Origin of the sequence: Rivularia sp. UHCC 0363, assembly GCF_034931125.1 — a bacterium.
GTDB lineage: Bacteria > Cyanobacteriota > Cyanobacteriia > Cyanobacteriales > Nostocaceae > Rivularia.
The window spans coordinates 4,908-62,578 of record NZ_JAYGHM010000041.1 but is presented as its reverse complement, the minus strand read 5'-3'; the positions used below and the strand labels follow the sequence as shown (position 1 = coordinate 62,578).

The window sequence follows — 57,671 nt, the reverse complement described above, 5'->3', positions numbered from 1 at the left end:
GTGATACGTCGGAAAGGGAGCGCGATGTAATTTTTCATGAGTTTAGTAAGGGTAAAACGCATTTAATTAGTAGCGTTGGCGTTCTTTGTGAAGGTTTCGACGAGCCGAGTGTAAACGCTATTCTGGTATGCCGTCCCATAAAATCTAGGGCATTGTGGGTACAAATTTGTGGACGTGGATTACGAATATTTAAAGGTAAAGAAGATTGCTGGTTTTTTGACTTTTGCGGGAATATACGGCGTATCGGAATGCCTACGCGGAGTTTTGAGTTAAAACTTTGTCCCGACGGTAAAGAAGATCCACCAGAAAAGACTAAAACTTGCCCTCAATGCGGATCTGAAATAAACAAGTTTCTTGCTGTATGTCCCCACTGCGGATATGAATTCATTGGCTTTAAGCCTAAAGCTAAAAGACGCAAGCGTAAGTTTGAAGAAGTTCTTACCCCAGAACAGAAAAAACAAGTTAACTTTCTTAAAACCAGTGCTGTAAATAGTTTTAATAAGCAAACAGGTTTAGATGGACTAGAAGATAAATTTAAAAATAAATACGATTACTATCCTCCGCTAGACTGGTTTGATGGACTATTATTCGGTCACGTTGATGGTAATTTTACAGGTTGGGAAGAAAGCGTTCAAATATTGTGGAGATATTTACTTCAAACAACTCCAGATACCCCAGAAAATAGGAAATTAAATAAGCATCGCATTGAAAGAGAATTCAAAAGCGCTATAAATTATTCCCGCAAAACATTTGTAAATCGCTACACTGGCGACGATATTAATGATGAGCAAAGAGCTAAATTAGTTAATAAAGAAATTAGCAATTTACTAAAATATAAACCCTGGTGGGTGGTTTTAGGTCAAAAAGAAATATTGGACAAAGAATATTTGAAGGAATCTTACATTAAAATAGTAGCAGCTAACGAGATGCGATATTCTGACCCCAAACAAAGAAAGATTAAAGAAAGTATTCTTGCTTTGTTGGGTATTGCTTATGCCGAGGCATTAAGTTATCACTCCGCCGATAGGCACATAATTAATATTCATATATCTTTCATCCGCGAGTCGTTAGCAAAAAATAGTTTTCAAGCAATTCAAAACTATATTGCATTACTGGAATTTGATATCAAAAGCATCGTTTGGGAATCGCTAAGGTGGTTTGAGCGTAACAAGTATCGAGATTGGAAGCGTTTTGAATCCCAGCCAAAACCAAAACCGCCTTCACCACAATCGCAACGAAATAGCTTCTTAAAAATAAACCCACCGGATATAGAGCGTTCGGGTAACAGTTATTTACCATCTAAGCAAACAAATGACGAAATAAAAATAAACCCGCCCAATGTAGAACCAGAGCCGTCCCCAACTTCACCACCCAAGCAATCTCCTAAAGAGTTGAATATAAATACGCCTCTGGTGGGGCATCCAAGTGGCGCATCTTCACCATCCGAACAAAACCGGAACTGGGAAGCACTCAACGGTCTTTTATTTCAACCATCAACTTACTCCGAAAAGAATGAAGTCGAGCATGATTGGAGCGGCGTTAAATACAAATATGACCCAGCCTGGGATGATGGTTCGGCATTCCCTTCAAAGGATACGGATTAATTTGAGCGCAATGTTGTAAAAACTTGTGGCAGCGGTTACATTCACATGGGGAAAGTAGAAGAAACAATTCGATTATTTTCCGTAAACGCATTCATTTGATATTCACTACTCGTGTCATGCTGCCCAAATCGATTGATAGTTCAAGAAGCAGCTTTCATATTATCATCTAAATGATTTTGTAACCTTATATGAGCCAACCTTTGTCTAAAAAAATCATCTAAATTAGCAATAAATTTACCATCAGCAATCTCAACTCCCAAAGCATTAGCTACTGCTAAAAAATCAACATAGGATGCATTTTGGTAATCTTTATCTTCAAATAATTTGATTTGTTCGGTAGTAAAGTCACATAAATAGGCAAGTTCTTCTTGAGTAATCTTAAAAGCAATCCGCGCCTTAATTAATAAGTCGGATAATTCATTCATACTCTCGATTTGCAGCACGATCTTGTTTTTGGGATTATGGGCAATTAGCACTTCATATTCGGTTACTTGCTCTTGAAGGTCTTGACGCTGAGAAGTAACGCCATCATAATGAATTTGCCAAGTGTCTGGGTCATTATTCTTCTTATCTTCATCTCGTTCTAACATAGCGATTGCTCGCCCCATCTTATTAACACAAGAAAGGGTAACGTCATATTCCAAGTCATTTTTAATCATCAGGCTCCCACCTTAATAAATCTATAGCGATAATCCCTTTCCTATTATCTCTTCTATCGCCTTGAAAAAAGTCTAAAGATGTTTTTCCTGTATCATCTAAAGGCTGGTCGGAACGAAACAATTCTCCTTTATATTTAGCTTTCTGGGCAGCTCGTTTGTTAGCAAAATTTAATAATGTTGGAGAATTCTTTTTCAGGTAGTTGATATCAACAGCATCAGGGTCCCAACAAGCATCAAAATCGTTTGGTTTTGTTTCGCTCGTCACAAAGCTGCCATTAATATAAAATATTCGACACCCCGCAGCTTTTAAAGAAGCCATTGCATCTTCCATACCTAAAATCATTTGAGCGCGTTTTGTTGTATAACCAAACCTTTCTTTAAACTCCTCCCAATCATCGCAAAAATATATTCCCGGTGGTAGATTTCCGTTGTCATCAAATTCTGGAATCATTAATTATTAAAAGCACCCAAAACTTTATCCAAATCATACCATTAAAGTAAGTACAAATATTGTTCTATTAAAGGTTAGTAAAAGTAATAATCACAATAATTATTTGATTTACAACTTTATTTGCCAAAATATATTAGAGAGAAAGTGAATAAATCAATGTTTTTATTTAATTGTAAATATTAATAAGGTGTAATGTTTCCAGTAATCATGGTAAATTGATAATCTTTAAACAAAGCTATTAATAATTGATTCATAATTAATAAAATACGAGCGTTCGCATAGAATACCAATAAATATAATTAATAAACGCTCGCGTGCAGTAGTCAAGAAACTACGGGAGAATCCGATGACACAAGCTTTACCGCAACTAGTAACATTTGATGAATTCCTAGCGTGGTATCCAGAAAACAGCACGGTACGTTACGAACTACATGATGGGGAAATCGTAGAAATGCCAAAACCCACGGGTACGCATTCTAAATTGACTGGTTTTATTATTGATGAACTCAATTTTAAGGTTAGAGAAATTGGTAAACGTGGAATATGGTTTATTCCCAGAGAATGTATCGTTAAACCTCGTAGTGGTAAATCTGGATATGAACCCGATATCATCGTTCTTAATGAAGAAACTATTGGCTTGGAAACCCGGTGGGAAAAAGAATCGGTAATAGAATATGCTAGCTCGGTGAAGTTAATTGTGGAAGTTGTCAGTACCAATTGGCGTGATGACTACCTCAAGAAACTTGCCGATTATGGAGAAATGGGCATTCCGGAATATTGGATTGTGGATTACAAGGGCTTAGGGGGCAAACTTTTCATTGGTAATCCCAAACAACCCACCATATCGGTTTATGTACTAGAAGACGACGAATACAAGCTTACTCAATTTCGTGGCGACGAAATCATTAACTCACCAACATTCCCAGATTTGCAATTGAGCGTAAACCAGATTTTACGGTTTGGTATTGATTAAATGACGCTTCAATCATAAAGCAGGAACACAAACTTTTCAGTCGTGATCGCAATATTAATTCTCTCACTCAATGCTCATCTAATTGCACTAACTCTAATCCACGTTGCATATGCTGCTTATCTTTCCATGTAGCAATAGCTTTACCCGTTACAAAATTAATCCGACTGGCAACAATATGAATCGCATCACCACTTGGAGAAATCGCTACAAAATAATCGTAAGCAGCCAATTCTTCATCAATAAATTTATCAATCAACTGCAATAACATCTCATCCGATAAGCGTTTATCTGGATTTTCAGCTAATCGTAAATCTCCTTTAAGTTGCGATAATACGAACACGCAAGCCAAAAGACGTTCAGCAATTTCTACCGATTTATCATCACTCGGCGAGGCAATACTTTCTCTATGTAATACCAAATGGTAGCAAGGTGATTTTACGTTCTTTCCTAAATTTCCCGATATCGTAAACTCTCGCACCAAGCCCTTAATATCCTCACCATACATATTACCGCCAATTATCTTCCCCCCTAGCTTAGATAATACCAATCGGGTAACAGTCACAAACGAAGAGTGTTTGGTAATTCTACCGTTCATTTACAGCAAAACGAAAGCATCGATCAACTGTTGAGTATCTAAAATTTTCATTATTCATTCATCAATATCCGAATGCTTAGTAACACCCAAAGCGCTTTCATCTAATTCGGAGCGTATTTGTTTCATCAATTTAGCAATTGATTTTAGTTCTCGGATGTAAGTTTTAACATCTTTCAATAGCGGTTGTATTCCCGATGCCACAGCTTTATCTATCGCTTTAGTCTGCTGATTAATATTAACCGATAACCGCTTCAATTCGTAGCGCACCTCCCGATTAATATCAGACATTACTACCTTGCGTCGGGGAAGTGGGTATTCAAATAACCTTGCTCTAATATAATCACTTTGCACAATTCCCTCGCATCTTTCTTCTAACCGCTGCTTTTCCGAAGAATTTACTCGAAAAGTTATCGTGATGGTACGCTCTTCTGTTGGAATTATATTGGCAGACTTTTTGCGAGATTTTATCGCATCTCTTAGTTTTGATATCGCGTTATCTTCGGGCATAGGTTAACAGTAATTCGATTTTATCTGGACATATGACAAACATTACAACTATATTCGGAGAGCGTATCTCCCGCTCCACCGACACAAATGGTAAATAGCTAAAATCATTAACGACGGAGGATGCCAATTATTCAATCAATCAATATCAAATTATTTGTTTTATCTAGATTAATTGTATTACACACTCCTAATAACCACGTTAACTATTGCCCATTTTTACGGTAGGAACAGATAGTCCCCGGTTCCTTATATCAATCACTTGCTGCCCTCTTATAACGGGAGTATATGTCGCGGATACTATCCCACCTAGAGAGCGTTCATCATCAATATAGACTTCTAAGAAGAAAGAATTCTTAGTACGCTTCCTGATATCGTCAAACACTCGGCAGGTGAGGATAACCCGTAGAGTTGATATTCTAATTTAAAAAAAATAAGTGAGAACACGTAAATATTGATAATATTTTTTATGAAAAACTATTTTGAATACTCCTAACTATTTACATTCTTTAGTTGTGCCTCTTAGGATGTAATTGTTTTAGCAAGCAATGCAATTAATACAATGCCCAAAAGAGTACAGCGTATCAAAGATTCAGAAACCAAGGTAAAGAAAATTAGTGAAAAGTTAAAACAAAAAGCGAACAATCCTAAAGATTTAAGTTTACGCGAGTTTGTCGAAAGTCTAAAACAACAAATTTCAGAAGTTATCGATGCTGGCTACGACTATTCGGAGATTGCCAAAATTATGAAAGATGAAGGAATCACTGTAGCTCCTAGTACGATCCGTTCTTATCTTAATACTAAAAAAGATAATAAAAACATAAATAGCAAGAAGGATTCGGAACAATCAAATAAAACTACTAGCAACACTACTACATCTCAAACATCAGTAGAAGAAGTACCTCATGCAAACGACGACTCTACACTAATTAATAATGATGAAGACAATACAGCCAATACATCAGATGAATAATTATCACATATCTTACAATTAATCAATATCACGTTAAACGCAATAACGGATGTAATCGATTATGGGAAATGCGAGCTAGCAAATGATAATGATATGAATATACACCCAATAAAATAAATATTTTATGCCGAAGCTATTTATGATGAAACACCGGCGTTGATATATCAATAACTCCCATTATGGTTGAATATAAACAAGATTTATTTAATAAAAAAACTATAACAATATGACGGATTCTACATTCGTTAGCGCATCTAATAATAAAGAACCACCAAAAGAAAATATCGGTGCAAGAATTCCCGTTACTTGGTTACAAGAAATTCAAGCCTTATCTAATGCAACTGGGTTAACAAAAACTGAGATAATGAATGAAGCAATTGGGCAGTATCTTCAACAAAATATTGATACTATTCCCAATCGAATTACCGCACTTGAAGATAAATTATCGCTTTCTAATGGTAAACCGATAGTTGATAATCATGCAATAAATGAAAGGTTGGATAAATTAGAAGCGATGATACAGTCGCTGATAAATGAAATTAAAAATATTCAACCAGAAACTAAAGTTATTGAAAAGTACAAAGAAACAATTTATGATGCCGAACGATATGGGGGAATCACTTTAACACACTTACTAGAAAAATACCACCTTAAATATAATCAAATCAAAAAAGAAGCCTCGGAGAAAAACATACAATTCCACGAGCTAGTGCAGCAAAAAACCGGGTGGCACAAGAAGCATCCAAACAAAAGACGTGGAAAGTGGTTCCCGCAAGATAATCGAGCCACCACAACTATTCGTAACTTCAACCAAATCGCAAACGCTGACTGCACACAGGCTATTCAAGATGCATCCGACTACAGTAATAGCATTAACGACGACGTTAACGACAATTCCTACAAAACGGGAATATAATTCTCATGCTTACCGTAATGTAGTACTATCTTAATTATCGTTAACGGCGCTAACGTATACAGGCAAAACGATGTACCTCTTTGCGGTTAATGGTATTGCAGCCATAAAAGCAGTTCAAACATGATTGATGATGCAAGCAATGTTTAATTTATACGCGCCCAATCCTCATCAAAACTAGCAGGTTGTTGCATTCGATAAAGATGGACATTGCGCGGACAAATATTTTTTATTCTTGTTAAGAAAAACCCGTATGTTGCATGACTTTCCTTGTTTCTATAGGAGTCTGTAATAGCGTTCTAAATCTGTCACAGTTACGCTTGCCCATGTGGATAAGGGCGTTTCCACAACTTTGGAATCCATTGCACCTTGACGATCACCACAGTATTCCAGCTAGAAGCCTGCATATAGTTAACGATTGGAGTGCGCCGACAGTGGTTTCCACCTTGCATATTGTTTCCCCGTGACGGATGTTGTCCCATGCGTTGTATTCCTCATAATAAATGCAAGCAATGTTTAATTTATACACGCCTTGTCCCTCTTCTCCCTAGCAAACCATTGGTATAAAAGTGGGCGTATTGAGCTTCCTAGAACATTAGAAAAAACCTCTCCTGGCATCTTCGCTATATTTGGTGTAACCAAGACATTGCTTGCCCGCCCGCTGCCACAAGGTTGACGTTCTCCAGAAGCCTTGGTTAAGCTGAAGCTGCGGTATTGGTGTACCAGGTAATTAAATATGCCTCAACAACGCAATCAAAAGAATAAACGGGTAGCCAATGCATCGTCGGGTTCGAGTAGTGCATCCCGTGCTAAAAGTCGCGTTGTTCGTCCCGTGAGTTATTCCCCCTCTGAAGACGAAATCATTAAAAAACGAGCCTCAATTAGCCAGCTATCGATTTCTGAATACATTCGTCGCGCTTCCTTAAGACGTAAAATCACCACACCAGTTACAGCCTCTCAATGGAAATTTCATGCCCAACTTGCACAACTCAAAGCAACTACTAAACAACTAAAAACTGTTGTAGAAGCTTCACAATCGGGTAAGCAATCATCTCTAAATACAGATGCAATGAAGCTTGTTGAAGAATTAGATTCATTGCATAAAGAAATGTGGGCTATCTTGAAAGAAAACCTTGATATCTCAACCGAAGAATCAGATATAGATGTACAATAAAAATAATAATAAATAACTTTATATAATCTTTAATATCAAACATTCTTGATAAGTAAAATCTTTAAACATTCCAACTTTTTAAACACCCTTCAATACGTGTTAGGTAAGGAAAAATCTTCCCTTATTCACACTAATATGAACGGCGATACACCGCGAGAATTTGCAGGAGAATTTGCAGCAATACGACGGGCAAAGCCGCAATTACAAAAAGCTTGCGCTCACATGATTTTATCGGTTGCACATAGGGATATTGACCACCCAAAAGGTGAATTTCACGAGCATTTAACTGACCAGCAATACGCCCAAATTGGCTCGCGTTATCTACAAGAAATGGAATTCGTCGGCGAAGAAGAACTTGCTTCTAGTTTATTTATAATCGCCCGTCATGAGGATAAAAGCCACGAACATATCCATATTATTGCTAGTAGAATCCGGATGGATGGGGAAGTAGTTAGCGATTCATGGGATTGGTATCGTAGCGAAGTCGCTGCTAGGAAATTAGAGAAAGAATTTGGATTACAAATAAGTCCTTGCAGCAATGAAAGAATAGCTTCGGAGCTTGTTGAATTAGGAATAGAAGCAACAGTAACTGATAACATGATGCGTTCTCCTAGCATCAAAGAATTAAAAAATAAATCGGAAAAACCATCAGTTAGACAATTAATAGCAGATAGAATTGATTTAGTAATAGAAAATTCTCCCTCCTATACACAATTCATTACAAGACTTAAGGAATTTGACGTATATGTCCGTCCGCGATTATCTAAAGAGAGTCAACAAATACAAGGAGTTAGTTTTAGATTAAACGGTATAGAAATAGCGGGTGGAAGAATTGGTCGAGGATATTCTATCAATCAGCTTTATAAACGCGGTTTGTCCTACGAACCACAACGCGATAAAGAAGCAGTATTGTTAGCCTTTCAAGAAGTAGAAAAACAAGTTGAAGTAGAAAAATATCCACCTATTTCTGAAGCGGATATCGTAGTAGAAAAACCATTAGAAATAACGCCTACTCATGAAGAACCCAAAAAGCGCTCCTCTTCTAAAGACAATTGGTTAAGAAAGTTACGTCAAGAACCATTATTCCAAAATCTTGTAAAAGAAGCTGGTAGTACGCTGGTAGCAATATACATTATTAGAGAAATTAATAATCAACAACGCAGGGGGGAACCCCTTACTACCACTCAACCCGAACCAACTTTAGAAAAAGTAGTATTAGAAAAGTTTAATATATCGGCTAAAAGTACTGATAAATCTGAGATGCAGGAATTTTCAACCAAAGCCGACGATGCAGCCAAACAACAGCAGTACGCCAATCAAGTTGCGTCTGTTATCCGCAAATACTGGGAACTACTTGGTTACAAACGCAAACACTATAAGAGCGATCGCCATTCACTACTACTTGAAAAAGAAAACTATATCCTCAAACGAACTAGTGGCGAAACAATTGCTATTATACCGATAGATCCTTTGAAGCCACCTCAAGGTAAAGGGCTAACACCAGAAGAGGTGAAAGAATTTTTGGATTTTGAAGAGGAAAAATTGAAAACTCCCCTATTTGCTAAGAAGACAGAGAAAATGAAAGCACCACAACAAGAAAGACAGCAGCTTCTTCTTGAGCGTAAGCATGGATTAAATCGTTCTGAGGAGGGGATTGATTTGTGATGAGTCTAAACATAATAGTTGCATCTAACTAACACACGTACCTAGCTACCGTTACCACAACAAACCACCTAGAATACCTACCACATAGTAAATACCAATTTCATCATCGAGTTACACAAACCCCGAACAACTTCACAACAACTTTAAAAACACCCACATATAAACCTGACTTTCACGGAAATTTCTTTTTCCGGATAAATTTCGGTAAATATTCTCATGTTTATCTATCCAAAGGAAGATTACAACTAAACAGTAGGCAGAAAGCTGATTTCCCATTCTCAAATCAACCTTCTCCCTTCGTAACAGGACAGTAAATACTGTGTCCTACGACTTCCACACAAGTTTCAATACTTACAAGCACATAGATAAATTATTAACAGTTCTTTATTCAAAAGAAGTGCAGATTCTACGTGCTGTTCGCAATTAAATTAAACAACTATTAAAGGAACAATATGAGCAAGAATATAAAAATTCAAGACGTAGTATTTGTAGTAGCTAGTGACAAGCTCTCCCCTTCAGTAGTAAATGCCGAATTCCTTCAATTGAGCGGTATCATTCCACAAGACTTTAAATTAGCACGTCAACCTGTTTACACTCAGCAAAACGCGCAGTTAACCTTCACTGACTCAAGCGACAACGTTATCAGTATTGTTGCAGAAACCAACCGTATTATCTTTATGGAAGCAGTTGGCGATCGAGACATTTCCTCACTACAAATTGCTTCAATTGCATCCAAATTTGTCAAAGCATTACCTAACATAGAAATTGAAGCAGTTGGCATTAACCCTCGCGGTTACAAGGAAGATCCAACAGGTAAGTATATGGAAAGCTTACTATCTCCAAATGCAGCATGGCTTTCAGTTGGAGTTGAGCCAATGCGTGCATCTTTGAATTTAGTGTACAAATACGAACGCGCTTCGATGTATCTCAACATCAGCGAAGCAGCATTGAGAAAAGAAGATGAAACTTCTACACCTATTGTAATGTTCAACGGAAGCTTCTCCTACGAACTAGAAGGAGAAACTAAGGAAGAAAAACAAGAAAATCTCCACAAAGCTATTGAAAATTGGCAGACTGATGTAGCTACATATTCAGAATTGGTTAATAACAAGTTTTTAGCTCAATTACCACAAGAAGCAACTGTAGAAGTACCCTCCGAATTGCAAGAAGAAAGTAAAGATGTATTTGCAATGAGCGTTTAAGTTTACGTAGATTTGAGCATTTATAGGGAAGAACATTAATCTTCCCTTTTACTTTAATCATTAATCTCTTTTCAAAGAAAAACATATTTGATTGGACGCGAAAAAGACTCGTGTCCTTAAATCACATGAAGAAAATATTCTTCATATCTGCTGATTATAAAACTTTTTTAATCATCTAAAACAATTTTTTAATACCGGGGTAATAAAATGGCTGGTTCTGATATCTTTAACAACGGTGGATTGGGAGAATCTTTAATTGATAGCGCTAATTTGGGCGCACCTTTAGATGATTCTAGTTCATTGCTTGGTGTATCTAAAGAGATTAAAGAAACTGCTAGCGGTGCAGAACCAGTAGAAAAAGAATTAGAAAGTTTAACTAAGAAGAATGGTGCTGAAAGTGGTAGCAACGACGAAGAAAATACCACTGTAAATCGATTTGAGCAGCCTACATTATTTAATCAGCAGCCATATATTCCCCCAGTTCCTTATCGTAGTAATGTTGATGGAGCGGATTTTCTGACAGGAGAAACAGGGGATGGGACTAAGGTTAACTTTTCTGCGTTTGATTCTTTGAGTAATAGTGGTGCAGAAACAGTTGCTGCTCCGTTGAAGTTTAGTCAAAGTCAGACTGAAGATAATAATTTAGTCATTGATGGTGGGGAGATATCAGGTGTACTTGATGAAGCAGATAGAAAACAAGCAGATGTTGAAAACTTTATTGACGAATATTCACTGACAACTTCGACAAATAATAATTTAATCAAGCTTGAAATTAGTTCAGATGAGTATGGAATATATGTACAAGTTTTTAATGAAGATACTCAAGAAATTATTAAAGATTCAATTAATAATAATTTTTCTAGCATAACCTTTGCAGCTTCTCCTGATATTAACTATGGGGTAAGGGTTATCAGCTATTCTGAGAATCAACTTGGAAGCTATACAGTTAAAGCTACTTCACCGCGTTTAGTTTCTCCAAAAGATGAAGAAATTATTTCAGTTTCGTCTTCAGAATACAAATATACTAATGATTATTATCGATTACAAAACTTAAAAGTAGGCTCTTTAGTTCGACTTGATATATATTCTTCTGAAGAGAGTACTAATATAGAAATTATTGATGCAAATACCTTAGAAGTTCTTATTAAAGAAGAAATTAGTTATGACGATGAAAATAATGCAAGTTTAGTTTTCATTCCAGCATCAGATACTAATTATTTAGTAAGAATTTACAATGATAATTACGATGGTATAAATTATACTTTAGATGTCAAGGATGAAAATTTACGAGAGATTTCAGTAAATGAGCGTTTAGTCGATAATAAAATTATTGAAGGTGGATTTAACCAAGAAGATATTACAGTAATATACGAATCTAACGAGCATAAAGTTGATTTTTATAAGTTAAATGGCTTAGAAGTTGATAAAACTATCACTATCGGAAGTAAAGATTTTTATGATGATTTATATACTAGCATAGAACTTATTAATATAGATACTGGAGAATTTTTAGGAGGAGAATTAAGTGGTAAAGGTTATGGTTTTGACTTTCAACAAATAACTTTTACTCCTCAAAAAGATATTAATTACGCGATTCGTGTTGGTGGTTTGCTAAAAGGATATGAGTTTGACTCATCAGAAGAATATACATACAGCTTAAATGTCAAAGAAACTCCAAATATATCCTTAACAAAAAGTATAAATGGTGAATTAGATGACAAAGATTTACGCAATCTTGTTGAACCATCTCGATTCCTTGACAATTATTTATTTAATGATTCAAAAGAAGGTCAGATTGTTGCACTTAATGTATCATCCAAAGATTTTAATCCTAATTTAGAAATTATAAATTTAGATACTCAAGAAGTAATTCATTTTTTCGATAAAGAATCAACTAAATTTATTGATGAAAATTATAATTATAATGCACGTATAGTATTTGCACCAGAAGCAAATACTAATTATATGGCATGGGTAAGTACAACTGAAGATGGAAAAATAGGAGATTATAGTCTTACTACAGAAGTCTTAGAAAATATTTCAGTTATAAATACTATTAAAACAGGTGGTTTAGATACAGATGATATTTTCCATCCTAATCAAGAAGGTAAATTTGTTGATGAATATCGATTAGCGAATCTAACAATTGGTAATACGGTCAAACTTGATTTAAAACCAACATCAGATGATTTTAATCCTTATTTAGAAGTATATAGTATTGACAAATCAAAATATAGTATTAAAGAATCAGAAGATGATAATAAGAAAATATACCAGCTTGGTTATGATAAATATATAGATACATTTGAGTCTTTTGATTCTCAAGCATTTTTAATTCCTGAAGACGGTGTAGAATATTTTGTAAGAGTTACCAGCGAGAATAAAGGTGAGACAGGAGATTATACTCTTACTACTTCTACTGGTAAGCCTAATTTAGAAATTTATGACGTTAATATCAATGACGGTGAGGATATTGTTTATTACCAACCATTTAATGTTTCCTGGGATGGTATAAATCGAGAAAGTATGGATGCTGCTTTTGGATGGTATGACAGCATTTATTTATCAAAAGACCAAGAATTTAATGAAAGTGAAGATATTTTACTTCGTTCAGTTTGGATACCATCAGGTGAATTACCTTTAGGAATCGGAGAAACATATAACCTTGGTAAATCAGTTACTATTACCAATGATTTAGGGAAAAACCCATATTTAATATTTGTAGCAGATAGTCAAAACAATCTAATAGAGACTAAAGAAGATAATTACTTTGTAAAACAGATTGAAGTAAAATACCCTGATTTTAAAATAGTACCAGTTGATATACAATCTACGGCTTTAATAGGCGATAATATAGAAATCGATTGGAAAGTAGATAATATTGGTACTGCGGATATCAATGGTTCTTGGACTGATAGAATTTGGATTTCTAAGGATGAAGTCATAAGCGAAGATGACACTTTGTTATTTACAAAAGAATATAATGAATCAACATCTGTAAATTCTGGCTCTTCTTATCCTAACAATAATATTTCAATATCAATTCCCTTAAAAGAAGCATTGAATAATGAAGTTGAAGGAAGCGATGGTAACAATAGAATTGCAACTGCTAATGATATATCACCTAATTTTGAGTTAACTACAGTAGATACTTATGTTGCAGAAATAAACGGTAACACAAATAATGAAAATAATTTTGACCAAGATTATTTCAAGTTTTACGCTTCACCTGGGGATAAAATTGTAGTTGATATATTACCTCGTGAAGAAAGTGATATCAGCAATATATACTTAAATCTACGCACAAAACAAAATTGGTGGTCTGCAAGCAATGAACCTTGGAATGAAATTTATCAACTTTCTTATACTTTTACGGATTCTGATTATAAAGGTGAATATTATATTCAAGTTTTCGATAATTTTAGTAATAACGTTAAATATACTTTAAAAACTACATTAGAAACTCCTAATTTAATCACATCTCAATTGAGAGATGGTAGTTATAATCTAATTTTTGAAACTGATACAGAAGATAAATTCAAAGAATCTGACGAAAGTAATAATTTTATTACCAGACCTATTTTTCTAACTTCGTCTCAATTAATTCCAGACTTAGAAATATCAGTCAAACCATTTAATAAAACAGCAGTTATCGGTGAAGAAATAGAAGTTACTTGGACGGTTACAAATACAAGCGAAAACGCTCAAGCATTAGCTGATTGGTCTGATTCGATTTATATTTCCACTAACGACAACATAAAGGAATCTGATATACCAGTAGTCGTAAAATCAGCAGCAGAAAAAACTCCTTTACAACCCGGTGAAAGCTATACATTTACAGAAAAAGTTACTTTACCAAATTCAATAGGTAATTACAATATTTTAGTTGTCACAGACACTAATAATAATCAAATTGAAACTGATGAAGATAATAATGTTGTTAAAATACCGATTGAAGTAATAGCACCAGACTTAAAAGTAGAATCATTAAATGGAGTAAGTACCGCAGAATTTGGTGAAACTATAGAATTAAGTTGGGAAATAGAAAACACTGGCAAAGCAGACGCAGCAGCAGGAAATGAACGTATTTGGCTTTCTACAGACGAAGATGCTAAATACAATCCTAATAAATATTTTTTGCTACAACCTGTAAATGCAGTTGATAGTAACTATTCTTCCATCACAGGTAATAGCATTCTTCCACGCAGCGCATCTGTAACACTACCTTCTGGTATTGAATGGAAAGAAAGTGAGTATTACATCTTCGTTGAAACCGATATTAACGACACTACTTTTGAATCAAACGAAGGAAATAATATTAGTACCAGTAAAGCTATTTATTTATCTTTACCACCAATACCCGATTTAACAGTTGATGATGTTCAAGTTTCTGAAACAGGTAAACCATCTGAAGAAATTAAAATTAGTTGGAATGTTTACAACAGCGATACAGAAACAACAGTTAACGGTAGCTGGATTGATAAAATCTATTTGATAGCAGAGAAGAATTATTCTTCTGTAGATGGTTATTCTTTGAATGATGCTATACCATTAGACACCGTTTCTTACACCGCAACAATAGCGTCTCTTGATAAGCATGGAATTATCAATCATAAAGTTAATTTACCATCAGACATAGCAGACGGTGATTATAGAGTTATCATCGTCACAGACGAAAGGGATGACATATACGAAGGAACCTTTGAAAACAACAATCAAGGAGTATCAACTGGTAAACTAACCATAGGTCGCGTTGACTTAACTCCAAAAATAATTGAAGTAGATACAAATCCAACCTCCGGTGATAAAATAACCCTAAGATATGAAGTAACCAACAACGGAAGCTCAGCAACATCTGGAACCTGGGTAGACAAAATTTACTTATCAACCGATTCACCAGAAAATTTCTCCTATAGCGATCGCGATTTAATCAAAACAATCCAACACGACACCGGATTAACTGATAAACAAAGCTATTCAAAAGATGCAGAAATAGATTTACCATTAGATATCAGCGGAGAAAGATATCTATACGTAGTCACCGACGCTACAAATAATATTGGTGAACTAAACGCTACAAACGACGCAGAAGAAAACACCGTCCATCAAAAGCTGCAAATAGAACTAGCCGAATACGCAGACTTAGCAGTATCTGACATCACAGTCACAGAAGACACAATTGGTAATCCTGCAACAATAAACGTAGGTTGGAAAGTAACCAATATAGGCACCGGAGCAGGAAAAACCGATCAATGGGTAGACCGCATAATTGCATCAACAGACGATAAAATTGGTAACAGCGACGATATAGTAATTGCAACTTTCAACCACACAGGTTTCTTAGATGCAGACTCTTCCAATCCAGACACCTCATATTACTTTAGATCGGAAGACATTCAATTACCTTCAGGATTTGAAGGTAAATACAACCTTTACGTAGAAACAGGATTCTCCTCAATCTTTGAAAACGGACTTAAGGATAATAACTTTAATGTAGCAGAAAAACCATTCTTCGTAGCACCTAAAGAATATTCAGATTTAATCGTTGAAAAAGTTGAAACTGAAGTCACAACAGCAGAAACCGGAGAAACCGTAAAACTTACCTGGACGGTTAAAAACGATGGAATAACCGTCACCAACACCAACTCCTGGAGCGACAGCGTTGTTTTATACGATTCACAAGGTAATTCAGTATTTAGTCAAAGATATGACCGTATAGGTACATTATCTAATGAAGATGGTAAAAACACATATACTCGAACAGTAGACGTAGAACTTCCCTTGGGATTAAAAGCAGATAGTTATTACTTTGAAGTCACCACAGGAGATAACAGCAGTTTATACGAATCAATTTATGATAACAACAACAGTAAAAATAATAAACACAATCAAATAGCAATTACCCCCAGTCCATCTCCCGATTTAACAGTTGGAGAAATTACAGCAGTTACCACAGCAACAGCTGGTGAGAAAATTGATGTTACCTGGGAAATAGAAAATCAAAGTACAAACGCAGATGCTATTGGTAGTTGGGTAGATAAAATATATCTTGAAGAAGTTGGAGTAACTAATCCTACTACTCGTTATTTAGGAAGCTTTGCTTATCAAGGAACTTTAGAAGCTGGTAAAAACTATAAACGGACTGAAGAATTTAAGCTTAATCGAAGAATTGAAGGTAGTTATAAGATAGTAGTTGAAACCAATACTACTAAATCTCTATTTGAACCTATTGATAACAATAATAAAAATAATTCAGAGTCAGAATTATTAATTAGTTTACCAGACCGTCCCGATTTACAAATAGAATTAGACACCATTAAAGTCCCAGATATTTTAGCAGCAGGAAATACAATTCCAAAAAATTCGATTGAATTTACAGTAGTTAATAGAGGAACAGTAGCAGCAACTGGTACTTGGACAGATAAAGTATTTTTATCACTTGATGGAGAAATTAGTAACGACGATATTTTAATTGGTAGCTTTGTTAATGGTGCAGCGCTAGAAGCATTAAATACGAATACCAGCAGCAATATTCCTGATGCTAAAGACAGTTATCGTACCGTCGTCACGGAAAGCTTTGATATCCCTAAATATCTTCGTAGTGAAGCATATATAATCGTTCAAGCAGATGCTAATAATCAAATAGATGAATATCCCAAAGATGAAAGTAATAAATTATTTCAAAAGGTACAAATTGAATCATTAAAACCATCAGATTTAGTTACCAGTGACGTAAAAGTAATTAACGAAGCATTTGAAGGTTCGGAAATAAAAGTAAGCTACAAAGTAACTAATCAAGGTGTAGAAGAAACAGATAGAGATAGATGGACAGATAGCGTTTGGTTAACTACCGAGCCAAATCGACGACCCCAAGCAGAACTAGGTGATATATTATTAGATAATTTTACTCGTAATGGTGGATTACAAACTTCAAATGATAGCATTGATGTTATCAACTATTATGAAAACGAAGTAACAGTAACTATTCCAAATCAAGTCAGCGGTAATTATTACATAACCGTATGGTCGGATTCTAACGAAGAAGTCACCGAAGACACTTTTAGTAATAATTCTAATTTCGATAATTCCGTTCCTACAAATAATAACTCTTCAACTAATCCAGAAAACGAAATTGATTTTAACAACTTCTCATCAAGACCAATTTTAGTTAAATTACAACCATCACCAGATTTAGAAGTATTTAATATAAATATAGAAGAAATTCCCAATCCTAAAGCAGGAGAACTATTTAAAGTAACTTGGGAAGTTAAGAATAACACCGAAATAGGAACCACGGAAGATTATTGGTACGACGAAGTATACATTTCTGATAAACCAACTTTAGGAGAAAAAGACGCTAAAGAATGGAAAATAGGAAGATATGAACGCAACGGTAAATTAAATGCTAGAGAAGGTTATACCGGAGAATTAGAAACTGTATTATCTCCTGGTGTCCAAGGTAAATATATCATTATTAAAACCAACGCTGGTCAACAAGTTTGGGAAAGTGTTTACACTAATAATAATGAAAAGGATTTACAGCAAGATATTACTACCACTCCTAGCGATTTAGAAGTAATTGGGATTGAAGTTAAACCCATAGAAGCAGATAATAATAATAATTATTCCGGGGATGCGACTAAAATTGAGTGGACAGTAAGAAATAATGGCGCACCTGTTTGGGAAGGTACCCGCTACTGGTATGATGAAATTTGGATTTCCGATAAAGAAGATTTTAGCGATCGCAACGCTACTTTAACAAAAATAGGTTTTGTTCCTTATAGCCCTACAGAGCAATTTGGTAAAGGAGATATTTACACTAATAGTACGGAAGTTGTTTTACCACCCGGTTACGATGGGGAATATTACATCCACGTCAGCACCAATCTCAGTCACGATAAAAATACCTCTCGATTCAGTGGTAGTTTACCAGAATATGGAGATAACGATTCAAAGAGAAAAAGCTTTGAATATCGGGTTCATGAAGACACCAGCAATAATTTAAATAAAACTTCTATCAACGTTACTTATCGAGAAGCTGATTTACAAATTTCCAACGTTAAATATTCAGAAATTGATGATATTAACGGAATTCAATCTGGAGAAACAATTGAAGTAACCTGGGATGTAATCAACAATGGAACCAGAGATACAAGAGAAAACGAATGGTACGATAGAATTTATCTTTCCCAAGATGGTTCTTTAGATAGAAGTGATGTTTATTTAGGAAAATATCGTCGCAAGGGTAGTTTACAAATAAACGGTAGCTATCAAGGTAAGGCTACAATCACCTTACCAGAAGGAATCGACGGTGATTATCAACTATTAGTATTTACCGATTCTAATTTAGTAGAAACTCCAATTGTTCCTAATATTGGTTTTGAAGCTGTTGATCGCAGATTAGCAAGAGTACCGGAATTCGATGACGAAGACAACAATATTGCATCAATCTCCCTACCAGTTACCTTACGACCATCAGCAGATTTACAGGTAACAGAGGTAATAATAAATGCAGATAATTCAACATCTTTAGCAGGACAATCTTTCACTATTGACTACACAGTCACAAACGTTGATGACGAAGGTGATACCCCCGAAACACAACAAGAATGGACCGATCTAATTTATCTATCCCGTGACAAATACCTTGATTTAAATAAAGATATTTTCTTAAAGTACGTAGAACATAAAGGTGGTTTAAAAGCAGGAGAAAGTTATACCGTTGAAAACGAAACCCTGCAAATACCTTTAAATCTAGCTGGATTATACAACAACGTAGAATTTGACAGCGCTTCATATTACGTCTTTGTTGTTACCGATCCAACAAAAACAAATGTACGCGGAAAAGTTTACGAAGGAGAAAATGAAAATAATAACGATAAACATAGCGACCAAGCTTTAATTATCGAACGTCCCAAAGAAGTTGATTTAGTTGTTCAAAATGACAGTATTACTGTTAAAAATCAAGGAAGTATTGTCAGAAGTGGAAATGTAGGGGATGAAGTAGAAATTAGCTGGAAGGTAAATAATAACAGCGAAAATACTACTTCTGTAAATTGGTCGGATGCTGTTTACCTTTCCAAAGATAATAATTGGGATATCAACGACACATTATTAGGATATTACCAATACAATAAAGGACTTGCAGGAAATTCCGATTACGAAGCAAAAATTACAACTTTCCTTCCTGCTTTAACCCCCACCAACGATTATCGTATTATTATTCGCAACGATGTTTATAATCAAGTTTGGGAAGGTTTTGGTATTGGTGAAAAGAATAATGTTGTACTCGCTTCCAATCAACTTGAAATTAATGCTGAATCATTACAGTTAAACGTACTTGAAGAAAATATCAGCTTAGGAAAAGAGCAGGAAAGACTTTACGAAATAGATGTACAAGCAAATCAAACCTTACGTATTACCTTAAACGGTGAAGAAGCTGCTTTTAACGAAATATTTGTCCGATATAACGAAGCACCTTCTGGGGTAGATTACGATGCAGCTTCTACTGGAATCATTGGAGATAAACAAACAGCAACCGTATCTAATACTGAAGATGGAAAATATTACGTTTTAGTTCGTACAGTGAATGGTAATTCTGGTAACGTAAATTTAATTGCAGAGGAATTACCGTTTGGAGTTACAGATGTAGTTACCGATAGAGGTGGTGATAGCCGCTACGTCACTACTAATATCTACGGAGCGCAATTTAACGACAAAGCGGTTGTAAAGCTTGTCAGACCTGGCATTGCAGAATATATTCCTGTAAACTATAAAGTCGTAGATAACACTCATATCCAAGCAATCTTTGACCTCACTAACGCTCCTCACGGTTTATATGACGTTAAAGTAATTAATGCAGATGGGGAAGAAGCAGTATTACCTTACCGTTATTTAGTAGAAAGAGCGATCGAGCAAGATGTCAGAATTGGTTTAGGGGGACCAAGAATTATAGCACCAGGAGAAGTGGGAACCTATGGTGTGTCTTTAGAAAGTTTAACTAATATTGATACTCCTTACGTTCACTTCCAATTTGGTGTTCCGGAATTAGGAGAAAATAAAAAACTAAGTTTACTATCAGATTTTCTAGTTCCTGATTCCCAACGGAAGGATTTAAAAGGATTGCCATACGTGCAATTTACCTCAAATCTGCGTGGTGAACCAGATGCCAAATTATCAGATGATGTACCTTGGGCTTCTTTAATATCTGACGTTAATACCGACGGTAGAATTCTTGCACCTGGTTATGTGGTAGATTTACCAAATGCTGGATATGTCGGTAGTACTTTCAACGTTCATACTTATCCTGGATTAAAAGAATTATTAGAAATAAATCCAGATTTACTCGAAAGTATTAGTGATGAAGAGATAGCGTTTAAATTTAATATCTTAGCAACAGCTACGGTAATGAATCGGGATGAATTTATCGCCGAGCAGACTTCAGAAGCGTTGAAATTACGAACAGCTATCCTTAACGATAACGAAGCATCAACAGCTTTAGTAAATCTTGCATCTAATAAAGAAACTTGGACAAATTCCTATTTAGCAGCTTTAGAATCAGCAGGGTTGCTACGCCCAGAAGATGGTATTCCACCAATTCGAGAAAATACTAAAGTTATCAGCTTGATGGCAACTTTAGCAAGTGGTTTATTATTGGGGTCAGCTGGTGATACAATTTTGACGGATGGGGGTTTAGTTTCTTTCTTTAGTAAAGTAAGAGAATGGTACGGACACAAACCTGATAGAGAAACAGATGCTAGAATTCCAGATTTAAGTAAATTTGATAAAAAATTAACTCAAGTTACTCACACGAGCGCATTTAACGTTTACGTACCTTTCAAGAAAGCAAGAGTAGATTTACCACCAACCGTTGAAGTACCTCGTCCATCTTTTGATAAATTCTTTAATACAGATAGTGTAAATAACGAATTAGCGTCAATTACAGGACCAATTGGTTATGGTGAAGATAATTTTATCCCATTAGATGCACAATTACCATACACGATAAACTTTGAAACTTCCTCCACTTCCACATCAGCAGTAGGGGAAATCCGAATCGTTACAAAACTTGATCAAGATTTAGATCCTCGTACCTTCCAATTAGGTGGTTTACGATTGGGAGACATTGAAGTAAATGTTCCCACAGGACGTGCTTTCTTGCAAGAGGAGTTTGATTTTAGCAAGAGCAAAGGATTCAATTTACGAATCAGTGCTGGTTTAGAGCCAGAAACTAATACCGTTAGCTGGTTAATCCAAGCAATCGATGTCAAAACTGGAGAAATCATTCAAAATCCAGATATTGGTTTGTTATTACCCAACACCGAAGAAAATATTGGTAGTGGTTTTGTTTCCTATACAGTATTGCCTTCTGCTGATATTGCAACGGGTGCTGCAATAAACTCTAGTGCTAGGGTTTTCTATAATAATGCCGCACCTATCGACACCGCAGAAGCAATTAATATCGCTGATGGGGAAGCACCGGGTACGACGATTAACGTAAAACCTTTGGGTGAAGAAGTTAATAGCGATAATTCAAATTATGATTCTCTACAACAAGTAGAAGGTAGTGAAAACTATTTAGTAAGTTGGAAACCGTTGGATGATGAAGCTGGCTCTGGAATTAAACACGTTACGGTATATGTAGCGGAAAACGGTGGCGACTTTAAGATTTGGCAGCGGCAAACCACCGATACCGAAGCTGTATTTAGCGGTAACGAAAACAGTACCTATGAATTCCTCGCACTCGCTACAGATAATGCAGGAAATACAGAGCAACCATTATTAGGAATTAACGCACCGTCAGATGGTTCAACCGTCAACTTGGGTACTATACCAACCGTCACCGAAACCAGTCAACCGGAAATTATTCGTACACCAAAAATAGATATACCTTCGACAAACGAATTATTTATCGAAGCAAGGAAAGCGGAAATACCAACCAACCTCTCAGATAATAATAAACCCGAATTTGATAAGGTATTGCGTCCATTTACAGCACAATCCTTTGCAACCAATATACAGCAAAGTCATGGTGAAATTGGTGCAATGGCGATCGCCGTCATGGATAATGGTGATGTTATAGCTAGTGGTGGTAGCAATCGTGGTTCCCTATACCGCTTTGATAGGGAAGGTGGAGGATCTTCAAACCCGTTTGCAATCCTTAAATACCCTGTCTTCGATTTAGCTTTAGATAAAGATGGCTTCTTATGGGGTGTTACTGGTGGTGCTTCTTTAATAAAACTCGATCCACAAACTGGGGAAATAATCAAGGAGTATGGTGACAGTATTACTACTGGTTTAGCAATTAATTCTTCGGATAATTTAATTTATGTTGCTTCCGGTAATGGAATAGAGGTATTTAATTCGGAGACGGAAGAGTTTGAGCATTACAGCGATATTCGAGTTGATAATTTAGCAATTAATCCTCGTGATGGTAAGTTATGGGCTACTACTTATCCAAAACGTGGAAATGTAATCAGCTTCTCAGAAGATGGGAAAGCAACGTTGATGGTGGAGTATGATTCTCCCATTGACTCAATTGCTTTTGGTGAAATAGGTACTCAATTAGAAGACATAATATTTGTTTCCGACAACAGCGGTAAACTACATATGGTAGACACCGCGAGTTTGGAATCCATAACAATTGCTGAAGGTGGAAGTCGTGGAGAAATTGTAGAAACCACCCCCGATGGAAAAGTATTGGTAGCTCAAAGCAATCAAATTGATATCTTCAATCCGGTATTATCTCCCGATGTTAAAGCTGTTTTTCCAGCACCTGGTTCCACAGTTGCTTTACCGCAAGGTAAAATAAGCATTACCTTCGACACCGATATGTTTGAAGGTGATATCCATGATGAAAATTCTGTATTCAATCCCAATAACTATCAATTAATAGATTTTGCTGGAAATATCGTTAACCCGCTGTCAGTTAGATACGATAAAATCAACCGCACTGCGTTATTGGAATTTAACGGTATTGATGCAGGTGAGCATAAAATTAGTATTTTACCTAGCTTGGAAAGTAGTGCTGGGTTGAAAATGGAAAGCGGTTATAACGCACAATTTACCGCAATTTCCAACTTTAGCGATAAAGTAGAATTCAAATTTGATAATCCACGCTCCAACAGACAAAATCAAACCGTCTCTTATGACGTTACCATTACCAATACATCCGCAATAGATTTACAATTGCCGTTAATGTTGGTTTTAGATCCAGCACAGTATTTTAACGGTGAAGTTATTGGTGCAATTGGTCAAAATCGCGACGGTGCTTTCCTAGTTGATTTACAAGATAGTTTAGATAACGGCACTTTAAAAGCTGGTGAATCGATTACCAATCGTACCATTACTGTATTTAATCCAGATGCTTATAGAGTAGAGCTTGCACCAGGAATTTATACACTACCATATCCCAACGCTGCACCAACTATTACTTCCAATCCTGTTGTTGAGGCGATCGCCAATACGGAATATAATTATCAAATTCAAGCTAGTGATTCCGATGGTGTGGAATTTGGTTATCTACTAGAAAATGCTCCAGATGGAATGTCAGTCTCGGAAAATGGTTTAATTACATGGAATCCAACTGAAGAAAGCGCGGTAAATTCCAAAGTTGAAATTTACGTCTTTGACAAACGCGGTGGTTACAGCAAGCAAGAATTTATCATCAATGTCACTGGTGGAAATAACAAACCTGTATTTAACAACATTTCTGCAATCACCGGAGCAACGGTTACTACCCAAAACTCTCCCTCACTCTCTCCCTCCCTCACTCCCTCACTCCTAATTAACGCCAAAGAAGCACAAACTCTACAAATACAAATAGCGGCAACGGATTTAGATAACGATAAACTGACATATTGGGCAGATAATCTTCCCCCTGGTGCTGTATTTGATGCAAAAACTGCTATATTAACTTGGACTCCTGGTAATAACAGCGCTGGTATCTACGAAAATGTAACTTTCGTTGTTACTGATGGTAATGAGCGCATAACTCAAACAGCTACCTTCTTAGTAGAAGCAACAAATCAACTTCCTACATTTAAGACAATTCCTTCCAAGATAGTTAGAGAAGGGGAAAGTGTCAGAATTCAATTAAAAGCTAACGATGCAGAAGGCGATAATCTTACATATAGCAGTAAATTACTCCCCGGAGGTTCAAAATTAGATCCTTTGACGGGATTATTTGAATGGAAACCCGGATTTTTCCAAGCTGGAGAGTTTGAAATTCCGTTTATTGTCAGCGATGGGGAATCAATAGTAACTCAAAATGCTAAAATAACTGTCTTAAATGCCAATGCTGCTCCTGTATTTGAGGATATAGGAAAATGGTACGTACAAGAAGGAGAGCAATTAAGATTCAGAGCTTTTGCTTACGATGCCGATAATCCCGACTTTGTACCTCAAGAAAAAAATGCCGATGGTGATTTAACTATTTTGGAAGGTAGTTTGCCAACTGTTAATTATACAGTTTCCAATCTTCCACAAGGTGCAACCTTTGATAAAGACACCGCAATCTTTAGTTGGAAACCAGATTTTGAAGATGCTGGTTATAAAGAAGTTACCTTTAGTGCAACTGACGATGGAGATGGTACTGGATTTAACGCTTCTACATCTATAACCATACCTATCACCGTTTACAATACCAACCGCGCACCGGAAATTGCCTCTTTTGAAAATATTTCTTTAAATAAGGGAGAAACTCAACAAGTCACGATTGAAGTTACCGATGCTGAAGATGATAATCTAAGCTTAAATTTAGTTAGGGAAAGAGAAGCTGGTTTTGGAATTCCCGATTTTATAGATTTTGTTGATAACGGTGATGGTAAAGCTACACTAAATATTTCTCCTTCCGATAAGGATATTAGCGGTAGCTACACCTTTACGTTAATTGCAGAAGAAATTAATCGTACAGATTCAGAAACCCCGCTTTATACGGAAAAAACTTTTAATATCAATGTTTTAGGTAATAACGACGCACCGCAAATTGAATATATTGGTGACAAGGTAGCGGTTGTTGGGGAAACTCTCAAGTTTGATGTGCTGGTTAAGGATAATAATCAAGATGATTTAACTTTTGAAATTGTTAATAAGGAAGATTTACCATCGGGTATTACGCTTACTCCTACAGGTAGATACGGTAAAGCTTCGTTTGAGTGGAAATTATTGGCAGCGGATGAAGGTATTTTAGATAAAACCTATCCTGTTACGATTCGAGTAACGGATAGTGGAAATGGTAATGGTGATGAGATATTTAGCTCGGAGCAAACTTTTAATATAAATGTTCGTAATAGCAATACTGCTCCTCAATTAAACCCAATTCCTAACTTGTCTCCAGAGGGAATTCTTACAGTTAAAGAAGCAGAAACTTTTGAATTGCAATTAACTGCCACTGATTCCGACAACGATACGATTACCTATCTAGCTAAAAATCTTCCACAAAATGCTTCTCTCGATGCAAAAACTGGTAAATTAACCTGGAAACCAGATTACTCCCAAGCAGGAATTTACGAAAATATCACCATCATCGCTACTGATGGAAATAAGCAAAGCGAAAAAACCTTCTCGATTGAAGTAGAAAATACTAATCGCGCACCAGTAATTGTTCCCCTTCCCACTCAAATTGCTAGAGAAAACGAATTTTTACGATTTAATTTAAGTGCAGTTGATTACGATGTTGAAGGAGTTGTATTCTCCCCAATTACCAATCTCCCCGAAGGCGCTACATTCGACACGCGCACCGGAGATTTCATCTGGAAACCTACTTACGCCCAAAGCGCACAATATAAGTTAACTTTTGAAGTCAGTGATGCTGGCGGAGCAATTGGTAAACGAGATGTTGATATCTTAATTACCGATAGCAACCGCAATCCACAATTAAAAGTTTCTAACCGTGGTGTTGCTCTTGGTGAAACTCTTAACTTTACGCTAAATGGTTTCGATCCCGATGAGAAGGCACAATTAACCTATTCTGCCGATATTTTACCAGAAGGTGCGACGTTAAATACAGAAACTGGTGAATTTAAATGGACACCAAATCCTGGGCAAGTTGATGATTACAGCATTAATTTCTCGGTTAGCGATGGAATATCTACAGTTACAGAAAACGTTTTAGTTAAAGTTGCTTTAAATCCAGAAAATCCAACTGTAAATCTTGATTTAACTCCTTCCTTTGCTGTCACTCCGAATCAAAGTGTTATCGTCACAACTTTTGCTGATGGTTTTGCTGAAATTGATAATCTTGCCGTTAAAGTTGATGGGGAAACGAAAATACTCGATAGGTTTGGTAGATTCGAGTTTATTCCTACTACTGCTGGAAAAGTTTTTGTGGAAGCAATTGCTACTGATGCGGATGGTAGGGTTGGTAGGAATTCTACGGTAATTAAGGTACGCAATCCCCTTGATAACAACGCTCCGATTGTTGAATTAGATTCTGCTGTTAATGCCAGTCGGATAAGTGAAATTACCGATATCTTTGGTGAGGTATCTGACGTTAATCTCGATAGTTGGAAGTTGGAAATAGCAAGCTTTGGGGAAACATCCTTTAAGGCGATCGCTCAAGGTGAGAATACAGTAAACGAAAATATTCTTGCACAAATTGACCCGAATAAAATAAATAACGGGTTCTACCAATTACGATTAACTGCAACCGATATCAGCGGACGTACTTCTACTACAGAAACCGTTGTTGAAATTAATAGTACCACGAAAACGTCCGCTTATACCCGCGAAGAAACCGATCTTACGTATACCTTCTCCTCACTCCCTCTCAACTTCACTCGCACTTATAATTCCTTAGACAACACTTGGAGATTTAGTACAGATACTAATATTCAAACCAATGTTGCGTTGACTGGTAGGGAAGAGTTGGGAGTTTATGAACCCTACCGTGTGGGAACGAGACTTTATCTAAATACTCCAACTGGGGAGCGTGTCGGATTTACCTTTGCTCCTCAAAAACAAGAAATTTCTGGTTTAACTTATTATTCTCCTCAATGGGTTGCGGATGCTGGAGTTGAGTATAGATTGGATTCAGCGATCGCTAACTTAACCTTAGCTGGAAATCGCTTCTACGAATTAAATACTGGTTTTGCTTATAACCCGGCGAGTGGGGATTTTAACGGAGCAAAATTTACTTTAACTGCTGCTGACGGAACCCAATATTTAATTGATAGTAAGAAAGGAATTACCGAGCAGATTGCAGATGGAATTAGTTTGGTTTACAGCGACAGCGGAATTACCTCTTCAACTGGGGAAACGGTGCAATTTGTCAATAACGAGCAAGGATTCTTAAAGGAAATAATTGCTCCTGATGGGACGAAGGTTGTTTACGATTATCAAGATGGTAATTTAGTTGCTGTTAGGAATCTTTCTACAGGGAAAGTAACCCGCTACGGTTACAACGATTCCTTGCTTACTCTTGTAAGTGGAAATCCTGGAAGTGCTGGGGAATCCATTACATACGGTGAAACTCCTCAAATCACCGACATACAACGCGATTTGGGTGGTGTTGTTCAGTGGAATGGTTATACGGTAAATGGTAATTCAACTGGGGAAATTGAACAATATACCTTTGGTTTGAGAGAAGGTGAAATTGAATCCACCGCCACGGGGATAGTTTTGGTAAGCGCGGAAGTTACTGGTGGTGGATTGCCGAGTATTGCAGGATCAACCCTAGTTGCAACTGATGGTAACTATGCACTATTTGCAATAGATAATCCTGGGTTGAATTTAATTTCCCTCACTCCCTCCCTCTCTCACTCCCTCACTCTTAAAATTGCTGGTGATTTGGATGGAAATGGTGCTGTTGATGGTGATGATAGTGCGGAGTTGGCAATGGCGATCGCTAATAATAGTAATAATATTCGCTACGATTTCAACCGTGATGGTGTGGTAAATGCTGCTGATATGCAAATCTTGGGTAGCAATTATGGCTTTGCTGCTAATAGGGCACCGATAGTTAATCCTACTACTGTTCTTACTCACACTGATTTACAAGCGTTTATTGAGCTAGATAAATTAGCTACCGACCCAGAAGGCGACCCAATTTACTTCCGTCTTGCTGATTCTTCTAATGGAATTGTCAGCTTTACTCCTGATGGGAAGTCGGTAATATTTACGCCAGGGGATGGGTATAGCGGTGATGAAGCAAGCTTTGATTTGATTGCGGATGATGGATTTAGTGCTGCTGCTCCGGTGACTATAAGGGTTGATGTAAGTAATGCTCCTTTGATTAATTTGGATATTGTTAATCGTAGTCCACGGTTGGATAAAGGGGAAAGTACTGAACTGGTGGTGGTTGGTGATTTTAAGGATCAAGATGATGTTATTTTACCTGCTTCTTATTTGACGTTTGGTTCTGGAAATGGGTTGGTTGCAGATATTAATCAGTATGGAGTGCTTAGTGGGCTGAGCGATGGGGTAGAGATTGTAAAAGTTGAGAAGAATGGGATTCAAGCGGTGACTGCGGTTAGGGTTGGGGATTTAGGTGTTCCTACTAATGAAGCTGAGTTTTACGTAGCATTGGCAGAATCACAGGGATTAGATGTATACCCAGGAGCGGTAACGCTGGTAGAAGGGGTAGAACGTCAAATTCTGGTTGGTATTGAAGGTGAAATTGATTCTCCCGACTTAAGAAATGCTTCTACGGGAACTCGCTACTTTGCTAGTAATTCGGATGTATTGCAAGTAACTGAAGATGGGTTAATTACTGCGCTTGATGAAGGGGTTGCTAATGTAACTGTATTTCATGGGGCTGCGGAGTATGTGCTTCCGGTACGAGTGGAGCTTCCGCACTTGAATGAAGCCAACTTGGGAACTGAAGGTGGTGCGGTGCAGGCTGCTGATGGTTCGATGGTGATGATAGCACCTGGGGCGTTGCAGGAAGATACATCTGTTAGTATTAGGCAGATTACAAAGGATGATTTAACACTTGAATTTCCAGATGATAATTTTACCTTTGCAGGAGCGATTGAATTAAATGTTGGTGAAAATCCATTAGATGTAGCCGCACAAATAGCAGTTCCAAATATTTACGGTTTGGAAGTAGGTAAAGAAGTCTTCTTTATGCGGCAAACTGAATTCCCGGATGAAACTGGTGCTTTGCAATCTACCTGGCTGGTAGAAGAATCGGGAATTGTTGGCGAAGATGGGATGATTCGCACTTCTTCTCCACCCTGGCAAGGTGCCAAAGTAGCAGGCACTATTGCGATCGCCGTTCCAACATTTAATTACGTTGTTGCGCCCATAGCAGTAAAAGCCGCTGTCGGATTAACAACATTGGCGTTTGCCCATCCGTTGATTGGTGGCGTTATGTTCGGAGCGGCAGTAATTGGTGGATTATATGTTGGGGCCACAATATTTAACAAGATAAAGGCTTCATTAGAAGTAAGAAGCGTTCCTACAGTAGGATTGCCTTACACCACCTCTACTGGTGTCCAACTCAACCTTGGTCAAATTACATCAAGAACAACTCCTACTACTGTAATTGAAGTACCATCTCCTTCAGTAATAAATGATAATGCGTTAGTAGTAGAAAAAGTTGCATTAGATTTTGACGGAGAAGGAGCGTTTATAAGTGTAGATGGTCGTAATTTTGGAACTGATTCTAATGATTTATTAATTGATGTACGGTATGGAATCGAAAGCTATACGCTCGACGACATTATTATCGAAGTACCCGACACATCTCTTCGATTCCGTCTACCTGACACCGTACCACATGATGAAGACGTACAAATTTATCTAAAACGGAAACCTATCCCCTTACAAGAAGAAAAACAAAAACCCAAACGAGATCCTTTACCGATTCCATATGACGAGCCGTATAGAGTACCATTTCCTATCCCGCAATGTATTGAAACAGCTATTGTCGTAAATCCTTTAAGTGATGTAGTTCGGTTAGTTCAAGCACTACATCCGGAACAAATAGTCCAAGAAGACGGTGTTGAAAATCTTCTGGAAGCTGTTATTCCTATTGGAGACCCCAATAAGCGAGATATACCAAGATATGTGGGTACTACCAGCGATGCAAGTCTTGCTTACATACCGCTAACAAATTCTGCTGAAGTCTCAGTAATAGATGTAGTAGGCAGACGAGCATTAGATATGAATCCCGATAAAGATGGGGTTAACGGCATTAAATTACGCAATGCATCTGGTGCTAGACCAACTGATATCGTTGTTCATCCTAATAATAAATACGCATATATTGCCGACCGCAACAGCGGACAGATTTTTGTTCTAGATATTAACCCCAATTCAGTTAATCACAATAAACATATTGATACCATCAAAATTGACGATGCACCAAATGGTATACGTCAAATAGAAATCAACAGTGATGGTACTAAGCTATACGCTACTGTTTCCGTTGGTAAGAATAGTGGCAAGGGTGGAATTGCGGTAATTAACATTAACCCCTCAGACGCACCTAAAAAGCCAACACTACCGTCTTCTAATAAATGGCATGACAAGATTGGTTTCATTGAAACTAAATCTGGGATAGAAGGTATTTCTGCTACTCCTTATGATGACAAAATGATTTTCACTAATCGGACAAGGGATGCTGAAGGATTTGGTGTTTTAACAATTACAAGTAGTGACCCTAACCAGTTTGCAGCGAAAACAAGTTTTACTAAGTTAAACTTAGGTAGCATTTACGACAGCTTTGATGTCAACGAAGCAGTCGCTGTTACCATGATGCGTGATTCCGAAACTAGTGAAGAATATGCCTTTGTTGCAGGTCGAAACGGTAGAATGTTCGGCGCAGGTATTCCTAGTATTGATGGTTCCGGATTTGCCAGTAATATTGGTATTATTAAAGACCCATTAGGAGAAAATCCGCAGTTAGCTGGGGCTACTCGTCAGGTTCCAATGGGGTTAACCACTGATATATCTATTACCAGTGATAATAAATATCTGTACGCTACATATCCTGGTGTTAACAATACCTTTGTCTTTGATGTTGAGGAGATGATTGCAACTGTTAGAGACAAAAATGTTAACGAGTTAAATTCAAAGCCGCTCGATGAGCTTAATAGTAAAGTTGGTGTTGCTGCAAATTTATTCGACGGTGATGGTCCAAGCTCTTTGTTTACTGGAGTTTCCTATGGGATGGATGTTGCATCTACTAGACCTTTACTAAATTTGGTTAATCCGATTGGAGTAAGTGAGGAAGATACTCTTAGACCTACATTTACATGGAATTTTGAAGGAGAGAAACATAAGGATGGTGATGTTTGCGCTATTCCAGAGAAGAAAGAAGAAATTAAAGAAGTTAACCTTTATGTCAGTGTTTTCCCAGAAGAACAAGGATTATTACCAGATGACACTTGGACAGAAATAACTGATTTGCGATCGCAAAATCCAAACAAAGACTATAATCCCAATCGTATTCTGACTGCTAAGTGGATTAAAGGACCCTCTGTTTGGAATGGTGATGGTATTTGGACTTGGAAAGGAGGTAGTATTCGTGGTAGAAAAGATAGTTTCAAACTTCCTTCCGAACTTACTTTAACTGCTGGTCAAACTTATTATTGGGCTGTTAGAGCAGTTGGTGAAAGTACAACACCATATGAAATAACAAATGGACAATTTGAAACTCCATTGCCAAAAGCAGATGAGAATGATTTATCTAAACCATTCAGTAGTATTACTATCTTGAATCGTGGTTTTGAGAAACAAGCGGAAGCAGAAATTGACTTTTTAATTAAAGATGATGAATTATTTAGTATAGCTAGCAGCGTTACCAGAAACGATAGCGATAGAGGTCTAGTATTACATTATGATTCTCAGAAAGCTGATTGGTATTGGGAAAAACAATCTAAGAATACTGTTACTAAAGAATACAATATCCCTAAAGGTGCTAAGGGTAAAGCTTTGGTTTTAGTAACTGATTTCCCTGTTGAAAGAAATACACAAACAATAAAAAATAAACCCAATTCTTACCAAAATGCTGGTTTTGCAGAAGCAGCAGCAGATACTCTATTTGCTTCATTAGTGCGATTGAACCAAGATAATTCTATATTTAAATCTCCGCTACATTTTATTGGCTTCAGTCAAGGTGCAACTATCAATAGTGAAATTATTCAACGTATAGGAACTTATTTCCCCAATGCTTATGATGGAGGAACAAGTGGGAATAAACCAGACCTTCAAATGACCACTATTGATGCATTTAACCCCAATAGAGAAACAAATTTTCAAACTGAAAATAAAATCATTCATGACCCAAAATTAAAAATATGGAATAACGTTACTTATGCAGACAACTATTATCAAAATATAAATTCTAATTCTTCAGAGATACCATCAGGAAGTAGACTTTCTCAAGCAGATTTCAATAAATCTCTAAGTCCTTCTGACCGAGCTAATTTTACTAATTCTGATGAAAACAATCATCTTCGTTCTTTAGCCTGGTATGCCGGTACAGTAAATGTTAACAGCGATGAGTATTTTTACAAACTTGCTGAACCTAGTAAAAATGAACAACCTCAAATAGAGCCAATTTATCGTAGATTGGGTGATATTGAAGCAAACTTTGAAAATTCAAATCCTACAACATGGTATACCCCCGACCATAACAATGCTAGTTTTAGGCATGGCGAAGAGAATGCACCCTGGGAAGGTATTGGTACGGGTTGGTTCCATTCAGTGCTAGGTAGTGGCAATCAAACTAATCTTCGTCCAAAAAATAATACTGGCAGAAAACAACAAGCACGCACCGAGGTTTGGGAAGATAATACGAGTCTTTCTAGAATGAGAGGAGATTATGCAGTACCTACTTTATTTAATGGAAACTTCGATGCAATTGATTATAAGAATAATTTACAACTTATTCCAGGTTGGTCTTTTTCACCAGATGACAGGGATAATAGAAATGACTCCGGACAAAATCACCTAGTAGAATGGAGTCGTATTGACACATTGGGAAGACATGGAGAATTAGTAGGAGAAACCCAACTCGACTCCAACTATGCATTAGCGATGGGTTCTGGTGGAACGAGTCGTATCATTCATAATCCTTTTGTTGTTCCTGAATGGGGAGAATTACGGTTTAATATTCATGCTCCAACAACAAGCGCTGGTAATAAACTTAAAGTCTTTATCAAAGAATTAGGAAAAGATAAATTTGATTTGATAAAGGATATATCTACAAATATAGCAAAAGGTACGCCAGCAGCATATGAGGCAGACTTAAATCAAATTGGTTACGGAGAAGATGGATTTGAAACATTTACTGCGGATATAGATGAAAAATATCGCAACAAAGTAGTATTGCTAAAATTTGAATATAATGGTGCAACTATTTACTTAGATGATGTATTTTACCAAAGCGAACATCTCAAGTTTGGAAACCCAACTGAAGCAAGATTCGATAGGGCATTTAATAATGATAATAAATCCGAGCTAAGGAGTGATAATTATTTAACAAACTTGTTACTTGAAAAACCACAGTACACAGTTTCTTATAACAAGGAAACTTTAAATCCAAATTGGGTAGGCTGGCAATTGAATCAGTCATGGTTAGGAGATGTTCCACGTTCAACAACGTTTAAACCAGATCCACAGTTACCATCAGGATTTGCTCAAGTAGAACAAGAAAACTATAATAACGCAGCAAAACGAAGTTTAGGATATGACAAAGGACATATGATTCCTTCTAGAGATAGAAAAAGGTCTAGGAAGGATAATATGGCTACTTTTATTACAACAAATGTGCTTCCACAAGCAGTAGATAACAATCGCTTCTTCCCAGGTCAAAACGAACCGACTCCAGAAGAAGACGATGACAACGATGAAAATCCACAAAGCGGTAACTCTGGAGCATCCGCGTGGAACAATATTGAAAACCGGGTGACAAATTTAGTCTCAGAACAAGGAAAAGAACTTTATATTTACGCTGGTGGTTATGGTCAAAAATTTGAGCAGGGTGTAGACAATCAAGAACGTGAAGCTGTCAGCAGTGTTTTCAACTGGGGAAATAGAGATGCTGACTATTCAACGCTTCATAATAGAGGAATTAACACTCCTGAATGGACATGGAAAACTATTTTAATCCTTGACCAGCCAGGTTTAGACGTTGCAGATGTAACAACTAACAACGCAAGTGTAGAAACATATATTACACCGAATGTACCGGAACCATTTAGACCAAATGAAACGTGGACAGAAATTGCTCATCCTTTGAATGACCTTGGCTTTAGCAGACAATCTATAATTAATGCCGAGCAATGGAGAAATCCAGAAACTTGGAGAGTTCAACTTTCACAACTCGAAAGAATTCTAAATGGAGAGCAATCAGGTAATAACTTGACATTTAATTTTCTTACGAATATTAGAGATGAAAATCTTCGTAGCCAACTAAAAGGTGAAAATGTTTCTGCTCCACTTTTAGCAGACAAGGCAATTACGAATGATTCAATCAATATATTTAACTCCAGAAATCAGCTTACCAGTTGGCATAGTGGTATTCCACAATTTGACTCCATCGAGCAAAGCACCTTCCCACTTCATACCAGTCAAATTAGCACCACTCAAATTAACGCTGGTCATATCAGCACCACTCAAATCGGCATTCCGCAAATCAGCATCAGTAAAGTCGGCACCCAACAAATTAGCACAAATCAAATTAGCACCAGTCAAATTAGCACTTTTGAAGTTAACCCTAGCCAAGTTGGCATCTTCCAGATTGATGCGGCTCAAATTGGCATTACTCAAGATAGCCTCTTCCAAGCTGATACCTGGCATATGGGCACTACTCAAATCGATGCGATTCAAGATGACTTTATCGAATATTCTCTCCCCAGCAGCATAACGCCGAAGCAGTTCGGAAGCTTCAATAACCCTAGTGGGGTCGTTGTAAATACTCCCGTCTGGCATAGTGGTATTACAGAAAAGGGTTCCTTCTTGGATGATTCCACTCAAATTAGCTCCCAACAAGTTGGCATCAGTCAGGTTAGCGTTACTGATATTAGCACTGGTCAAGTCGGCATTTCTCAAGTCGGCACTACTCAAGTCGGTTTCAGCCAAACTGGCACTCCTCAAATTAGCTCCACCCAGGTTGGCACCTCTCAAATTAGCGTACTCGATATCAGTTCCTTCCAGGCAGGCATTACTCAGATCGGCTCCACTGAAGTCAATGTGATAGCTGATAATTCCGCTCAAGTTAGCACCTTTGAAAATAGCATCCTTCAAGATTGGGTCACTACCACGCTTACCTCGAATACGAGCTTCTCTCAAATCAACCCCACTAAAGTCACGCTCCCCATCAGCATACCTTTGGTGCAATTCTTTACCATCCATAATTCAGTTCCCACATCAACCAACACACTACAAGATAACCCACTTAACCTAACCCTAGAAATAACCGACCTCCCCACCGGACAACTAGCAGAAGCCCAAGTCACAGAATTCACCGACCAAGGAATCCCCAACGGAGGAAAAATCCTCATCGACCACAACGCAAACGAACTCGGCTGGTTCATCGACACCACCCCCTTAGACCACAGCGAATTTTCGCACACCCTAACCGACACAGCACTCCTAGCAACAGCCGATTCAGAAGCCCACGGAAAATACGACCTCCTAACAACAATTCTCCACGAACTCGGACACCTAGCAGGCTTCATCTCCGGATACAACGAATTCGACCGTCACATCCAAACCATTAACGGCAAGAAAACCTTCGTAGCAGACAACTTCACCGCCACTCTCAGCCCCGACGGTAGCCACCTCGACTCAGAAGCGCATCCCTACGACTTAATGAACACAACATTAAGACCAGGAGTGCGGAAGCTGCCATCATTACTAAACTTACAAATACTCAACCTGCTACGCTCAGGAGAAAGCGACCCAACACTAGCACAATTAACCGCACCACTCACATCCGACCCACTAATTGGAATCAACAACGGCACCTTCGACACCCCAGAAAACTGGTCAACCCGTGGAGCAGCCAACATCATCCAAGGACAAGCAGTCCTAACCGAAGAATCCCGCCTAAACAGCAGCTTCACCCAAAACTTCATCATCCCAGAAGAAGCCAAATACCTCCAATTCACAATCCTAGAATCCGACCTAGACACCAGTAACCTCGCTCCCGGAGATGCATTTGAAGTCGCCCTCCTAAACAACCAAAACTTATCCCTAGCAGGAACCGCAGCCGGATTAACGCATACCGACGCACTACTCAACATCCAACATGACGGCGATGCATACTTTAGCAATAAAGTCAACATATCCGGAACTACTTCCAGCGGTAATCAAATTGACCTTAACGTCACCCGCACCGTCACCATAGATATCAGCCACATTAACGCTAATACAGAAGCCACATTATACTTCGACCTCCTCGGCTTCGGCGATAAAGAAAGTAGAGTAGTAATAGATAACGTCCGCATTCTCACAGACGACATACTAATCCCTACAGCCAACAACGACACCGCCACCACCAATCAAGGAAAACCCGTCACAATCAACGTTTTAGACAACGACACCGACGCAGACGGAACAATCAACCCCAGCACAATACAAATAGAATCCGCACCAGTCAACGGCAATATTACAATCAACGACGACGGAACAATTACGTATACTCCAAGCGGTAATGCAACAGTCGATACCTTTACCTATACTGTCAAAGACAACGACAACAACACATCCAACACCGCAACGGTAAATATTACGATAAACAACAGCGCTCCCAGCATCAGGGAAATTATCGTAGAACCCAACCTATCAGAAGGAATAGCAGCCACATTCAGCGCAAATGCAATTGATGAAGAAGAAATTACTTATAGCTGGAACTTCGGAGACAACACTCCTACCTTAAACGGACAAAGCGTCACCCATACCTTCCTAGATAATGGAACCTACACCGCAACCCTTACCGTCACCGACAGCAACGGAGCATCAACAGTAGAAACGCTGACCTTAAATGTCAACAATATTGCTCCCACCGTCACAGCAGGAGAAGACCAAACAACCATAGATTTTCAAGCAATCACCTTCAACGGCAACTATACCGACCCCGGAATATTAGATACGCATACAATTAGATGGGAATTTGGAGACGGAACTGTTGTAGAAAATGAATTGAATCCAAATTATACCTACACAAATCCTGGAACCTACACTGCAACGCTGAGTGTTACCGATAAAGATGGGGGTAGCAGCAGCGATACTTTACAAATTCAAGTTAATAATGCAGCACCAACGATTACGGAAATTACCGGCGATACTAATTTAGAAGAAGGGGCGATTGCCAACTTCAATGCCACAGCAACCAGCCACGGTGATGATACCTTAACTTACACCTGGGATTTCGGAGATGGTTCCACAACTGTGGAAGGTGAAACCGTTAATCATCAATTTGCCGACAACGGAACCTACACAGTTACCTTAACCGTAACCAACCAAGGAGGAAGTACCCAACAAACCCTTACTGTAAATGTTGATAATGTTTCCCCAGTTGTGGAAGCGCTCGATAATCAAATCACCTTACAAGGAACCACAGTTAACTTCGACGGCAGCTTTACCGACCCCGGAATACTAGATACTCATACCATTGAGTGGGATTTCGGTGACTCATTCGTTGCAACTGGTATTTTAGAACCAACTCATACCTACGCAACTCCTGGAACTTACAACGTTACCTTAACGATTACCGATTCGGATGGTGCGGCGACTCAAGATATACTCACCGTTACGGTAAATAACGCAGCACCGACAATTACCGAACTAACTGGAGATACCAACATTAACGAAGGGGATACCGCAACATTCAGCGCCAACGCAACCGATGCAGGAAATGATAATCTTACGTATACATGGAACTTCGGCGATGGTGCAGAATCACAAGTTGGCAAGATTGTCAATCATAAGTTTGTAGATAACGGAACCTACACCGTAACCGTCACCGTAGAAGATACAAACGGAGCTTCCACACAACAAACATTAACCGTACAAGTTGATAACGTTGCTCCCACAATTACAGAAATCACCGGGGATACCGTAATTAACGAAGGAGACACTGCTAACTACACAGCAACAGTCACCGATCCAGGAGATGATAAATTAACGTATAGTTGGAACTTTGGTGACGGTAGCACTCCGAAGACTGGAGAAAACGTCAGTCATATCTTTACCGACGATGGAATTTACACAGTTACTCTAACGGTAGAAGACGGTGACGGTGGAATTGCGACGGAAACCATTACAGTTACCGTTAACAACGTCGCTCCCACGATTACAGAAATTACTGGGGATACCAATATAAATGAAGGAGATATCGCCACGTTTAAGGCGATCGCCAATGACCCCGGCAATGATAAACTTACGTACACATGGGACTTTGGTGACGGTAGCACTCCAATTCAAGGTGATAACGTCAGCCACAAATATTTAGATAACGGAGATTACACCGTCACCTTGACAGTTACAGATGACGACGGAGCATCCACAACACAAACTCAAACATTAACCGTTAATAACCTTGCTCCCATAGTAAATGCAGGAATTTCACGAACAATCATAGAAGGGGAAAGTATCACCTTTAACGGCAGCTTCAACGACTCCGGCATCTTAGATACCCACTCTATTAAATGGGACTTTGGTGATGGTACGGTTATTGAAGGTGAAGCAGCAGATTACCTCAATCCGACTCATATTTACGCAAATCCTGGAAATTACACGGTGACATTAACCGTTACTGACAATGACGGAGCTTCTACAACCGATACACTCCAGCTAAATGTACTAGAAATCACCAAACTTAAATTCCAACAGGAAAAACTCAGCTTGAGAGTTTACGAAGATTCACAATTAGTAGAAGACGTTAGAGGTAATCAAAACAAAGTAGTTAAACCTTTAGCATTTGAAAGAATGCAAATTGTAGCTCTCAACAGCGATGATTTACCCAACGTTTTAGATGACGTAACCTTCCACGACAATGGAGAAGGAATTGGTATTACTGATGGAGAAGATTGGAATAGTAAGCGGAAGAAACGTATTGACGGTGATGAAGTTTTACAGATAAGAATTAATTCTACCGATAAATACGATAGCGCCAAAACTGCTTACGTCACCGTAGATAGGGTTCAAGGTTTTGATAAAACCATCGGTGGTAAGGTTAAAATTATCGCTTTACAAGGTGCGACGGTTGTTGGAGAACAAGTTTACGAATTAACCGATAAAAAACAAACTATTACGTTTACCAACGATACAATATTCGATCGCTTGCATTTAATGGCTGGTGATGACAATACCGAATTTACCTTAAGAGCAGCGGAATTTGATGCAGTTAAAACCAATAATACCGCTCCTACTTACCTAAAATTCTCTCAAAGATTGATGACGCTCAAAGTTGAAGAAAACGGTACGGTAGTCGAACAAATTCGCGGCAGTCAAAATCAACCAGTTGCTGATGCTTTTGAAAGAATTAAAGTAACTGCAATTGATAGCGAAGATAACGTTAAACCGTTAATAGATAGAACTTTCCACGATAACGGGGAAGGAATCGGTATTACTGACGGAGAAGACGGTAATACATCACGGAAGAAACGGATCGATCGCGATGAAATTTTACAGTTAGAAATTCAAGCCAATGATAATTACAATAGTGCTTTATCAGCAGTTGTCAAAGTAGATAGAATTCAATCCATCGCTAACAATACCGACGGTGGTAAAGTTAAAATCGTCGCTTATAGAAACGGAGTGATTGTAGGAAGTAAAACCTACACTATCGGCTCGGAAACCGAAGAACTTTATTTCTTAAGCAATCAAGCTTTTGATAAATTGCAATTACAAGCAGCGGATGACGATACAAAATTCACCTTCCGCTCCGCTGAATTTGAAACCGTACATACCGCTCAACCTACCACCGCGAGCTTGAAGTTTGTTTTAGATAAGCATAGAAAAGCAACAGTCTATGAAAACAATGTTTTAGTTAATCAAATTAAAGCGAAGCAAAATCAAGCTTTAGATAATGTGTTTGAACGGATTGAAATTACCGCTATTGATTCAGAAGACGGTAAGTGGAAGAAGATTGACAATACTAGAGTTGATCAAGGAGAAGGAATAGGTATAGCTGATGGGGATGATGGTAATTCTGGTAGCAGAAAGCGGATTGATGGGGATGAAGCTTTACAGTTGAAGATTTTAGCTAACGATAATTACAGCACTGCTCGCGGGGCTATTCTGGGCTTGGATAGGGTTCAAACGAATGGTAGTAATGGTGGGGTTGTTAAGGTGGTAGCGATGAGGGGAGATACGGTAGTTGATGAAAAATTGTTTAACCTTGATACAAGAAGTGGGGAGATAAACTTTAATAGCGATGAAGATTTTGATGCTTTACGGTTGATGGCTGGGGATGAAAGCACTAAATTTACCTTTAAGTATCTTGATTTTCAGGTTTTACTTGATGGGGAATAGGGCGTAAAGTAAGTCTAAAACAAGGGTTCTATTCTAGAACCCTTGAACCCATTCATGTTTTATCTGTTCATCAGTTTTTTTACCTAAAATAAATTAGATACGTCCATAGATTTACGTGTACTTATCATTGTTTTATAGCAACGAATAAGCCATTATGCGTACATAAAAATTAAATTTGCTATTACTAAAGAAGACAAATAATCAAAATAAGCAAGAAATAAACGATATTTTTTTTATTCAAACTATAAGCTGTATAGTTGCTAATTGTCTTTTTAAAGCAATACAAATAATATAAATGTTTAAATGATTCTTTTATGTAAATTAACTGAAACTTTTCTTATTTAAATTTTTCTTCAACCCCTTACTTTCTCATGACTCCTACCATTTCAATTGTCATCCCTGTTTACAACCGAGAAAGTTATCTTAGCACCACAATTGAAAGCGTCCTTAATCAAACTAGAAAGGATTTTGAATTAATTATTTGGGATGATGGTTCAACTGACAGTTCGTTAAATATTGCTAACCATTATGCACAAGAAGATAAGCGAATAAAAGTAATTGCAGCACAACACACTGGACCAACTCTTGCATTAAAAGGTGCATTTTCAACTACTACTGGAACTTATGTGGGCTGGGTAGATAGCGATGATATTTTAGCACCAACAGCATTAGAAGAAACCGCAATAGTTTTAGATAACAATCCCATTTGTGGAATGGTGTATACCGATTACTTAGTCATAAATGAAAACAATAAAGTTTTAGGTAAAGGAAAGCGCTGCCAAATTCCTTATTCCAAAGATAGATTGCTGGTTGATTTTATGACTTTCCATTTTCGGTTGATGCGTAAAGAAGTATTCTTACAAGCAGGTGGAATTGATTCAGAATCTGGATTTGTCCAAGATTACGATCTATGCTTAAGATTATCAGAAATCACACAAATAAATCATCTCCAACGTCCATTATATTACTACCGTCATCATCCAGGCTGTATATCATCTCAGAAGCGCGTAGAATTAATTTATAATTCCCAACAAGCAATCGCAAAAGCATTGGAACGTCGTAAAATGTCATCTGAATATGAAATTGAAGTAGAAATTGTTGGTCATTATTATCTCAAAAAGAAAATCAAATCATAATCAAACACTTAATATACTGAAAGTAGATTCTAATTGCGTATCTTTAACAAGCATTCGAGCATTACGTAATTTATCTAAAGCATAAAAAACTGCTAATCTTTGCTGTTCAAAAAGTGGAGCAAACCAAGGTATCGTATTAATTAGCTTTTTAAATTGTTCTTTATTATTTTCTGGTTGAGATGGGTATTTCCAAGATGATTTATCATGCAAAGGAGAATATTTTATTCCTACCCATCTCGATAATTCTTCTACCAGTTTGTCATAACTATCAATCAGGGGTAAAAGTACAATTCGTTGTGCCATTAAATGTACAACCCAACTTGCATAATTTTCCAAAGTACAAGCCGTATTTATTTTATTTAACGCGCTAATAATCTTTGCTTCAGAAAGAGTTATAGTTATTCCAAACTGAGTGAGATTATTAATTAGAAAAATATTATCCGCTTTTTGTATCAGTGTGACTGGTGCGAGTTTCCATAAATCCCAATTTTGTTTGAGCAATGACCAATGTTGCTTAGTAATTCTTTCTGCTGGTTGTTGTGCAGCAATTTCCTGGAAGCGCAGATGCATTTTTTTATAACATTCAGAACGCCCTTTGTCAGAAGTTTTACGGCTATTTTGGATGGGCGACCAAAAGTTATAACGTACCAAAGCATTCGGAACGTAGAGAAAACGCATACCAATAATAGCTGCAATAGTATAGTATTCTCGGTCTGTGGCAAGGAAAGTTTGTGGATTCCAGGCAAGTAATTCTTGTAATTTAACTGCACTGGCGCGACGTAGCAAGTACGAAAGAGGAGGTTGCCAATTGTGAGATAAGGATTGTAGCAAATAGTCTTCGTATTGTCGAGAGGTAAAACCGAATCGATATTCACATTTTGGTTGAGGAATTATATGTTGTGGATTATCCCCTTTTTTAACAAGACTCTTATAAAAACAATATTCCCAATCTCCATAAGCAATATCAAAGTCAGGGTTCTGTTCTAATGCTTTTACTTGTAATTCGATTTTATCAGGCATCAATTCATCATCAGCATCCAACCATTGGATGTAATCACCTTTTGCTAAAGTAAACCCGTGATTGAAAGCATTATTTTGTCCTTGATTATGACAGCTTGTAAAGATGACACGATAAGAACTATTAGCAGCTAGTTGACGAGCGACTTCGATTGAGCCGTCAGTTGAATTGTTATCAACAATGATAATTTCTATATTAGGATAAGTTTGCTCAAAACACGAATTCAAGCAGCGTTCTAGCATCATACCTGGGTTATAGCAGGGAATAATAATAGAAACCTTCGGTGAATTTTTTTCATCTAAAATTGGTTTCTGAGTTGCTGTATTTAATAACTCTGTTTGAAGTTGATTATTTATAATGGTCTTTTTTTTTAACTTAGGTTTAATACTAAAAAAAGCAGTAAGATGAGTATCAAGTTCGTAATTAGAGTCTAATCCCCTTCGTTTTAGTGCGTCGTTGATTGCTTTTTGTGACCAATAAATATTTTTCAAATTATCGTTGCTAACGTTGCTATCATGACGGCGATAATAATAAAGAGGTTTAGCGATATGGTAAACTTCAGTGACTTCAGATAACTTCAAACATAAATCGTAATCTTCACCAGATTCAAAGCTATCGTCTACACCACCAACCGCATCATAAACGCTACGACGAATCAACCGAAAATGAAAGGTCATTAAATCTACCAATAAACCTTCTTTGGAGTAAGGTATCCTACAACGGTTTCCTAATCCGCGCAATTTTCCTTGTGAATTCATCAATTCATAGTCGGTGTAAACAAGTCCTACTTGAGGATGATTATTGAGAATCAAACTTGTTTCTTCAATCGCTGAAGAAGCAAGCATATCGTCACTATCTACCCAACCAATATAATCTCCTGTAGTAGCTTCAACTGCGGTTTTAATAGCGGTGGGAAACCCTGTATTTTTTTTAGCAGCAATTACTCGAATACGTTTATCTTTTTGTGCATACTGATAAGCAATGTCTAGAGAGTTATCAGTACTTGCATCGTCCCAAATAATTAGCTCAAAATCGTGATGAGTTTGGTTAAGAACGCTTTCTATAGCAGTTCCAAGATAATGTGAGCGATTGTATACTGTGATGATAATGGAAATACTGGGATGCATAAATTAGCGATAATTGTATAACTTTAATTTATGTTTTCGCTAATACAATGCTTCACATACATTAGTAATTTTACTTAATTTATATAAATTATTGCTTACCTAATTGCGTATAGCTATGGTTGCCATCGCTAATTTAAGAAAGCCATGATGCGGTAGAAACTATTGATTCTTTATCGTAAGAACACAATCTACCCGTATAATTCCGCTTTCTATGGCTCAGCTACTCAAATTCGGCAATCGGACAATTTCTACCACCGAATTACCACACCTATTGGCTGGTAATCAAATGTTACCTGTATTAGGTCGGATTCTGATAATTAACCAAGGTATTGCTGGTATTAAATTAACCGACGAAGAAACGGCGATCGCAACAACTGATTTTTACCGTAAAAACCAGATAGAGTCAGAAGAAGCGCGTATTGGCTTTATTCAGTATTACGGTATGAGTTTGGAGCAATTAGAAGAATTAGCTACCAGGGAATTACGGATAGAGAAATTAAAACAAGCTACTTGGGGAAGTCGGGTAGAATCCTATTTTTTAGCAAACAAATCTCAATTCGATAAAGTAGTATATTCGCTAATCCGCGTTATTGAGATGGAAGTAGCTCAAGAATTATTTTTTCGTATACAGGCAGGAGAAGCCAGCTTTACCGATAGCGCCAGAGAATATTCAGAAGGGCAAGAAGCGCAAACTGGTGGATTAATTGGGCCAGTAGAGTTGAGTATGCCCCATCCTACCATAGCGTCTATGCTTTCTACATCGGCTCCAGGGGAATTATTAGCACCTACAAAGTTGGGAGAATGGTTTGTAATTTTACGGTTGGAGAAGATTATAAAAGCTCAATTAGATGAAACCATGCGACAGCATCTTCTCGATCGTATGTTTGAAACCTGGATTGCTGAAGAAATGAAACATTCACCAGTTTCAATATGTTCTGAAAACGAAGATGATAGTTCGATAAAGTTGAGAGATTTTTCTGAGAATAACCACGGACAAACTCATAATTTTCCTAATCTCACATTTTCACCAAATTCAGAAATACAGACTGCCATTTCTCAATAATGAATACTATTTCTTCGTTACAGGATTTTTTAGCTAGCATCTACCCATTTAACCAGTTACCATCGCAAAAACTGGAAAACATTGCACAGAAAATACAACCCCTACGCTACAGAATGGGGCAAACAATTTTCGTGCGAGAAACAATGCCCGATAAAGTAGTAATTATATATGAAGGGCAAGCAAGATTATTGGGATATTCAAAAAGTGCTAAAGTTCCAGAAACGCTGAAACTGTTTAAACCTGGAGAAATTATTGGTTGGACTTCTATGGTGCGTGGTGTACCTTGCGAAACCGTTATTGCTACAATCGAAACTAATTGTATTTCTATATTAAAAAGCGATTTTATTCAACTATTAGAATCACAAAATAATCAGGAGTTTACAGAATACTTCTACAATCAACCCAGTTTAATTGAAGTATATGAATTGTTGGGTACGGAATTAGAAAGACGTGCTGTTGGATTGGCTAATTTGAAACAATTAGCTACCGATACTTTACCACAATCTCAAATAATTAATCTTTCCCCAGGAAAAACTCCACTATCTCAGTTAGATTCAACTTTGATGTGGTTGGTTAGCAGTAAAGGTTCTAATTGTGATGTTGGTACGCGCCTTTTCTCCTCAACAGGAAACGAATCTTTTGTTGAAGTAAAAGCTAATTCTTCACTTCGTTTGGTTGGCTTGGAAAAACCTCAAGGAGGAGTGAGGGAGGGAGAGAGTGAGAGAGTGAGGGAAGGTGATATTAAGTTGCACGGCAACTCAAAGGAGATATCAAATACAAACATTTCCTCAGAGGAGAACATCCCTCCCTCCTACACTCCTTCACTCCCCCACTCCTCCTCCTCTCACTCCTCCTCCCTCCCCCTCACTTCAATCTGGGATAACGCACCCTTTGCTCCTGCAACCCCAGAAGCGCCAGAACCCACAGAAAACGAACAATTTACCAAATATCCTTATATCCACGGTAGGGGACCAGTTGATGCTACTTTAGCTTGCTTTCAAATGCTTTCCCTACATTGGAAAATGCCGTGGAAACGAGATGTACTCAAACGTGCTTTAAGCAATTCCTATAAACGTACTGGTGGCATTTCTATTCAACTATGCGGCGCGGTAGCAGAATTGACGGGGCTTTCCTCTCAATTAGTTCAAGTTCCTGCTGGGGCGATCGCCAAACTACCTACCCCCGTAATGCTTCCCTGGCAAGACAGTTTTGCAATTCTTTATAAAGCCAGCAGCAAAGAATTAATTCTCGCAATCCCAGAACAAGGTATCCGTCATATCAACCCTACCACCTTTGCAGAAACCTGGGGGGAAGAAGGGCAGGTACTGTTATTACAGCAAACTTCGGAAACTCCGCAAAAAAGGTTTGGTTTGAGTTGGTTTCTACCAGCAATTAAGAAATATAAAAATTCATTAATTACCGTATTTGTTGCTTCTTTCTTCGTACAGCTTTTAGGATTAGCAAACCCTCTTATCACCCAAGTAATTATTGATAAAGTTATCGTCCAAAACAGTATCAGTACTTTAAACGTACTTGGTAGTCTGCTGATAGTAATGGCTATCGTAGAAGGAATCATGTACTGGTTGCGGACTAATTTATTTGTAGATACCACCAACCGAATCGATCTATCTTTGGGTTCAGTTGTCATAGAACATTTATTAAGATTACCATTACGTTACTTTGAACGCCGTCCGGTAGGGGAAGTTTCTAGTAGAATCAATGAGTTAGAAAATATTCGCTCTTTCCTTACAGGTACCGCACTCACCGTAGTTTTAGATGCTGTCTTCTCAGTTATCTACATCGCGGTGATGATTTTTTATAGTTGGTTGCTAACAATAGTCGCATTATCAACTATACCGTTATTTGCTCTATTAACCTTTATTGTCGCACCAATCATTAGGGGACAAACCAGAACTAAAGCAGAGAAGAATTCAGAAACTCAATCTTATTTAGTAGAAGTTGTTGGTGGTATTCAAACTGTTAAAGCCCAGAATATTGAATTAAATGCAAAATGGCAGTGGCAATCGAGATATGGTAGATATATTAGCTCTAGCTTTGAATCCGTACAAACTTCTACTACTGCTGGTTCTTTAAGTAACTTTCTCAACAAGCTATCAAATTTATTATTGCTGTGGGTTGGAGCATATTTAGTACTGCAACAACAGCTAACTTTAGGACAATTAATTGCCTTTAGAATCATCGCTGGATATACAACCAGCCCTTTACTGAGATTAATTCAACTGTGGCAAAATTTCCAAGAGACTGCTTTATCCTTGGAAAGATTGGCAGACATCTTAGATAATCCTCAAGAAACAGAAATAGCTGGGCGTAGTAACATTCCCATGCCAGCTATTCAAGGTGCTGTCAGGTACGATAATATCACCTTTAGTTTTGCCAAATCCCCCAATCCCCAACTACTCAACATCAGTTTAGATATTCCACCGGGTACTTTTGTCGGAGTAGTCGGACAAAGTGGTGCTGGCAAAAGTACTTTAACAAAATTATTACCACGACTTTACTATCCACAACAAGGAAGAATTTTAGTTGATGGCTATGATATCAGTAAAGTTGAACTTTATTCCCTGCGTCGTCAAATTGGCTTTGTTCTACAAGATACTCTCCTATTTGACACCACCGTACAAGAAAATATTGCTTTAACCTCCCCAGATGCCACACCAGAAGAAGTCGTAGAAGCTGCCAAAATAGCCTGCGCTCACGACTTTATCATGAACTTACCCCAAGGCTACGAAACCCGCGTAGGGGAAAGAGGTTCTGCATTATCCGGGGGGCAAAGACAGCGAATTGCCATTGCTAGAACAGTATTGCAAAATCCACCGCTGCTGATCTTAGATGAAGCTACCAGTGCATTAGATTATGACACCGAGCGGCAGGTTTGTTTAAATTTAGCAGTTGCGTTTAAAAACAGAACCGTATTTTTTATTACTCATAGATTGGCAACTATACGCAATGCTGACACCATATTAATGATGAGTCAGGGTTCCGTTATCGAACAAGGAAGTCATGCAGAGTTGATAGAAATGAAAGGTAGTTATTACTGTCTTTATCAACAGCAAGAAGCGGTTGGAAGTAACTAGAGAGGTGAAAAATTAATTATTAATATTGCTTGCAATTATCCATTCATCGGAGTTATCAATCATGGAAATAAATGTATCTTCTATTAAATTATATGTTTCATCAACTTCTTTTGCTTTTACTGCATCTAAATAATTACATTCCACAGCAAACTCTAATAATATTTGAGTTTGAGCAACCCAAGACATACAATCATTCAACTTAGAAATAAACGCTGTTTCATCCAGGAGCTTATACCATGCTCCAGCCAGATTGGTACATACACAACGAGAAGAACAGCGGAGTTGTTGGGATAAAGGAATATTGCTCGGTGATTCTTCCATACCTGAATCGTTCAAAGCAAATCTTTCTGATAAAGGAAAGTTTTTAGATAATTCAAATATTTTCATTGCTGCATCAAATGCCATTTTATATACTTCTAAATCATGAGAATTATTTACAGTTTGTTTATTCATTTATTTAACGTATCTTTTTAATCTAAATTATCTTAATTATCATAAACTATATAACTTTTCCTTAGACAAAAAACACTAATTATTTACAAAAATTACAAATATTTTTTATAACCATGAATAATAATCAAAACAATATTCAGAATATTGATACAAACTCAAATCCCCTTCCCCCTTCCTCTCCTCCACCTAATACTGCACCACGCTATGTCCCTAAATTCGACCAATCCGTAATATTAAAACAATCGTCGAAATGGACGAATGCGATATTATGGGTGCTGATGGCAGCTACTGCTGGAACCGTTATCTGGGCTAATTTTGCCAAAATTGAAGAAGCTGTATCGGCACAAGGTAAGTTAGAACCTACTGGTACGGTTAAATCGGTACAAGTTCCCGTCACTGGAGTAGTTAAAGATATTTTTGTTAAGGATGGAGATTCAGTAAAAAAAGGAGATAAATTACTTTCTTTAGACCCTACCACAGCAAAAGCACAATTAAATTCTTTAGAAAAAATCCGCAATTCTTTAAAACGAGAAAATCAATTTTATAATTCACAATTAAAAGGTAATTCTACAGATGATATTACCGAGCTACCAATCAAAAGCGAAATTGTCGATTTAACTAAAAGTAGGGCTGGATTAATTGCAGAAAATCAACTTTATCGCGCTCAATTAGATGGAAACACAAGCGGTAATTTTAATGTAGAGCAAAGAGAGCGTATCGATTCAAATAAAGCAGAATTAGATGCACGAGTTGAAGCCGCACAAATGGAAATTCAACAGCTACAGCGTCAGTTAGAACAAGCCAAAATTCGCCGAGAAGCACAGTCAGATACTTTAAAGATGAATCAAGGTATTTTAGATAATGTTAAACCCTTGATGGAAGATGGGGCGATATCATCAATCCAATACCTTAAACAAGAACAAGAAGTACGTAGCGCTCAATCGGAAATTGCTCAATTAGCAGAAGAAACCGCTCGATTACAGTCGGCTCGCGCCCAAGCAAAAGCACAATTGCAGAATACTGTTGCTTCAACTCGTAATTCCTGGGTAACGGCTATTGCTGATAACAAAAAACGGATAGCAGAAATCGATAGTCAGTTAACTAAAGCCATTGTAGAAAACAATAAACGTGTTGCCGAAATTGATTCGCAAATTAGCCAAGCTCAGATGACGCTCAAATATCAAGAAATCGTTTCACCCTCATCCGGTACTGTATTTGACTTAAAAGCGAATACACCGGGTTTTGTGGCTAACGCAACCGAGCCAGTACTCAAAATTGTTCCTCAAGATAATCTTGTTGCATCGGTACATATTACTAATAAAGATATCGGATTTGTTCGAGAAGGAATGACGGTTGATGTACGGATTGATTCGTTTCCGTTTAGCGAATTCGGTTCGCTTAAAGGTGAAGTTACCTGGATTGGTGGAGATGCTTTACCACCAGATCAAGTTCATCCATTTTACCGCTTTCCAGCAACAATTAAGTTAGATAAGCAATCTATGGCTGTTGCTGGGAAAGCTATGCAGCTGCAATCGGGGATGTCTTTAAATGTAAATATCAAGATTAGGGAGCGCACCGTTATGTCTATATTTACCGATACTTTTACCAACAGTGTTGAGGGTTTGAAGAATGTGCGGTAGGTTGATGCAGCAAAACGCGCAATTGCAATTTGTAAGGCACCCGGAACGGGGAATGAAGCCTCGTATGTAGAAGAAAAATGCTTGATAATGCTTACAATTTCAAGCTTATAAGAACTTTTGTGTATTTTAACTTTTGTACAAAAGTACAATTGCATTATTGCACCAAGCGCACATTTATTATACCAACTAATTAGAGACAATTTAACTTTTGCATAAAAGTACAATTGCGTTTTTTAACAGCTTTTGCACAAAAGTAGTATTACACTATTAATCTAAATCACTTTTGCACAAAAGTAGTATTACACTATTAATCTAAATTACTTTTGCACAAAAGTAGTATTGCACTATTGAACTAAACAACAATTGTATTAAGCCACAAAAACACAAATGTATAGTAGTATCAAAGTGCAATAACTAATTTGTACTCTTGTACAATGCAACAATCACACATTAATACAGTTGTGACATTGGGCTTAGCAGGGGGACAGGGTAAGTCTACCGTAGCCCTGATGTTAGGTCGATATTTAGGGCGGTTAGGAATTCCCGTACTATTTATAGATGCTGACCCCCAATCATCGCTTACCAATTTTCTAGGAGTTAAGGTACAGCCCAATACCCCAACACTGCTAGAAGTTATCACCCAACCAGAAGAAAAAACAAGACTTGTCGATGCAATATTTCCAGTACCAAATGTACAATTGTCCAAATGTACAATTGATAATTCCAACTTGTTTTTAATACCTTCAGATGATGGCTTAGAACAAGCTAATTACAAACTTGCAAGTAGCGGTATTAGTTTGTTTATTCTTAAAAATCGCTTACAGCCAATTACCGACGACTTTGGAGTAATTATTATAGATCCACCACCAGAGAGAAGTCATTTAGCACAAACATCTCTTGGTGCGGGGGATAAATGGATTATTCCAGCAGAAGCAAACGTTAAAGGAGTGCAATCGCTAATAAGAACCTTAGAGTTAGTCAAAGAATTTCAATCTGCTTTACCAACAGGTGAACTACTCGGTGTAATTCCATTTCGTGCTAAATGGACGGGCGTGCATCCTACCAAAGCCACTAAAACTAGTATCGAAGCGATGGCAGAAATAGTAGGGGAGAATTTGATGCTACCCCACATACTAGAATCGGACGTATTTAAAAATGCAATTAATCAAAGAGTATCGCCAACCGATCTAGGACAACCGGGATTAGAATATTCCATTGAAATATTGGCTTCATATTTAAAACCAACATTACCTCCACAGTACGCAAAACTTATTCCAACAGCAAGTAAAGCATAAATGAATAAAAAATAATGAAGCCAGCTTACTTATTTATTTTCGATTGATATCGAATTAAATTCAACCGATTACTTTTATTAAATATGTTCGATTGATATCGAATTAAATTCAACCGATTACTTTTATTAAAAAAGAGGAACATTCTGCATGAATATGTTAGATGAAATTCGCAACCGCAATACACAATCAACCGTTTCTCCACGTGAAGACATATTGCAACAACAATCGCCACAGCAAGACACTGCAAATAATACAGAAACAACAGAAATATCGGAAATTAAACGATTAGAAGAATTACTTGCAAACTTTACGGATATTGCATCAAGAATTCCCATAAGATTAGAAACACCAATTAAGCAAGAACTAGATGAATTATGTCAAAGGGAAAAAATCACAATAGAAACTTTATTAGAGGCATTCTACACAACTTGTAAAGACAAAGAATCCGTGATGAAGCAAGTTGTGAATATTGCTAAAAAGCGCATCAAAAGTCGTAAAGAAGCGGGGAATATTCGGTCGAGTATTACCAAACTTAATAACTTAACCAGAAAAAGAAAATAGACGGTTTGATTGGACACGAGAGACGGGGTTAGGACGATGCTCATCACGAGTCATCGGGCAAATACAACCCACTACTATCAGTAGGCTTGGCGTGTAAATACATCTCAGTAATTGACACGGAACTATGACCCAGTGTTTTTTGCAACAAATGAATCGGCGCACCACGGTCTAAACTGTGGGAAGCGTGGGAATGCCTTAACCAATGGGGACTAACATTACCTTCCAATCCTGCGCTTTTAGCAGCATTCTTGACTATAAGAAATACCATACTCCGGTGCAGATGACCGCCTTCGCGAGAAACAAACACCGGGTCATTCTTGCCCGCATAATCCTTTAAATCATTAATCTCGCGCCAGATACCTTTTCCTACCAACACCGCCCTAGTTTTATCACCTTTACCGAATACCGTAATTTGACCGCCACCGTCCTTGCGGTCTTTGAGGTCGCGCCACTTCAAAGCACATAACTCCGACACCCGCAACCCGGCAAAATAAAGTAAACGGATGATAACGCGATCGCGCTGTGTGGTCGCGTTATTAATTACCGAATGTACTTCTTCTTCCGTTAAAATACGTTCTGCCAATCTATTTTTAGCCGATGGGGACTTGACTAGTATTCCCAAATTAGAGGATATTACTCCTAACTCAAATGCAAAGCTAAATAGCGATTTAATCGCGCCAACAGCTACCCGCTTGGAGTTGTCGGAACATTTTAAACTCATTTCCCACAGTTGGAAATCCATCAAAGTAACTTCGCTCATGGGCTTATTACCCACCGAAGTAAGAAAACGTTCGGCATAACGACGATACCCATCAACCGTGTTGGCGCTTTTACCGTGCAGCCAGAGGTCGATGAGTTCAGTATTAGTAACAAGAATGTTATTTGTATTCAACATTGCAGACTCTTATGTTGAACCCATAACCATTAAACATTACTGCGGGAACGGTTTCCATTATTTAGCTGGGTGGTAAAGTTTATCTTGTTCGTTAAATTGCCACATATACTTACCTCTATCCCTATTCTTACTCCACTCTTCAAACTCATGAAGCTCAAGGGTTGCGTGCTTTTCTTTAAGTGTTGGAATATTAACGTTAAGTCGTAATGCCAGTTTTTGCTCGTCGAGGGCTTCAATTTGAGGTGGTTTACCGCTTTGATTGTAGGGATTGCCCGAATTTTTGTATCGTCTGTAATTATTTGATGCGCCGAAATTATTATGTTGGATGGCAGTTAATGCCCCTTCTAATTTTGCTACCCGATTGTTGAGCGCTTCTAACTTTTCTTCGGTGCGGGAATCTGTGGGGGTATTATCTCGCTCTTTGATGCTACTTCTTAGTAGAATTAATTCTTCTTCTAACTTCTGCAATCGCGTTTCTGTACATACCTCTATACCTTGTATATTTCCAAGTTCTTGAGTCAAAGCCCGAATCACAATGTCTGTGGCGGTTTTACCCGGATGCGGAGAAGCTGCTTTACGGAGCGCTTGTGCCAATGGTTTGGGCAATCTAAAATTCATTGACTCGCGTTCTAATGGTGTCATGTCTATACATTGAAATATACGATGTATAGTTAGCTTATAACGTTGTAGGTACTGGAGAACGGTTCCGCGCTCTGCGGTACTGCGCTCTGCATTTCGTTGGAGCTTCGGTTGTGAGCGGAAGAACGTTTCATCATTATTAAAAATCTCCCGAGTTGAATTCGGGAGAGTGTGGAGGTATTCAACTAATTACTTTTTATTGGTTTAACCAAGTTTCTAAATCAGTAACAGAAGTAAAATCTAATAAAGCTTCTCCCAACGCTTCCAATTGTTCAATTGATGCATCATTAATTGAGCGAATTAATGATGCATCAATTTCCCCAATACGACGATTTAACTGACGTATAATTACACGTTGTTCTCCTTCTTTTCTTCCTTGTTCTATCCCTTGTTCTCTTCCTTCTTGCTTGGCTCGTTCCCGGTCTTCTTGATAAAGTGGTTCTAATCTCACAATTAACTCCCTATCCTCCTCTTCTAAATTTTGGTTTGCTCTTAAGTTTTCTCTAAGGTTGTAGACTAATTTTAACGTTGCTTGTTGAAAAGGGTTAGATGGTGGCAATTGAAGCAACTCTTCGATTGCTTGTTCTTGTACTCTACCCCTACCCAAAAGCCTCAACCACAATGTTTCTATAGTTTTAGGTAGTTGGTGTATTGCTACAATTGCGCTTCGTAAATTGTCACCTAAAAAGTAAATTCCAGGGGGAAATCCTTCTTTTTGGTTAACGTTAAAGCCAGATAACACTGTCTGCGATGCTGTGGGAGTTAAAACCCACAATTTGGGTATTTTCTCTTCTTCTAATTTTGTATTATTTGCTTTAGCTTCCCGCCTCATTTTAGCTTTTACTTCCAATACTTTTATAACGCAATCACAGATTTCATCGGCAGGAGCAGCATTACGAAATGGTTCCAATATCGCTGGATATTCTGCGAATCTTCCTAAAACTCCTATCAATTGTAAATCATATGTTTGTTGTGCTGAAGGAGTAAATAAAATGTCTATTTCTTTTTTCTCCCCCGACACTTTTTTATCAGGTTCTACTGTTCCATAATTTTTTAGTAATTCTTCCAAGTAATCTTTGGCAAATTCGTCATGAACAAATCGAGTCATTTAATGAATTTTGGTTATAGTTTTGATTGAAGTTGAGCAATATTATTTTATCATTTTGTGTGAATAAAATTCAATATTTGGATTACAACAATAATATTTATTCTGATAGAGACGTAATAAAAATGTGTTCCCAGAATCCTTGCTTTTGTCGCGGCGTTAGGTATTTATCAAGATATTGTGGCAAGCTAATACGGAATTTCCATCATCTGATATTTATCTATTCCACCAATAGGAATAACTACATCTAAATATTTGTGTTGATACACTCCCAAGTATCTAGTAGCAAAGATAAATTCTGACAGTAAAACAATTTCATCGTAGCTAAAGTATTCGCCTTTCTTAGGTGCGCTATCTTCCCCCAATCCATATTTACACCATTGCTTTACTGTGGTTAGCGATACGTTACAGCATTGCGCTAGTTGGGTTTGGGTAAATATAATATCGATTTTAGCAGGTGTTACTTCCATTTTTATTCTGACGATTGAAGGTAGATATTTTGTGCTTATAAACAATTAGATTTGAGTGAAAGTTCAGTTTGATTTATATTCATGTCAAACAAGACTTTCGCTATATAGCCTGTTGACTAAATTAAATGCAACCGCTGGTTTTGTTGCTTCTCTATTGAGCATCTAATAATCTTTTATTCAGTTTCTGTTAAACTTGGTGTTCCAATGAGATAAAAACATCTAGCAGGGGAATGCTGATGCTTCAATAAAGTAGTTTTAAATTAATCAATCGCTTAACTTTTATAAGAATTTGCTCTTGCTTTCTGATAACAATTGGTAAATGGTGTTGCGTTCATAATTTAGCCTTCAAAGTTAATCGGATTCCCATTGAAGTGTCCATAAATCTTATTCGCTTCCAACCATACTGGTAATGTTCTTTCTATTTCTTCTAATTCGTTTCCATTTTCATCTACTAACCCATGTACAATTTGTATTCTAGATAATGGTGTTTCTCCATTAGCCGAGAACTTCTTAAGTTGAATAGTGCCTGACTTCCTGGCTTCAAATGTTCCCTCGACTGTGCTTTCATTAGTGAAATAGTGGTTGATGCCAATAAAATATTCTTTGCCTTTGCGGGTATCTGTAAGGTGCATGGAGAAGAATTTCATTGCAGCATCTTTACAGCTATCAATTTTCTTCAGGTTGGTAAATTCATCAATAATTATTTGCTGTTTGGTAGACGGTTTTTCTTTGATTCGCTGTAACCATCTATCAGTTGCATCTTCCAAAGACTGTCCGATTTCTTCTTCTGATTCAGCTTTTAATGTAGTATCTAATAATTTCCATACTTCCCAATTCTCCCCAGTAGCGTGTCTGTCAATTAGTTGGTAGATTGGTGCATCAAAGCAGTATTTACGAATTAATGCGAACGCACCAGCGGTATTAGTTTTACCGCTACCCTGAGAACCAATCAGCCATAGGGGTTTAGCGTTTTTGATCAGGTCATAGAGCCAACCGTCTTCATGGGATTTTAGGGCTTCTATTAGAGAATTAACTAACTGTTTATCGCTGGATTGATTGATATTTGGGTGAGATGATTTTTTATTTTGTAATTTATCTATTTCTTTCTCTGCTTTATTTTTATCTAGTAGATTAGATGCAATTTGTTTGTCCATGTCGGAATGTTTTACGGCTCTGGCTTTTAGGTAATCTTCTAGTTGCAGTTGGTTTTTGATAGCTTCGTTTTCATCATCGGTTAGCCCTAGTTCTTTTCTTTGCTGTAAATCTTCCTGGGTTAATCCATCTTTTAAAATATCTGTATGTAGTTGATTAGAATGTTGCTTGATATCTCGTTTACGTCTGTGTTGTTGCCAATTATAATAAGCTGTGGTTTTCTCGGTTTCTCCTAGTTGGTAATCGGATTTTTTAAGCCTACCGACACGAGAAGCTAGCGTTAGTGAAATCCCCCACAATCCTACGACAGAGGCTACATTACCGTATATTTGATAAGGGTTATCTTTGGGGATTATTCTTACTAAGCTAATCGTGCTACCCATGTATGGAATAATTGAGCCGTAACTGTTATATTTATCCCACTCTTCTGCAAGGACATATCTTGGTTGATGGCAGTATTTACTATCTAGTTTTTGTTGTGCTTTTTCTAAATCATAATATTTCAGTTTTTTCGCTTTATTTTTATCAGTTAAAATGTTCTCTTTTTTGTTAGCAGTTTGCGGACAGAATTGTATTTGTGCTAGTGGGTAAGGTTGACGTGAATGGGAAAAGCAGAAGCCGGTTAAACCGACTACTGCTGATATGATAATTGTAGATAGTTCAATCGTATTTTTACTCATCTCCTGCTAATAAGGAATAATGAACTAATTACTATGAATGCTGCAATACCAATTGATAACCAGGGGTCTAACCAAGGTTTTTCTTGATAAATAGTCTGAATATCGGCGCTGATTTGATATGCGCTATCAGTAGTCATTTGCTGGAAGTATTGATAGTCTTTAATTGCTAACCAGGTGCTTCCAGCAGCGATTACAAA

General features: G+C 37.5%; 28 protein-coding genes and 1 pseudogene (1 of these 29 only partly in view). 15 read left to right on the top strand and 14 right to left on the bottom strand.

The annotated features are described in order from the left end of the window. A protein-coding gene (locus VB797_RS21835; protein WP_323239845.1) for a DEAD/DEAH box helicase crosses the window boundary here: on the top strand, positions 1 to 1,604 show its 3' portion. It extends 868 nt beyond the left edge of the window; 1,604 of the gene's 2,472 nt are visible here — the last part of the coding sequence; the start codon falls outside the window, past its left edge; its stop codon occupies positions 1,602 to 1,604. 140 nt (positions 1,605 to 1,744) lie between these two features. Here the strand turns inward: VB797_RS21835 and VB797_RS21830 are convergent, their stop codons facing one another. Together VB797_RS21830 and VB797_RS21825 are read right to left on the bottom strand one after the other, a co-directional pair. Further along, the gene (locus VB797_RS21830; RefSeq protein ID WP_323239844.1) at positions 1,745 to 2,263 is read right to left on the bottom strand and encodes a helix-turn-helix transcriptional regulator; all 519 of its coding nucleotides are present in this window, start codon (positions 2,261 to 2,263) and stop codon (positions 1,745 to 1,747) included. Further along, positions 2,256 to 2,714, bottom strand: a complete 459-nt coding sequence (locus tag VB797_RS21825) for a DUF6932 family protein (RefSeq protein ID WP_323239843.1) — start codon at positions 2,712 to 2,714, stop codon at positions 2,256 to 2,258. The genes VB797_RS21830 and VB797_RS21825 overlap by 8 nt, the downstream gene beginning before the upstream one ends. 346 nt (positions 2,715 to 3,060) lie before the next feature. On the opposite strand from VB797_RS21825, the gene VB797_RS21820 reads away from it, so the two are divergent. Next, positions 3,061 to 3,687, top strand: a complete 627-nt coding sequence (locus VB797_RS21820; RefSeq protein WP_323239842.1) for a Uma2 family endonuclease — start codon at positions 3,061 to 3,063, stop codon at positions 3,685 to 3,687. A gap of 67 nt (positions 3,688 to 3,754) precedes the next feature. Here VB797_RS21820 and VB797_RS21815 read toward each other — a convergent pair whose 3' ends face one another. Together VB797_RS21815 and VB797_RS21810 are read right to left on the bottom strand one after the other, a co-directional pair. Further along, positions 3,755 to 4,282: a hypothetical protein gene (locus VB797_RS21815; RefSeq protein WP_323239841.1), complete on the bottom strand. Its 528-nt coding sequence runs from the start codon at positions 4,280 to 4,282 to the stop codon at positions 3,755 to 3,757. Between the two features lie 54 nt (positions 4,283 to 4,336). Further along, a complete protein-coding gene (locus VB797_RS21810; RefSeq protein ID WP_323239840.1) occupies positions 4,337 to 4,789 on the bottom strand; it encodes a plasmid mobilization protein in 453 nt (150 codons plus the stop codon). Positions 4,790 to 5,348: 559 nt separating this feature from the next. Between VB797_RS21810 and VB797_RS21805 the strand changes: the two genes are divergently transcribed. Together VB797_RS21805 and VB797_RS21800 are read left to right on the top strand one after the other, a co-directional pair. After that, the gene (locus VB797_RS21805) at positions 5,349 to 5,759 is read left to right on the top strand and encodes a hypothetical protein (protein WP_323239839.1); all 411 of its coding nucleotides are present in this window, start codon (positions 5,349 to 5,351) and stop codon (positions 5,757 to 5,759) included. A 226-nt stretch (positions 5,760 to 5,985) separates the two neighbouring features. Beyond that, on the top strand, positions 5,986 to 6,675 hold the full coding sequence (locus VB797_RS21800) for a hypothetical protein (RefSeq protein ID WP_323239838.1): 690 nt from the start codon (positions 5,986 to 5,988) through the stop codon (positions 6,673 to 6,675). A 311-nt stretch (positions 6,676 to 6,986) separates the two neighbouring features. Here the strand turns inward: VB797_RS21800 and VB797_RS21795 are convergent, their stop codons facing one another. Then, complete coding sequence (locus VB797_RS21795; RefSeq protein WP_323239837.1) at positions 6,987 to 7,154, bottom strand: hypothetical protein; 168 nt, start codon at positions 7,152 to 7,154, stop codon at positions 6,987 to 6,989. A gap of 254 nt (positions 7,155 to 7,408) precedes the next feature. Between VB797_RS21795 and VB797_RS21790 the strand changes: the two genes are divergently transcribed. From VB797_RS21790 to VB797_RS21775, 4 genes and pseudogenes are all read left to right on the top strand, one after another. Continuing rightward, positions 7,409 to 7,846, top strand: coding sequence for a plasmid mobilization protein (locus VB797_RS21790; protein WP_323239836.1), 438 nt, complete (start codon positions 7,409 to 7,411; stop codon positions 7,844 to 7,846). Between the two features lie 96 nt (positions 7,847 to 7,942). Then, positions 7,943 to 9,511: a relaxase/mobilization nuclease domain-containing protein gene (locus tag VB797_RS21785; RefSeq protein ID WP_416350894.1), complete on the top strand. Its 1,569-nt coding sequence runs from the start codon at positions 7,943 to 7,945 to the stop codon at positions 9,509 to 9,511. A 452-nt stretch (positions 9,512 to 9,963) separates the two neighbouring features. Continuing rightward, a complete protein-coding gene (locus tag VB797_RS21780) occupies positions 9,964 to 10,713 on the top strand; it encodes a hypothetical protein (RefSeq protein WP_323239834.1) in 750 nt (249 codons plus the stop codon). A 207-nt stretch (positions 10,714 to 10,920) separates the two neighbouring features. Continuing rightward, positions 10,921 to 34,896 (top strand): annotated as a pseudogene (locus VB797_RS21775) (putative Ig domain-containing protein); the annotation flags it as partial. A gap of 237 nt (positions 34,897 to 35,133) precedes the next feature. On the opposite strand, the gene VB797_RS35030 reads toward VB797_RS21775, so the two are convergent. After that, entirely contained in the window at positions 35,134 to 36,018 is an 885-nt protein-coding gene (locus tag VB797_RS35030) for a pentapeptide repeat-containing protein (RefSeq protein WP_416350893.1), read from the bottom strand. Positions 36,019 to 36,477: 459 nt separating this feature from the next. Between VB797_RS35030 and VB797_RS35025 the strand changes: the two genes are divergently transcribed. Beyond that, entirely contained in the window at positions 36,478 to 41,145 is a 4,668-nt protein-coding gene (locus tag VB797_RS35025; protein WP_416350892.1) for a PKD domain-containing protein, read from the top strand. 371 nt (positions 41,146 to 41,516) lie between these two features. Then, positions 41,517 to 42,281 (top strand): glycosyltransferase, encoded by a 765-nt coding sequence (locus tag VB797_RS21770; protein ID WP_323239832.1) that lies wholly within the window; start codon positions 41,517 to 41,519, stop codon positions 42,279 to 42,281. Here VB797_RS21770 and VB797_RS21765 read toward each other — a convergent pair whose 3' ends face one another. Next, positions 42,282 to 44,426, bottom strand: a complete 2,145-nt coding sequence (locus VB797_RS21765; protein WP_323239831.1) for a glycosyltransferase family 2 protein — start codon at positions 44,424 to 44,426, stop codon at positions 42,282 to 42,284. It abuts the gene before it with no gap. A gap of 211 nt (positions 44,427 to 44,637) precedes the next feature. On the opposite strand from VB797_RS21765, the gene VB797_RS21760 reads away from it, so the two are divergent. Together VB797_RS21760 and VB797_RS21755 are read left to right on the top strand one after the other, a co-directional pair. Beyond that, positions 44,638 to 45,489, top strand: coding sequence for a peptidylprolyl isomerase (locus tag VB797_RS21760; RefSeq protein WP_323239830.1), 852 nt, complete (start codon positions 44,638 to 44,640; stop codon positions 45,487 to 45,489). Continuing rightward, a complete protein-coding gene (locus VB797_RS21755; protein WP_323239829.1) occupies positions 45,489 to 48,584 on the top strand; it encodes a peptidase domain-containing ABC transporter in 3,096 nt (1,031 codons plus the stop codon). Before VB797_RS21760 ends, VB797_RS21755 begins: the two co-directional genes overlap by 1 nt. 12 nt (positions 48,585 to 48,596) lie before the next feature. On the opposite strand, the gene VB797_RS21750 is transcribed toward VB797_RS21755, so the two are convergent. Beyond that, positions 48,597 to 49,037 carry a four helix bundle protein gene (locus tag VB797_RS21750; RefSeq protein WP_323239828.1) on the bottom strand — a complete coding sequence of 147 codons (441 nt, stop codon included), beginning with the start codon at positions 49,035 to 49,037 and terminating at the stop codon, positions 48,597 to 48,599. Between the two features lie 113 nt (positions 49,038 to 49,150). On the opposite strand from VB797_RS21750, the gene VB797_RS21745 reads away from it, so the two are divergent. The 3 genes from VB797_RS21745 to VB797_RS21735 all read left to right on the top strand — a co-directional run bounded on the left by VB797_RS21745 (position 49,151) and on the right by VB797_RS21735 (position 52,533). After that, positions 49,151 to 50,677 carry an HlyD family efflux transporter periplasmic adaptor subunit gene (locus VB797_RS21745; protein ID WP_323239827.1) on the top strand — a complete coding sequence of 509 codons (1,527 nt, stop codon included), beginning with the start codon at positions 49,151 to 49,153 and terminating at the stop codon, positions 50,675 to 50,677. 434 nt (positions 50,678 to 51,111) lie between these two features. Next, positions 51,112 to 51,972 carry a ParA family protein gene (locus VB797_RS21740; protein ID WP_323239826.1) on the top strand — a complete coding sequence of 287 codons (861 nt, stop codon included), beginning with the start codon at positions 51,112 to 51,114 and terminating at the stop codon, positions 51,970 to 51,972. Between the two features lie 147 nt (positions 51,973 to 52,119). After that, positions 52,120 to 52,533, top strand: coding sequence for a hypothetical protein (locus VB797_RS21735; protein ID WP_323239825.1), 414 nt, complete (start codon positions 52,120 to 52,122; stop codon positions 52,531 to 52,533). Positions 52,534 to 52,576: 43 nt separating this feature from the next. Here the strand turns inward: VB797_RS21735 and VB797_RS21730 are convergent, their stop codons facing one another. The 6 genes from VB797_RS21730 to VB797_RS21705 all read right to left on the bottom strand — a co-directional run. Then, a complete protein-coding gene (locus tag VB797_RS21730; protein WP_323239824.1) occupies positions 52,577 to 53,428 on the bottom strand; it encodes a tyrosine-type recombinase/integrase in 852 nt (283 codons plus the stop codon). Positions 53,429 to 53,485: 57 nt separating this feature from the next. Continuing rightward, a complete protein-coding gene (locus tag VB797_RS21725; protein ID WP_323239823.1) occupies positions 53,486 to 54,070 on the bottom strand; it encodes a hypothetical protein in 585 nt (194 codons plus the stop codon). Positions 54,071 to 54,263: 193 nt separating this feature from the next. Next, complete coding sequence (locus VB797_RS21720; RefSeq protein WP_323239822.1) at positions 54,264 to 55,175, bottom strand: DUF4351 domain-containing protein; 912 nt, start codon at positions 55,173 to 55,175, stop codon at positions 54,264 to 54,266. A 185-nt stretch (positions 55,176 to 55,360) separates the two neighbouring features. Next, positions 55,361 to 55,642: a hypothetical protein gene (locus VB797_RS21715; RefSeq protein ID WP_323239821.1), complete on the bottom strand. Its 282-nt coding sequence runs from the start codon at positions 55,640 to 55,642 to the stop codon at positions 55,361 to 55,363. Between the two features lie 338 nt (positions 55,643 to 55,980). Beyond that, the gene (locus tag VB797_RS21710; RefSeq protein ID WP_323239820.1) at positions 55,981 to 57,474 is read right to left on the bottom strand and encodes a hypothetical protein; all 1,494 of its coding nucleotides are present in this window, start codon (positions 57,472 to 57,474) and stop codon (positions 55,981 to 55,983) included. Then, on the bottom strand, positions 57,471 to 57,671 hold a 201-nt coding region (locus VB797_RS21705; RefSeq protein ID WP_323239819.1), incomplete at its 5' end, for a hypothetical protein. The genes VB797_RS21710 and VB797_RS21705, both read right to left, overlap by 4 nt.

Excerpts from the sequence above, each read along its gene's own strand:
- VB797_RS21830 (WP_323239844.1), bottom strand. The coding sequence starts at position 2,263 with ATGATTAAAAATGACTTGGAATATGACGTTACCCTTTCTTGTGTTAAT.
- VB797_RS21825 (WP_323239843.1), bottom strand. The coding sequence starts at position 2,714 with ATGATTCCAGAATTTGATGACAACGGAAATCTACCACCGGGAATATAT.
- VB797_RS21820 (WP_323239842.1), top strand. The coding sequence starts at position 3,061 with ATGACACAAGCTTTACCGCAACTAGTAACATTTGATGAATTCCTAGCG.
- VB797_RS21815 (WP_323239841.1), bottom strand. The coding sequence starts at position 4,282 with ATGAACGGTAGAATTACCAAACACTCTTCGTTTGTGACTGTTACCCGA.
- VB797_RS21810 (WP_323239840.1), bottom strand. The coding sequence starts at position 4,789 with ATGCCCGAAGATAACGCGATATCAAAACTAAGAGATGCGATAAAATCT.
- VB797_RS21805 (WP_323239839.1), top strand. The coding sequence starts at position 5,349 with ATGCCCAAAAGAGTACAGCGTATCAAAGATTCAGAAACCAAGGTAAAG.
- VB797_RS21800 (WP_323239838.1), top strand. The coding sequence starts at position 5,986 with ATGACGGATTCTACATTCGTTAGCGCATCTAATAATAAAGAACCACCA.
- VB797_RS21795 (WP_323239837.1), bottom strand. The coding sequence starts at position 7,154 with ATGGGACAACATCCGTCACGGGGAAACAATATGCAAGGTGGAAACCAC.
- VB797_RS21790 (WP_323239836.1), top strand. The coding sequence starts at position 7,409 with ATGCCTCAACAACGCAATCAAAAGAATAAACGGGTAGCCAATGCATCG.
- VB797_RS21780 (WP_323239834.1), top strand. The coding sequence starts at position 9,964 with ATGAGCAAGAATATAAAAATTCAAGACGTAGTATTTGTAGTAGCTAGT.
- VB797_RS35030 (WP_416350893.1), bottom strand. The coding sequence starts at position 36,018 with ATGGATGGTAAAGAATTGCACCAAAGGTATGCTGATGGGGAGCGTGAC.
- VB797_RS35025 (WP_416350892.1), top strand. The coding sequence starts at position 36,478 with ATGAACACAACATTAAGACCAGGAGTGCGGAAGCTGCCATCATTACTA.
- VB797_RS21770 (WP_323239832.1), top strand. The coding sequence starts at position 41,517 with ATGACTCCTACCATTTCAATTGTCATCCCTGTTTACAACCGAGAAAGT.
- VB797_RS21765 (WP_323239831.1), bottom strand. The coding sequence starts at position 44,426 with ATGCATCCCAGTATTTCCATTATCATCACAGTATACAATCGCTCACAT.
- VB797_RS21760 (WP_323239830.1), top strand. The coding sequence starts at position 44,638 with ATGGCTCAGCTACTCAAATTCGGCAATCGGACAATTTCTACCACCGAA.
- VB797_RS21755 (WP_323239829.1), top strand. The coding sequence starts at position 45,489 with ATGAATACTATTTCTTCGTTACAGGATTTTTTAGCTAGCATCTACCCA.
- VB797_RS21750 (WP_323239828.1), bottom strand. The coding sequence starts at position 49,037 with ATGAATAAACAAACTGTAAATAATTCTCATGATTTAGAAGTATATAAA.
- VB797_RS21745 (WP_323239827.1), top strand. The coding sequence starts at position 49,151 with ATGAATAATAATCAAAACAATATTCAGAATATTGATACAAACTCAAAT.
- VB797_RS21740 (WP_323239826.1), top strand. The coding sequence starts at position 51,112 with ATGCAACAATCACACATTAATACAGTTGTGACATTGGGCTTAGCAGGG.
- VB797_RS21735 (WP_323239825.1), top strand. The coding sequence starts at position 52,120 with ATGAATATGTTAGATGAAATTCGCAACCGCAATACACAATCAACCGTT.
- VB797_RS21730 (WP_323239824.1), bottom strand. The coding sequence starts at position 53,428 with ATGTTGAATACAAATAACATTCTTGTTACTAATACTGAACTCATCGAC.
- VB797_RS21725 (WP_323239823.1), bottom strand. The coding sequence starts at position 54,070 with ATGACACCATTAGAACGCGAGTCAATGAATTTTAGATTGCCCAAACCA.
- VB797_RS21720 (WP_323239822.1), bottom strand. The coding sequence starts at position 55,175 with ATGACTCGATTTGTTCATGACGAATTTGCCAAAGATTACTTGGAAGAA.
- VB797_RS21715 (WP_323239821.1), bottom strand. The coding sequence starts at position 55,642 with ATGGAAGTAACACCTGCTAAAATCGATATTATATTTACCCAAACCCAA.
- VB797_RS21710 (WP_323239820.1), bottom strand. The coding sequence starts at position 57,474 with ATGAGTAAAAATACGATTGAACTATCTACAATTATCATATCAGCAGTA.